We start from the raw sequence: 57,671 nt of genomic DNA, 5'->3' as shown, positions 1-57,671 counted from the left end.
GGGAAACACATTGGCTGGACGTAGCACAAATTTCTCCGGGAGCGCCCAGACACTTCATCGTAAGGGTATCACACTTGCCGCTGATGCACTGGAAATCTTGTAAGCACGCGGCTCCAACGATCCGCAAGCACTTGCCATTGCCGTCGCATTTCGAGCCTGCGACTGCAACTTCGCAGGCCATCCCCGCGCCATACGAGGGATCATCCTGATAGTATGGAATATTCGCGCAGGCACCCATTGATCCGGAAAGGTTGCAGCTCTTGCACTCCGACGTGCATGCCTCGTTGCAGCAGACACCATCGACGCAGTTACCACTCTTGCAGGATGAATCATTGCCGCTGCAAGGTTCCCCAGTGCACAATTTTACGGGACATGCTCCGCCACCGCATTGGCCCCAATCAAGGCTGTTCAAGCAATCAGCGCATGCGCCTACAGCATTGCATACTCCCGTCGAGCAGACCGTTCCTACTTGAGCGGGCTGTTGCGAGGGGACCCCATCGGCACAATATCTATCGATACATTCGGTATCGGTGGGTTCATCTGCATCATCGGCAGCGCTCTCGACGTTTCCGTTATTGCACGCAGGTTTTTGACAATCGCCATCGATCTCCGCAGGCAAATCGTCGTCTTTGGGCATTGTCGAGTGCGTCATGTTCACGCACGTCGGCACTTTACAATCCCCGAGAACATCCGGAAGCGTATCATTCTCATCATTCACGAGCTGTGGCGCGCCACTGATGCAAACGGTCCTCTTGCAATCGTTCGGATCGGCCGTATCGACCGGCTTCATATCCTCCGCGTCCGTGCGTTTGCATTGCTTGTTTTCGTCGCACGTCCACGTCACGCATGCCGTGCTATAGGGGCACTCGGCATCCGACGCGCACCTGCAACTCAGCCCGCAAGCGAGCTCGCACATACCTTTTTGGCAGACGCCTGCATTCTCACCAAGCGCGCACGGAGTCCCATCTTCAACAACTTCGTGCAGAGTCCCGCTTCCTAAACATTTGCCAACCGTGCAGGGATTGCCATCATCCGTGATAACATTCGTGACGCCACTCGAAGGATCCGTGCAATACCCGACCTTGCCTTCCTCGATTCCAACGATGACTTCGCAGCCGCCCACCCACAGCGCAATGGCGACGGTTCCCAAGATTGCACGACGACGCATCACCACACCCCTCGAATTCCAATTCCACCCGGAGCTGCCTCGAACTGCCATCGAATGCCGCCCACCTTTTCCGAATCATCCTTCTTTTTGGAAGGCATGGACGCAATGAGCAAAGCCAATCCTCCACCAGCGAATGCAATGCCCACGGGGATCATCACCGTCGACGCTCGCGCAAATCCAAGCGATTCGCTGCGCAACGACACGCCGGTAGCGTTACACAGATTGTTCGCATCACACTTGCCTTCGGCATTGCTCGCATCGAACCTGGCAATGGCCAACGCCGGCGCGCTCCACGGGCCCCCCCCCCCGCCCCGGGCAAACCCCCGGGGCATCCCCGTCGTGGGGGGCGGTCAGGGAGGGGGGGGGCTTTTCCTCGGGCAGCTTTTCCGCTCGGCACTGCTTGTTCGAATGCGCGACCATTGGCGTCGATCGTGACGTCTTCCTTCCACGACCTCCAACCGGGTGCTTTCACTTCGATGGCGTGTTTACCTACGTCGACGGGTATCGGCGTTCCCCATATCGCTTGATCGATCGACAACTCGTCCCACGTCAACGTCACGCCCTCGAGGTTACGTAATGCCTCGGGTATCTTCAACGTCATCGTTGCGAGTTTTGCTTTTAACTTGGTTGCTTTCGATGCTGCTTCTTTGACGCGCGGGTCCTTTGCGGCGCGCGCCAATGCTTCCGCCTGCAAATATTGTCCCTGCGCGCTCGCGAGACGCCCGAGGCCCTCGTAACATTCCGCGAGCGCAAGCTTTGCTCCAACGCCTGTGGGCACCAATTTCGCGGCTTGCTCGAGCTTTGGACAAGCATCGGCGAACTTGTTCGCATCCATCAATTCACTGGCTTCATCGACCAAGGATTGCGCCGCAGCGATGGCTTGCGAATCGGCTTGCTGAGCATTCGACACCCTTGGCGGGAGCATCAAAGCGATCACGAACAACGCCGATTGCCAAACACACTTGCCCATTCACCCCTCACTGATGCATGCGCTAAAGTGCGCTTCGTTTTTTCTTCGTCGTTGTCGGTGGTGCTGAATCGCGACTGGGAGCCTGCGCCGTCGTGGTTGGCGCCGGTCGAGCTTTTTCTGGCGCTGCCGTCGATTCGACCAGCGCCGCATTCGGCGCGCCGCCCTCCAAAGAGCCGGCGTCTTGGACAATCCCATGGACGGGCGCCGTTGCGTCGCTATCGGGAATTGGAGCCACGACCACGGCAGAAGGCGCAACAAATGCTGTATCGACAGGCGCAGGCGCCGATGGCGCAGCGGGTGCAGCCGGCTCATTTCTCGATGCGAGCACTCCAAATACAGTGAGACCTGCGACTACGACGCCGGCGCCGGCGGCGACTGCCAAGACCACCGGATTCGCCTTCTTTTGGATGGTTTGTCTGTCCGTTTGGCCGAACGCCACGGATGTTGGTTCGCCGGGAGGCATTCGACTGGATGCGCTGGTCGACGCTTCTGGGGCCGTTCGCGCAATCACGGACGACTGCGACGATAGAGCGCCCGTCTCTCGCCCTTCGAGCACCGCCAGCAGTTCTTCGACCGTGTGAAATCGTTCTTCGCGGCGCTTGCGAAGACAGCGCGCAATCACGTATTCGGCACGTTCCGGTACGCTTGGCAATAGTTCGCGAATGGGTATTGGTTCTTCTTGTAAAACGCGCGACACGACCTCGAGCGCCGTGCCTCCTCGAAATGGCGATTTGCCCGTGAGAAGCTCGTACAGAATGACGCCGAGCGCCCAAATGTCCGTCCGAGTATCCACCGTTTTCGACTTCGATATCTGCTCGGGCGACATGTAGAGCGGGGATCCGAGCGTCATGTTCGTCCCCGTGAGGTCGACTTCTTCCGTGCCGATATGTTTCGAGATGCCAAAATCGAGCACCTTGACACAAGGACTCCCATTTCGCCTGCGAACCAAAAACAAGTTTGCCGGTTTGAGGTCCCTATGGACGATGCCCGCCGCATGTGCCTCGGCGATGGCATCACATACGTGGGCAAGGTAGGTCATGGCCACATCCGCGGGCAACGGGCCACCTTTCGACACGAGCGCTTTCAGGTCGCAGCCGTCGAGGTATTCCATGACCATGTAAGGCGCGCCGTTTTCCATGCGCCCGACGTCGTGCACGTGCGCGACGTGCTCGCTTTGCAGTCGCGCGGAAGCACGCGCTTCGCGCAAAAACCGCTCGAGCGATTCATGGTGCGTCAAAACGGAAGGCAAGAGAAACTTGATGGCGTAAGGCTGCCCGAGCTCGATATGACGCGCAGCGACGACGACGCCCATGCCGCCTTTGCCAAGCACTCGCTCGATACGATATTTCCCTAGAAGAACGTCTCCAGGACCAAGGGACACATCCATAAGAAACCACCGAGGAACGACCGATTTCGCAACATAGATGAATCAGTGCGGGAACGCCAACATATTTGCTTCGTCAACACGCCAAGCGCACCGATCACGAAGCTCACTTCGCCGACGCATTCCCCGTCACGCGTTGGTACGCGTTGTAAAGGTCGTCATTGATGACATAAGCCAGCCCATTTGCCTCGAGCTGCACGTCGGCATCGAGCGTGCGGGCGCGATAGGTCCAGCCCTGCGGCAGCTTCAATCGACTGCCGATGTTTTCGAGGTCCGCAATCGTCAATTTGGGGTCCGCAAGCTGCGCGTACGATTGCATCATGTACACGTCGCCATTCGGAGCCACGAGCTCGTACACCATATTTCCTGCGCGGTACGTATACACCGTGGTTCGATGCACTTCGTTCGGCGTATATAGCTTTTCGCCGACCGAGCCCTCCCAAATTTTGGTTTGCAGCGTTCCCCGCAAAACCATTTGAATGCCGCCAAAATCAGCCACCTTGCCGCTTGCCGTGGCCCCGCCTCCCACGAGCTTGTTGATGACCCAATACCGCGGCCCATTCAGTTTGACGACCTTCGCCCCGTATTGCTCGGCCATTTTCTCGGCGTCGAGTTTCTGCCAGGCCTCCGCGGGACAATCATTCAATCCGAGCGTGTTGTAGACTTCCACGTTCAGCGTCGTCCCGTCTTTGAACACGGGAATGACCTCGCAATACCGAACATTGCGCAAATCATCCGGAACGGGCATGGATTGCGTTGCCTTCGTGGCCGGAACGGCTTGCGGCCCACCACCACAATTCGGCAAGAGCGCCATTGTCGAAATGACCAAACCTCGCAACACCCAACCCTGCCAAACCAATTCTTTTTTCATATATCCTCTATCCTTGTCGTGACATCGTCACGGCGGATCGACGACACGCACGTCGAGGAACCACGGGCCGGCGTCCTGATTGAGGCCGTCGATTTGAATGAAGTATACGCCCGCATCCAGAGTCAAATCGAGAAAGCTCTTGTTTTGCCCATATCCCACGGCGCAGCCCTGAAAAACCTCCACGCCCGGACAATCGGGCCCTTTGCGCACGTCGAGCAGCGTCGTGTAGGCGGATGCAGCCATATCGAGGACGACGCGCTTTTTCGCGGGCAACGTGAGCCGCAAAAGCTGATCCCGCGCACCGAATGGAGGACCACCGGCCTGATCGCACCCAGCCTCGAACGTGGGCGTGGCATTCGCGGTATTGCCCTGGAAAAACCCTCCCGCGGCCGGAATGTCGAGCACATCCGCGCAGCCGTCTGCAAACGGTACGACAATCGCCGGCGACGTCTTTCGCACGAAGGCGGTGAGCTGCGTGGGCACGCCGAGCGTCGATTCCGCAACGACTCGGTATTCACCCGCCGGCACGTTGCGCTTGCGCGTGCGTACGGGCGACTGGCCCGCGAAACCGCACGTCAAAAGATCCATGGCGTCTTTGCACGTGGGTTGGTCGAGCGAAACTCCCGCACTGTCACCTTGAGATATGCGCTGGACGAGCAGCACGTCGGATGCGACGGGCAAATCGAGCCGATACGCGACGTCGACGGCGCTCGGAACGCAACCAACGTCGATGTCGTCCTGGCGGTTCTGAAAGTCGATGTCGATGGTCTTGTTGGGCTCGAGCAGAGGCGCGCCGACGCACGTTTCATCAGGCAGCGGCGACGTTGGTGCTTCTTTGACGACGGTCGTCGACACGACCGTGGGAGCGCTCGCGGACACGGCGACGTGATAGAGGCCCGCGGGCAATTCGTGACGAAAGACGTGCACGGACTCGGCGCTCTGACAGGTGATTTCGTTCTCGGGAAGTGCGCACGCAGCATCTCGCAGCGACACGACGGGCCAGCCGTCACCGTCGATCGAGTTGGCATAGACGTGCACGTTGGAAGGTGCGTCGAGGGTGAAGCTGTAGAGCAAGTCTCCGGTTAGAGCAGGACAAACCGTGCCCACGTCCTTGTCGACGCCGACGACATCGGCGAGCACGGGCGTGTCGAAAGGAATGTCCACAGCCGTGCCGCATGTTTCGTTCATGGGTTTTGGCTCGGGCGGCAAGAAGGCGACTTCGAGCACGACGGGGACGCCCATGTCCGTGAAGACGTAGAGCGGCAGCGCGACTTGTTGTGCGGGGTCGCCGAGGTTGCGCGCGCGGAACTTGGCAAATCGGCCGCCATCCGAAGCGAAGTACGATCCGCTGCAAGCGATTTCCGTGGAAGGATCGCCGCACTGACCAAGCAAGGCGATGGCGACGTCGCCGCTCGTCGTTTTGGCGGAGACTTGGACGTCGAGCGGAGGGCCGGGAGGCAATACGATGGCTGCAACGACGTCACGTGCACCGGCTGGATTGGCCACGTTGCACGTGGCGGCAAAGTCGAGCTTCGCGGCGGTCGTGTCGAGCTGATAGGCGCCTGGAGCTTGGATGACGAACGGATCAAGGCATCCGTCGTGCTGAGGCGCAGCGCAGTCACCTTCGTCGACGGCGCCATCGCAATCGTCGTCGGTTCCGTTTTGACAAACCTCGGCTACCTGCGGTCCAACACTGGGATCGTCGTCGTCACAGTCGCCGTTCGCGATGCAGTGGCCATCGGGCGTTCCATCGAGGTCGGCGTCGCGCAGGGCATGCGTGCACGCGGCCGTCGCTTCCACGCACGTATCGATGGTGCACACGTCGCCGTCGGAGCACGCGACAGGAACGCCGATGCGACATCCGAGCTTCGGATCGCACTGTTCGACGCCGTCGCAATAGAGGCCGTTCTGGCAGGTTGCATCGTCGGGACTGTGGCGGCAGCGCTCGATCGTGGTGTCGCATGTGTCCACGGTGCACGGGATGGTGTCGTCGCATTGCGAGTCGTCGTTGCAGGGGCCACCGAGGGTGTCGTCGATGGGTCCGCCGTCCTCGGACAAACCCCCTTCGGGCATACCGCCGTCGGAGCCGGATGCATCGGGTCCGGCATCGGTGACGAATGGGCTTGGTGCGGTCGATGGGCCGCAAGCGGCGACGGTGAGCGGGACGAGAGCACGCAGGAGCCGTGCCAATCCAGCCCGCACAGGCGTGATTTGCGATGGTTTCATGGGCGAATCGAGCTGGATTGCGACCAGAAAAGCGGGGCGAACGATCGAGAGCGTAGCAGGGGCGAATGGCTTCTGGCATCATGCGGGCGCGCAATGCCGAAAGCGACAGCGCAGAGGACGGAGTTCGGGTGACCAGCGATCGATTGACGCGCAACGAGCTTACGTGGCTCCTTGCCCAGGAAGCCCGCACGGCGGCAAAGAAGCTTCGCGATGGGGTCATCATCCAATCGGGACCACCCGAGTCGGTGCGTGCTCCAAACGAAGAAAATCATTCCGCCGTCGTAGAAACGACGCTCAACAAGCTCGACGAAGCGGTCGACTTGCTTGCGTCGCTTCACGGGAATTCGACGTCGCCACGCGGCCGCCGAGGCAAAGTCGACGTCACCGCGCTGCTTTGGGAATTGGCTCCCGAGGCGCGCGTGCAAATCGAGATGGGCGCAGGCACGACGGTGTTCGGCGACGAGAGCGAGCTTCGTCGGATGCTGCTGCTCCTCATCAGCCAGACCGGCGATCCCGCGAAGGGTCAAGGCAGCGCCGAGCTCAGCGTTCGCCGCGAAAAAGACGAAGTACGCGTGAGCGCGCATCTAGGACCGGATCAGTCGGCAACGTTCGAGACTGAACGGTCATGGCTGTCGCGCATGGCCATCAAGTACGGTGGTCACCTCGAGCTCGACGGGTCGATGCAAACGCTCGTGCTGCCTGCAGATGTCGATCGGCAGCGCCAAGAGCTCGAGAACTTGAAGCGCGAGCTCGCAGCGGCGCAGCAGCAGGGTGAAGAGTACGCACGTGAGCTCGCAGCGATGTTCGCGAGCTCGTCGAAGATGCCTGCGAGCCCATCGATCGAGCCCGTGAGCAGCGACGCGGTCGTGGCGCTCGTGGCTGGAACGCGGGTGCTCGGCTTGGAGCTGCGGGGCATCTTTTCGGCCATTACGCGCGACCTCTTGCCGCTTCGCGACCGCAAGGACGAAGTGGGCGAAGTCGTGTCGAGCGCGATGCGTCACGTGACGGCTGCATCGGAAACGATGTCCGATCTGGCGCGGCTTGGTGCGTGTCCCATCGGCGAGCTGCCTCGTCATGCGGACATCGCCGACGCGCTCCGTGAAGTCGTTCGCGACGACATGGGGCGAGCGGCACGGCACGACGTGAAGGTCAACGTCGTCGCGCCAGCCAACGCTTATGAAGTCGTGCCGATCGGTGCGCTTTCGGTGCTGATGCACGCGCTGCTCGGTCATGCCGTGAATGCTTCGCCGCCAGGCTCCGAAGTCGTCGTGACGCTCGCCGAAAACGAAGAAGGTTGGACCCTGACGTTCGACGACGCGGGTCAACACGTGCCCGTTGCGGCTCGCGACGGCGTGCTCAGCCGCAACTTCGAGGCGATTGCAACGGGGCGGCCGACGGGGATTACGCTCATCGCCGCCATTGCAGTCGCCGCCCACGTGCGCGTGCAGATCGAGATCGACGATGCTCCCAGTGGTGGCGCGCGCATGCGCCTGCTCATCCCCAAAATGTCATCGTCGACCTGAGTGGGTTTGTCCTTCTCAACGCTGCGGACGCGATCCTGGTGGTGTCCGCTGATCGCGCGACATCGCTCCTAAAAATGTCATCGCTCGCTGAATGTCCGCTTGGGTCACGAGCCCGACGATGTGCTCGCTGTCGTCGAGTACGAGCACTGCATCGACATCTCCACTCATGAGCGTGTCGAGCATCGCTGCCGCGTCGTCTCTCGTGTGAACGCGAGGCAGCTCCTTGCGCATGGCAGCTCCCACCGGCACCGTGGGTGCCTTCACCAGCTCGGGTTTCGCCAGATCACTCGCGATGACCACACCGAGCACGTGATCCTCCTGCTCGTCACGCCCGGAAAAACCGTTGTGACGTCCATCGATCACGAGCGCGCCTTCCTGGTTTTCCCGATAGAGACGCCTGGCCACGTCGCCCGCTGGTTCGTCTGCACGCGCAGCCCCTAGGCGATCGGTCATCACGTCGAGCACCATCGTTCCTTCGAGCACGTGTCGCAGCTCGTTACGCGCCTGCTCGCCCATCGCGCCCATGTACACGAACGCGGCAATGAGCACGAGCAGCACGTTGAACGACAAGAGGCCGTAAAACGCAAAAAGTACGGCCATGAACTTTCCCACCGTCACCGCAACGCGCGTTGCGCGATGCGGACCGAGACGTGGCGTGAGCAGACCTCGTAGAACGCGGCCGCCGTCCATGGGAAACGCTGGTAGCAGGTTGAACGCCGCCAGAACGACGTTGATCATCGCGAGCACGAGCCACGCGACGCGCACTTCCATCGGAAACGGCAGCAAGTACATCGCGCCGCAAAACAAGCCAAGCCCGAGACTCGATAGCGGACCGACAAACGCCATCCACGCCTCTCGCTCGGGCTTCACGTCACGCTCCATCCGCGAAACACCACCAAGCATCATGAGGGTGATGGATCGAACGGGCGTACCGCCACGCAAGGCCACGATCGAGTGCGCCAATTCGTGCAGCAAGATCGACACGAACAGACCCACGGCCAGAATCGCTCCCCAGGCGAGCGTCGGCAGCCATAGGTCGTCGAGCGGCAAACCCACCACCTTCCCGACATACCGAAACTGGCTCGAAGCCACGTACGCCACGAATGGGAGGAACAAGAGGAGCGAGACGTGCAACTTCACGGGGATCCCGCGAACGCGAAAAATCGTCCAGCCGCTGTCGAACATGGTGGTCCCTCCGGTGGCAGTTGTGCCCGTGCTGGCGATGCGTCCCGGCAACACGCGTGCCCGGACCAACGTCCAGGAGAAACTCGCGCGACGTCAGTGTGGGGTTGTCGGTACGAACCCGGGGAGCAGGTGCTCGAGCTGTAGCGTCACGCCAAACCCGAGCCAAAAACCGGTGAGCTCGCCGCGTTGACCACTCGCATGTTCGAACGGCACGGGTCGAAGGATGACCCCAGGGCTAGCGTGAAACCCGACCCAGCCGATGCGAAACGCGCGCACGTCGATGCCGAGCGTCGCGCCCGCACGACCGGACCAAGTGTCGCGCATGCCGGAAATGCCATCGGTCGCGCGCACGTCACCGAGACGCAGGAACGCGAACGCTGCATCTGCGCCGAAGGAAAGCCGCGCGGACTTTCCCAGCCACACGCGGTAATCCGCAGCGAGCCCGACTTCGAGCCACCGTGTCGAATCTGCTGACGTCGTCCCCGTGAGCCACCGAGCAAACAGATGCTCGCTTGCTCCCATTGCTCGCATTCCCAGGGAAACACTTGGACCCCAAAGGAATCCCGAGCTCGACGGCAGCGCTGCAATGCTCGGCCCCACCGACCAAACGACCGCAGGTGCACGGCGCTTGGCCAGTTCGATCTCCTGCGCCGTGGGTGGACGCGGCTTGGGCTCCTTGCGAGGGCGCAGGGGTCGAGCTTGCGCACGAACGAGCTCATTGGCAGCGATGGCCACGAGACGCGCAGACACGTCGGCACTCAGCCCTTCGATGGCGATGAAGCGTCGCGTGACCGCGCGTTCGGCAAAACGAACCTCGATGAGCACTTGCGGAGGACTGAGCACGTCGAGCCACACGTGCGCAACGGAGTCACCAAGCGGACCACCTGCACCGGGAGCGAGCGTTCCGACGTCGTCGAGCTCGAGCTCGAACAAGCGTCTGACTCGTACTTCACCGAGCGCATCGGCAGCGGCACGAGACATCGACAGGCGCACTTCGATGCGGCGAGAAGCGGCGTGCGTCGTAGGTTTTGGCGCCGTCGTGGCCGGCTCGTCGGCAGCCGCAGGAGCGGCCAGAACGACGAGGGCAAGCGTGATGCAGAAGCAGGCGAGGCGGAGGCTAAGGCGCTGCAGGTGCCGGGGATGATGCTGCTGCGGGTGGCGTCGATGCAGCATCGTCAACACCGGCATCGAGCACGGCTTCGGGCTCTTCCCGAGGAAGCTCCTCGCCGGACAGCGCGCGCTCGACGTCTTCCTTGCATCGACCATCGGGGTACTTGTTCACATACTCCTGGGCCATGCGCTTTGCCTCATCCTTCCGACCAGCTCGATGTTCTGCGCGGATCTGCTTGCAGAGGGCGTCTTCTGCCAGGACACCTTTGAGGCTTCGTGCGCGTTCGAAATACTTTTGCGCTTGATCCGGTTGACCCAACTTTTCGTACATGCCACCGAGCGTATAAGCGGCAATTTCCGCGTATGGGTCGCTTGGGAAGCGTTCGACGAGCTGCGTGAGCGCGTTGAGCGCGGCCGCGGGGTCGCCTCCTTTGGCACGGGCGATGTCGCTGATGGCTGCAAGCTCGGCTGCGCTCCTTGCCGTCATGATGGCGCCGTCGATTCCACCCGGCTGCCCACGAAGCATTTCCAGCGCCTGAGCGAGCTCGCCGGCGTTGTATTTGGTGCGCCAATCGGGCGGCGCGATGGTCGCCATCGGCGTTTCGATCCGATGCGGAAGCGACGTGATGTCGCGCGGCGGCGGAAGCGTCGCGCGCGGCGGGCGACGTAAATCATCGTCGTCGTTGTCTCGTTCGACCCGAGATACAGGGGCGAGCAGCATGCGCATCGGCACGGATTCGATGCGTTCTCCCGTCGACAATTCGCGCGAGCCTGATGGCCAATACAATTGCGCCGAACCGCTTGCCACGCGCACGTCGATGTCCGTCGTGTTTCTCCGGACAAACACTTCGCTGCCGGGCTTTGCGAGGACGCGTGCATCTTCGACGATGAGCTCGATTTCGGAGGATCGTCCGGCGCTCGTGGTGAACGTGGATGCTTCGCCGCGGAGCAAACGAAGCGTGAGTGTTTCATGCCCGTCGCGATCGACTTCGACCGTGGCGCCAGGCGACAGCGTGATCGTTCCGCCACCGGGCAGGTCGTAACTCGCGCTTTGCCTGCCTGCAGCGAGCACGTTTGGCGTGCTGCTTTCGATGGACGTGGCGTGAATGGGAGCTTCGCTGCGTTCGGGGTGCAGGATCCAACCAACGCACACGCCGCCTGTGAAAACGCCCATCGCTGCGGCTGCGAGAGCGAGCATGGTGGTGGCGCTTCGAGGTTTGTCCGGGGCGCGTGCGGACAAATCGTGCTCGAGCCGATCCCAGACGCGATCGATGCGAGCCGAATCGGCGTGATCACGCAGATCACTCGGGCGAATCGAGGGCACGGTTCGGCGCGTCATGAAGACACCTCGCTTTTCACCGTGGCCTCCTTGGTGGTTGGATCGACAAAGTGTTCATCTAAAAACTGCTGTGCGCGAGAAATGCGACGCTTGACGGTCGCCAGCGAGCAGCGAGTCAAGTTTGCGACCGCCTCGAGCTCGTGGCCTTCGATGTACCGAAGTGTCCACGCGATGCGATCATCCGCCGAGAGCGTACGCAAGAGGGCGTAAATCTGGGCGAGTTGGGCGCGTACGTGCGGAGAAGCTTCGGGGCTGGCGAGTGCGTCGAGATCAACTGGCTCGCTCGACCGCCCCAAACCGAGCACGTTCATGAGCCGAGCGCGGCGCATGCGCGAACGAACCGCATGAACGACGATGGACCCGAGCCAGCCTCGAAACGCCGCCTTGTCGGTGAGGTCACGAAGTCGCTCGAATGCTCGCAAGAACGCGTCGTGCACGATGTCCTCGACATCACGCGGTGAACCTTCGATGCGTGTTGCAAGATGGATCGCAAATGCTGCGTGTCGCCGGTAAAGCACTTCGAGCGCCTGTGTGTTGCCTTCCGCACCAAGTGTCACGAGCTGTGCGTCGGGCAGGTCACCGAGAGCGCCGCGATTGCCCTTCGGCACACGTAATGACGCGGGCGGCTCGACTCGCTCCGGCGACGAAGCAGTCGCCGGGACAGCCACATCGCTTTCGGGAACACGCGCTGGAGACTCGATGAGCCGTAAGCGTCCTCTCTGAATTTTGGGCGCCATGCGTGTGATTCCCTGCAAGGGCTAGGACGCACAGGCTGCACTTTGCGGCTCACGACGACCAGAAAAAATTTGTTCGTGGGGCGTGAGCCGTTTTCTGACACTCGGGCGTCAAGGGGGAAGCCGCAGGTCGGACGTCTGCGGGAGACACCAACATAGTTTGGAGGATCACTCACATGCTCAAGCCCCTTTTCCTTGCCATTTCCGTTTCCCTCTTCGCGGTTGCCTGCGGCGGCGGCGCGCAAGAAGGCGCACAGACGGCTGACGATGCCGCCAAGACGGACGCGCCGGCGGGTGACGCGAAGCCGGCCGAGGGCGATGCCAAGCCGGCCGACCCGGCGGCTGCGCCGGCTGACCCGGCGGCTGCTCCGCCGGCCGACGCCGCTGCTGCTCCCAAGTGAAACGACTTACACCCCGACACGCGGCCTCGCGGTTGCGTGTCGGGGTGTCTTTTTTTGTTATTTCAAGCCCGATTTCGATTCGATTGCGGCCCCAAAAAACGATTTCTCCCAGCTTGCGCGATCCACCGTCGGCACGTGTAGCATCAGTGCGTGGCTGGAAACGAAGAGCAACGAGACGAGGAATCTGCCGAGGGTCAGCCCTCACCAAAACCTCGCGAGATCGACTCGGGCGGAGACGCCCAAGTGCAGACGGACAAACCATCGTCACACGCTGAACAATCGTCCGCGTCCGCCGCACGACCCGCACCGGGAAAAGTGCTCCCGTCCGTTGCTCCACGTCCCGTAGCGCTGCCGAAACCCGCTCCAGCCGCACCCGCGCGCATGTCACCGCAGTCGCCGCAAGCGACTCCCGCTGCAGCAACACCCGCTGCAGCTCCGGCTGCCGCACCAACCACACCCGCAGCACCCGCAACGACTGCCGCGACGCAGCCCCAAAAGCCTCCAGCAGGCCCGCCGCGCCCACCCAAAACACCTCCGCCACTGCCGCCTCGAACAACGCCACCTCCACTGCCGGCAATGGCACCGCCGCCGCTTCCCGGACGCGCGCCAACGCGACCCAAACCCGCCGAGACTCCGCCCGCCCAAGCGGCTCCAGCGCCGACAGCAGCAGCGCCAACTCCCGCACAACCTCCGCCGCGCCAACGAGCTACTCCGTCCGCGCCAGAACAAAGCGAGGCGCACGCAGATTCGCCTCGAAATCCCCCCACACTGGCCGTCGAGCTGTCGTGGCGAGCAGACAGGCTCACGCAGAAAGCCGATCCCATCGCGGCAGCACGCGCGCTGGTCGAGCGAGGTCTTTACGAGCAACGCGTCGAGCTCGACATGCTTGCGGCCCGAAAGTCGTTCTCGTCGGCACGAACGATTTCGCGTTCGCTCGGCCCGGCACTCGTGCGCTTGCGTCACTTGCTCGAGCCGCAGGAGTTCAACGAGCGCGTTGCGATTTTGGACGAAGAGCTCGTCGTCGTCGAAACGGATGCCGAGCGTGCGGATTTGCTCGTCGAGCGCGCGCGGGCTCTCACGTCGCTCGGCAACTTGCCCGAAGCGCGAGCGGCCTACACGAAAGCGCTCGAGCTGGTGCCGAATCACCCGTGCGCATTACGCGGCAAAGAGGCGGTTTTGCGGCAAGAGCTCGAACGCGGACAAACCAAAGAGCTCGCCGATCAACTCGCCCGGCACCTCGAAAACATGGCGGATGCGTACGCGCCGCAATTGGGCAAGGCCGTAGGGGATGCGGTATTCGCAGCATGGCTGCACGTCGAGCGAGCTTCGTTCCTCGACGATGCGCTCACGCAACCACAGCAGGCTGCGGGCGCCCTCGAGAAAGCGGTGGCGCTTCAACCTGCGCCAGGGCCGGTGCGTGCAGCATTTGCACGGCACTATGTGAAGCACGACAATCCGCGGGCGCTGTGCGATTCGCTCGCGGCGGAAGCGGACCACGAGGTCGAGGACCAACGCGCATCGCGTTTGCTCTATGCGGCGGCGCGAATCGGTTGCGAACGATTGAAGGATCTGACCGAGGGTGCGTTGCTTCTCGGGCGCGCGGCATCACGCGCACCCGCAAGCGCCTCGACGACGCGCCGCATTTTGGCCGAGCTCATCCGCATCCAGGAGCACGTCGGCGCCATGGATCAAGCCATCATCACGCGCATGCGCGAGCTGACGCTCCTGACGAGCTCGCATGCCGTCGCGCATGCTCGCGTGCGGCTATCGGAGATCCACGATTCTCTCGGCCAGGCGGAAAACGCCGCCGCGCATGCCGAGCAAGCGCTGCTCCACGATCCGACGGACGAATCGACACGCGAACGGCTCGACCGTGCTCTGCAGCGACTTGGTCGACACGAGCGGCGCGTCGAAGTCTGGGTCGCAGAGGCAAACGATAGTCGACCGACGGCACATCGAGTTTCTTCGCTTTTGCGTGCGGCGGACATCTGTGAGCGGCATCTGCGAAGGCGCGACGATGCCCTCGCGTATCTGCGCGCTGCGTGGAGCATTCATCCGGGTGATGCGTCCGTGTTCGATGCATTGTCCGGCCTTCTTGGCCAGCCTTCACGCGAACCGGATGCTGCCGTTCGTGCACGTCTCGACTTGTTCACGCTCGCGGCCCAAGCGGCCACGGAAGCACCGAGGCGGATCGCACTTTGGGAGAAGCTCGCGAGCATCTGGGAAGAAGAGCTGGGGCAGCCCGAACGAGCGCTCGAAGTGCTCGAACAAGTCATCGCGCTCGATGGGACCAGGCGCACGACGATCCTTGCGATGCAGCGAAATGCGATGCGTGCCGGGGATTTTCGACGACTTTCGCGCGCGCTCGTGGCCGAAGCAGATCTGACGGAAGATCGAGCCAACGCGCGACGCCTGCTCATTGCTGCAGCAGACGTGTGCTCGGAGCGGATGAACGATCGCGATCGCGCCCTCGAGCTCATCGACCGTGCCCTCGAAATATTGCCGTCGGATCCGGATGCTCTCCGCGCGCGTTTTCGGCTCCTCGTGCGCGCAGGCCGGCACGAGCAAGCACGGCATGCGCTGCTTGGGCTCATTCGCCGCGACCCAGCAAATTCGTTCGGTTTGTGGGTCGAGGTTGCACGCTTCGACGAGCAGCGTTTGAAGCGTCCTCAAGATGCGGTGACTGCGTTGGAAGAAGCCTCGCGACTGCGCCCGGAGCATCCGCTGCCGGCCATCGAGATTGCGCGCTTGCTTCGCTCGACGGGCGATCACCGGCGGCTCTGCGAGTCGCTTCGGACATTGGCCAAAGGCGCTCTGGCATCGTCCGAAAGGGTGAACTTTTTGGTGCAGGCCGCGGAAGTCGAAGAGCTGATGCTCAACGACGATCGCGCCGCGCTCACGACGCTTGCTGCAGCCGATGCAGCGTCGAGCGAGTCGATGTTCGATGCATCGATCCTCGAGTCGATGGAGCGAATCCTCGTACGTCGTCGCAATTTCGACGAGCTCGTCAAGCTGTACACGAAATGGCTCACGTACCAGCCAGTGCCCGCGGTCGATCACACGATTCGCGTGGCTCTCGCGGAGGTGCTGTACCGGAAAGACAAACACGAAGCCATCAATTTGCTCGAAGGTCTCGTGTCTGTCGTGCCAAACCACCTTCCAGCGCTGCGAAGGCTCGAGCATCTTTATCGAGGCTCACGGCCGCAGAAACTCGCTGATGCATTGCGAGCGCAAGCGGCAGCAACCAGCTCCGTACCCGCGCGCACGGGCGTTCTCGCGCATCTCGTGGCGCTCGAAGGAGAAGTGCCGAACGAAGTGCTGCTCGATGCGCTGAGCCGAGTCGTCGCGGAAAAACCGGACGATGGTGGCGCGCACGATGCGATCATCCGCATCTGCAGTCGCCTCGTCGCCGACGCGGTTGCGCCTGGTGCTGCGAGCGGAGCTGCGGCACTGCTGCTTTCGTCGATCACGGCCCGCAAGTCGCTGATGAAAGACAGCATCGCGCGAGCGTTTTTCCAAATTGAAGAGGCGATCCTGGTCGAGGCCAGCGCAGGGACGGATGTTTCGCGTCTCCGCGTCGCGCTCGTCGGCTATCACGACGCACTCGCGCTTTGGCCCGACAGCATGCTTGCAGCTCGCGGCCTCGAACGGCTTGCGGAGCAGCTCAAGGATCGGGACGCGCTCATCACGGCCAATCGGGCGCTCGCGAGGCTGGTCGATGGATCGTCACGGCGTGCATGGCACCTCGTCCGCGCAGCGCAATTGACGGCCGAAGAGCCCGGCTTGCTCGGAGCCGCGCTCGACTTGTACGAGCAGGCGCTGCACGAGGATGCGGATTGCGACGTCGCCGTGAATGCGCTTGCTCGTGGGCTCACGGCAGAACCGGCGCGCCTCGTCGATAGGCTCGGTGCAGCGCTCGAGCGGGCTCGCAAGTCCACGCAGATCGTTCTGCTCGGCATGGAGATCGGCAAAGCTGTCTTGCGGCATCACGAAGCGGGTGGAGCGTCGCCGGATCCGAGTGTTGGCACGGCAGCGATGCGTCGAGCGCTCGCGGTGGCGCCGGACGATGCAGCGGCGCTCATGCTTTCGGCAAAGCTTTATTCGGCGCAGCGTTTGTATTCCGAAGCGCGAGATGCTTGGCAACGCGTCGTTCAAGCGGCGCGGCATTTCGAGATTCGCGTCACGGCGTATTTCGAGCTCTCGACGCTCTACGAAGGGCCGCTCAATGACTTGGCTCGCGCCGAGGATTCGATTCGAGCCATTCTCGAAGACGACGACACGCACGCCATTGCGCTCGAGCGTCTCTTTCAGATTGCTACGAAGCGAGGCGACCGGTCGCTTGCCATTCAAGCATTGTCGCGACTGGCCGAAGCATCGACGGATCCGCGTGTGCGCGTCGATGTCGATTTGCGATTGGCCGAGGTTCAACGCGAAGCGGGCGACCGACCGAGCATGGTGCGGACGCTATGCGACGCCATTGCACACGGACCTACCGATCCACGACCGATGGGCGTGCTTCAGCGTCTCTATCGAATCGATACACCGGACGGCGCGACGGGATATGCAGCAGCGCTCGGTCAGGTCCTCGAAATCGCATCATCGCGGCGTTTGCCCATTGAACCCAGGTGGCTGACGACGCTCGGACTACTCGAGGTCACCATTCTCATGCGTCATCGCGAGGGCCTTGCGCGCTTGCAAGCGGCGGTCAACATGCCGACCGCGCAGATCGATGCACGAGCGGCTTTCGGTCGCGGTCTCGAAGCGGCCAACCGTAATGCGGAAGCCGTTCAGGTCATGCGCGAGGCGCTCAATGCCGACATCGAGACGCTTACGAAAATGGGCGAGCTGTCCCCTGCCCTCGCGTCGCTCGAATCAGCGCTGGCCAAGGATGGGCGAGCCGAAGAACGACTTACCGTGGAGGAAGCGCGAGGGTGCTTGGGTGATGTGAAACCCGAGCGAATCACGCGTCTTCGCGCGAGGCGGATTGCGCCGGAGGCGTTTCCACAAGCAGCGCTTGCTGGTCCGGAGCTTTATCGAGTGCTCGTGCCAGAAGCCCAAAGTCCGATGCTTTCGGTGGCGGCAGCGATTGCACCGATTGCCGCAAAGGCATTGCGATTCGAATTGAGCACGCTTGGTCTCTCGTCACGCGAACGAGTCGGCTCACGCGACAACAATCCCGTGTATCGCCTGGTGGATCGCATTGCCAAGTGTATTGGTATGGAAGGCTTCGAGCTTTACATATCGCCGAATTGGCAGGGCATGCCGCGCATTTTCCCTGGCGATCCGCCGGCCATCGTGGCGCACCCGTCCGTCGCGGAATTGCCGGAACCCGAACAAGCGTTTGCCATTGGTCGACTGCTCGTCCGAGCGGTCCTGGGCCCTGTTTGGCTTGACGAACTAACACCAGAAGCCATCGATGGATTGCTCGTGGGCTCTCTTCGGGCGCTTGATCCGACGTTTGGCGCGCGAGAGCTCGCGCCGGCGCGCGAACCTGCGGTGCAGGCATTCGCGGCGCAGGTGCACCGGGCAATGGGGCGCCGTCAACGCAAACTGCTCGAGGAAATCCTGCCGAATGCGACGGTGAATTACGACGTTCGCGCGCTGATCGCGGCCATCCGGCGCGGAGAAAATCGGCTGGGATATTTGCTTTCCGGTGATCTCATTGCAGCCATCGATCACTTGTGCCGTCTAGATCGAGACGTGGCGCGAGCAGCGGAAGACCCGCGGCTCGTCGTCATGCATCCGGTGACGGGTGATTTGCTACGTTATGCGCTCAGCGCGGCGTCACACACCGAACGCAAGCGCATTGGGACGGTGTGGACGTCGATATAGCAGGTGCTATCGCCGACGAAAGCCCGGGACATCTGGATCGAATGCCGAAATGTCGGGCGCAGGCGGCAATTTCGACGGCCGCCCCGCTGGCATTTCAGGGCGCGGCGGGATGGGCGTATTCCGGTCGGCTCGAGGCGGGAACAGAGTTTGTCCGGGCGTGGACCTCGCATCGGGGCGCGAGGACGGTAACGGTGGCAATGACGATACCCGATCCACGCGTTCGCCCGAAGCCGTTCTCAAGGGTCCAACGCCATTCATCGAAGGCATTCGTTGACGACCGGGGCGAGCTCGCTCGGCCTTGACCATGAGCTCGCAGAGCGAGCCTCCGGCCGACATGCAGCGCACCTCGTCGATGATGACGGGTTCGTCCATGTTCGCTCCAAGGCCCCGCAAAAGGCCTTTGATGAGCGGGCAGATGCGCCAGGTGTTTTGGTACGCGAGCAGAATCTCACCATTGCTACCGACGCGACCCTGAAGGGGCGGATTTGCGAGTTTGATTCCGAGCTTCAACGCCGCTCGTTCGACGATGGCTTCGCTGCGTAGCAGCACATCGAGCAGCGTCCATTGAGGCTCGACCATGGCGGCGTATGCGCCGAGGATATCGGGGGCGATATAATCACCGACGCTTTCGAGCACCAGGGGCACGGTCATCCCAGAATGACGCGAGACGCTCGCGATGACCGCATCGACCTCGGAGGTTGGATACGGTTGCGATGGCAGGTATAGGCGGCCGGAAATATTCGCCTCGGCCTCCACCGTGCGCCAGAAATCAGCGCCAAAACGCTCGCGCACAAACCTTTGGATACCAATGAGAATTACACCCTGCACCGATGCCCCCTATTCCACGGATAGCCGCACTTCCTTCGCTGAAGTCGTTGGCTGGAGTGGAGCGTAGTAGGTACGCTATATGCAAGATTGGCGCCTACAAGTCCATTGTTTGTTGGATTCCTGCTCATTTTGACTGCGTGCGTGGAATTTGACTGCAACGTTGGACAGAGTGGCCGATAATCGCGGATTCATCGCGCAAACCTGAAAGGGTCGAATTGCGACGCTGCAATGCGGAGACCACCGAACAGTGTCTCATTCTATGGCAGCGGTTCCGTCTGGCCAAGAAAATTGCGAAGATTGATGAAATAAAGACACGTGCGGCTCGTGCCCGACGCCACGAAACGACGCATTTCGTTGACCATTTCTCCCAACGATCGATTGAAAAACGATAAGATGCGCAGAGCAGGCTTGCTTGGCGCGAGCCTCTTGCTTTTGGAGGTGTAATCATGCGAACGTATTCGAATTCGCTGGGGCTCGCTGCTCTCATGGTCACTGTGAGCCTTGCTGCAACCGCACCCTTCGCAGGCTGCGGAGGTGATTCGGTAAGCGTCAAACCAACCGGAGCTGGTGCCGAAGGAGGTAGCGGTGGGGGCGGCGGTGGGGGAATGGGTGGCGAAGGTGGAGAATTGATGGGGGATTGCGGTGACGGTAAAGTCGGGGGCAGCGAAGCTTGCGACGATGGCAACCTGATTTCAGGCGATGGTTGCGAACCCGATTGCAGCTTCACCTGCAACAATTCGAGCCCCGCCACGGGCGACGCCAAGTGTGACGACATGGATCCTTGTAATGGCAGCGAAACCTGCCAAGAGGATCATACTTGCGCCAAGGGAACGTCCGCGCCCGATGGCACTGATTGCGGCAATGGGCAGTTCTGCATTGCGGGCGTCTGCAGCAGCGACGTATGCGGCGATCTCTTCGTGAGCATGTCGGAAGAATGCGACGACGGCAATATCGCCAATGGTGATGGTTGCGACAACTGTAAATTCTCCTGTTTGTCGTCGGATCCCGCGCGCGATTGCACGAGCTTGGATCCGTGCGTTGCCACGACGTGCGACGATGCAACGCATACCTGCGGAAAACCAATTGGCGATGGCGTGACCTGTGGACTGGGCCAAGTCTGCAAGAGTGGCGTTTGCACCGCGACGATTTGCGGTGACGGCGTTCTCGAGGCCGGCGAAATCTGCGATGACGGCAATTTGGTCGACGCCGATGGCTGCGATGCCGATTGCTCGCTTTCCTGCGTCAATGCGGCCACCGATTGTCCCACCGCACCGACGTGCCAAATCGCAGCTTGCAATGCGGCGAACGTCTGCACGACGACCAACGTCAACATGGATCCCGCGTGCGTTTCGCCAAACACCTGCCAAAATGGCGCCTGCCAAGCTCCGAATGCCGTGTGCGGCAACGGCGCCCTCGAATCGGGCGAAGATTGCGATTTCGGCGGAGCAAACGGCCCCAACGCGGGCTGCGAAACGAATTGCAAGTTCTCGTGTACCATGGACGCGAATTGCGTCGACACGAACATGTGCAACGGCTCCGAAACGTGCACCGACATCACCATGGGCGGCCAAATGGGCAAACGGTGCTCGGCCGGCATGAATGCCGCCGACTGCTCGGCATGTACCGGCGGCCTTTGCCAAAAGGGCGTGTGCTCCGCATCGACATGCGGCGACGGCTGCGTCGACATGACCGGCGGCGAGCAATGCGAACCGCCCAATACGCCCACGTGCGACGCGACGTGCAAGACCGTCATGGCGGTCGTCTGCGGCAATGGCGTCCGCGAAATGGGCGAGCAATGCGACGACAGCAATACGACCAACATGGACGGCTGCAGCGCGACATGCAAGTTCGAGCAAATCCATCGCGTCAATTGGCTCGCGATGCAGTTTGGCACGGATACCTATTGCATGGCCAACCGACTCGGCAGCGCCGTGACGTCGACGGGCCAGGGAACGATCAGCGACGCGCTCACCGAGGGCGTCAATGATGGTTCCATTTCGATCATGTTTCAAGCGCTTGGTCTCGATGACCTCAGCGGCACCAACGATCCCATGCTCGATCTCGGTTCCATCAATGGTGCCCCCATCATTCCCATGGGCGCAGTGTACAATGGCGCCTCGGACCTCGATTGGTGGTACACCGTCGACCTCATTTCGCTCGACCCGTCCCGTCTGCCGAAGGACAAACTCGCCGGCAGCATTGCCGCCAAGGTGCTCAACGCAGGCCCCGGCGCGCTCACGCTCAACCTCATTCTCGGAGGTGCGCCCGCGTCGCTGAAGATGGGCAAAGCAAAAATCACGACATCCATCGGCAATGCAAGCACCCCGCTCGCATCCACGGGCAATCCGCCCGGTCACCTTGCATCGGAAAACCTCGATCCGGCACTTCAGAGTTTCGCGACGATGGGACAGCCCACCGCGAACGGCGCCGGCAAACTCTGTGGCAACGTCACGGCAGCATCGCTTGCGCAGGTTCCCGTTCCCGATGCATTGATGGTGGGCGGAGGGACCGCTTGCGTCGAAGGGTATACCATGACCAACAATTTCCTCGATGTGCTCATCGGCGGCTGCAAAGTCTTGGGCGGACTCATTACGGTCATCAACATCCGCCAACCCGACGAAGAAGATCCTGTCGCCCCGACCGTCGGCGCGGGTTTCCCGTACACGCTCACTCGCAACAGTCAGACCAAATCCGTCAATGGCTGCCGTGACAAGAACATGGCCAACGTCGACCTCGCCATGTGTTTGCAAGACGCCGCGTACTCCTCCTTCTTCAAATTCGCCACCGATCGCGTCATCGGGAAATGACCTGAAGAAAAAGTGCGGGCGGAACCTTCGCCCGCATTGCCCCTCCCGTCGATTCCCCCTTTCCACATCCGCACATTTCGACTACGAACCGCCTCATGCTCCACGCGGTTCGTCATGACGTAACTCGCCTCTCCGAAGAAGACCTCTACCTCTTCGCCGAAGGCACACACACGCGCCTCTACGAAAAACTCGGCGCCCACATCATGACCGCCGACGGTGTGGACGGGACATACTTTGCCGTATGGGCCCCCAATGCCGAACAGGTCACCGTCGTTGGCGACTTCAATGGCTGGGATCGCACCGCCCATCCGCTCGCACCTCGGAGCCAATCGGGCATCTGGGAAGGATTCGTCCCGGGCATCGAGCACGGCACCGTCTACAAATACTTCATCACGTCGCGTTTTGGCGGCTACGCGGTCGAAAAGGCGGATCCGTTCGCATTTCGAGCGGAAACGCCGCCGCAGACGGCATCCATCGTCTGGAACATCGAAAAGCTCGGTCACTCGCGTCGCAAAGAACGCCGCACCACCTCCCACGACAAACCCGTTTCCATTTACGAAGCTCACGTGGGTTCGTTTCGCCGCATGACGGGCGAGCACAATCGTCCCTACACGTACAGAGAGCTCGCCAAAGAATTGCCCGAATACGTTTCGCGCATGGGTTTTACCCACGTCGAGCTTTTGCCGGTCATGGAGCATCCCTTCGGCGGCTCGTGGGGGTATCAAGTCACGGGGTTTTTCGCGCCAACCTCGAGATATGGCGACCCGGAAGACTTCGCGTTCCTCGTCGATGCGCTGCACGAAGCGGGACTCGGCGTGATCCTCGATTGGGTGCCGTCGCATTTCCCGTCGGACGAACACGGCCTTGGATACTTCGACGGCACATACCTGTTCGAACATGCCGATCCACGCAAGGGATTTCATCCCGATTGGAAGAGCCTCATATTTAATTATGGGCGTGGCGAAGTCGTGAGTTTTCTTCTTTCGAGCGCCCATTTTTGGCTCGATCGATACCACGCGGACGCGCTTCGCGTCGATGCGGTCGCTTCGATGCTGTACCTCGATTATTCCCGCAAACACGGTGAATGGGAACCCAATCGTCACGGTGGGCGTGAGAACCTCGAAGCCATCGATTTTCTACGACGCCTCAACGAATCCATCGGCCGCACGTTTCCCGATGCGCACACGATTGCCGAAGAATCCACCTCGTGGCCCATGGTTTCGCGCCCGACCTACGTGGGAGGGCTCGGATTTGCCTACAAATGGGACATGGGCTGGATGCACGATACGCTCGAATACATGGCGAGCGACCCGGTCTTTCGTAAATTCATCCACAACAAGCTCACGTTTCGAATGATGTACGCATTCAGCGAAAACTTCGTTTTGCCGCTTTCTCACGATGAAGTCGTCCACATGAAGGGATCGCTCATCGGCAAAATGAAGGGCGACGAATGGCAAAAGTTCGCCAATTTGCGCGTTCTTTATGCATATTTCTGGACGCAGCCCGGTAAAAAGCTCTTGTTCATGGGCGGCGAAATCGCTCAAAAAGCCGAATGGGCCCACGAAGGGCAGCTCGATTGGCACCTACTCGAAGAAGGCCCCTACCACGTCGGCATCAAGCGATTCGTCCAAACGATGAATCGCCTGTACGCGGAAAAGCCCGCCCTGCACGAGCTCGATACGAGCCCCGATGGGTTTCAATGGATCGATTGCAACGATGCGGACCATAGCGTCGTCGTGTATTTTCGGCGTGCGCGGTCGACCGATGCCATCGTGGTCGTCGCGCTGAACTTCACCCCGGTGCCCAGGCAGCGTTACCGCATTGGTTTGCCCAGGGGCGGGCGTTACCACGAAATCTTGTCGAGCGACGCTGTCGAATTCGGTGGCGCCGGCATGACCGGTGGAGGTGATTTCATTGCAGAAAGCTTGCAGCATCACAATCGCCACCATTCCGCCGAGATTACCATTCCCCCGCTCGGCGCGGTATTTTATTATCACGCGGGGCTCGCCGTCTCCGATAGGCCCCTCGGCGCCACTTACTTGGGAGACGACCGCACGGGATTCCGCCTTTGGGCGCCGCTTGCCCATCGAGTGGACGTCGTCATCGTCGGTGAAATCGAACGGCGCATTCGCCTCGAACCCGAAAATGGCGCATATTGGCACGCCGTCATCGATGGAGTATCGCCCGGATCTCGATATTATTTTGATATTGGAAGGGGCACGCTCTTCCCCGATCCTGCCTCGCGTTTGCAGCCCGAAGGCGTCTTCGGCCCGAGCGAAGTCGTCCCGAGCGTCCCGGATCCCGCGTTTGGTTGGTCCGGACGAAGCTTGCACGAATACGTCATCTACGAAATGCACATTGGCACGTTCACGCGCGAAGGCACGTTCGACGCTGCGATCCGCCGGCTTCCCGAATTGAAGGAGCTTGGCATCACGGCCATCGAAATCATGCCCGTCGCGGCGTTCCCCGGGACGCGCAATTGGGGCTACGACGGCGCCTACCCATTCGCGGTTCATTCCGGCTACGGAGGCCCAGACGGCTTACGTCGCTTGGCCGCGGCTTGTCATTCGAATGGCATGGCCCTCATTCTCGATGTCGTTTACAATCACCTGGGCCCCGAAGGCACGCACCTCGCCGAATTTGGCCCCTATTTCTCCGCATATCATCGCACGCCCTGGGGCGAGGCCGTCAACTCGAGCGGCCCGCATAGCGACGAAGTGCGAAAGTTCTTCATCGAAAGCGCTCTCTACTTCGTCACGCACATTGGCATCGACGCCTTGCGCCTCGACGCGGTCAATGCCCTCGTGGATTTGTCACCTCGACCTTTTCTCGAAGAGCTCGCCGAAGTCATTCACAGGCGCGGCGCCGAGCTTGGACGTCAGGTGTATCTGATGGCCGAAAGCGACGACAACGACCCGCGTCACGTCAAAAGGGCAAGCGATGGAGGCCATGGTCTCGATGCATTGTGGAACGACGATTTTCATCATGCCCTCCTCGCGCTTCTCACGACCGAACGCACGGGAGCGCTCGTGGATCATGGCCGCGTGGAACATTTGGCCAAGGCGATCCGAGAAAACTTCGTTTTCACCGGGCAATACTCGCAATTCAAGAAACGCCGGCATGGTCGTTCGGGCGCGGATCTCGACCCGCGCAGCATGATCGTCTTCGCGCAGAATCACGATCAAGTCGGAAATCGTCCCGCGGGGGATCGTTTGTCCACGCGGGTTTCGTTCGACAAACAAAAGCTCGCTGCCGCCGTGGTGCTTTTGTCGCCCTTTTTGCCGCTCGTGTTCATGGGCGAAGAATATGGGGAAACTGCTCCATTTCCGTATTTCACGGATTTTGCGGACGCGGCGCTCGCCGAAGCGGTGGAGCGCGGGCGCAAAGCAGATCTCGAGCGTTTTGGTTTTACGGAAGCTCCGCCGATTCCGCAGGACCAAGCGACATTCCAAAAGCGCGCATCGACTGGAATTTACGCGGGCGAAAACACCATGCGAAGCTATTGGAATGGTACCGTGCGCTCCTGCAATTGCGTCGGGAAAACCCGGCATTTGCGACGGGACGCGACAGGCACGCTTTGGCATTCGAGGACGAACGGCTGCTTTTCATTCGCCGGTGGGCGGGCCAATCCGAAGCTTTCGTGGTGCACAATTTTTCGGATCGAGCCGTCGACATCGAGCTGCCTGTGCCCACCGGCACGTACCGAATGGCATTGACTTCCAGCGATGTCCGATTTGGTGGAAATGCGTCGAGCTCGGCTCTTGAAGTGGTTTCGACCGGTCAAGCACGAATGACGATTGGCCCATTCGAAAGCGTCGTGTATACGAGGGTGCGATGAAAGCGCGGGAGCGATACGTTTGCGTTCACGGCCACTTCTACCAGCCTCCGCGGGAAAACCCGTGGCTCGAGGCCATCGAGGAGCAGGATTCGGCGGCGCCGTGGCATGATTGGAACCAGCGCATCACGGCGGAATGTTACGCGCCCAATGCGGCGGCCCGCGTGCTCGATGGCCAGGATCGCGTCGTCCGCATTTTGAACAATTATTCGCGCATCAGCTTCAACTTCGGCCCGACGCTGCTCGCGTGGCTCGAAGCGCACGCCAAGGATACCCATGCAGCCATCGTTGCAGCCGATGCGGCGAGCATGCGGCGATTTGGTGGGCATGGTTCGGCCATGGCCCAGGCTTACAACCACATGATCATGCCGCTCGCGAATTTACGCGACAAGCTGACCCAGGTGCGATGGGGTTTGGCGGATTTTTTGCATCATTATGGGCGCAAACCCGAAGGCATGTGGCTACCCGAAACCGCCGTCGATACCGAAACACTGGAAGTTCTCGCGGCGGAAGGCATTACGTTCACCGTGCTCGCGCCGCGACAAGCGCTGAGCGTGCGGCGCAAAGGTGAAAAGGAATGGGTCGACGTGCGCGGCGGGCGAATCGACCCTTCGACGCCGTATGAAGTCAACCTGCCGTCTGGGCGATCGATTGCGGTGTTTTTCTACGACGGCCCGGTGTCCCAAGCCGTCGCATTCGAGCGGCTCTTATCGAATGGCGAACATTTCGCCGGCCGCCTTGCATCGGCATTCGATTCTCGGCGCACGTGGCCCGAGCTCGTGCACCGCTCGAGCACATCGAGGCGCATGGTTTGGCGAAGCTCACCAATTATGGCGAGTTTTTGGAGCGGCATCCACCCACGCACGAAGCTCGGATCATCGAAGCGACGTCGTGGAGCTGCGCGCATGGAGTGGATCGCTGGCGGCGCGATTGCGGCTGTCGTACGGGCTCGCCGGCGGATTGGGATCAGTCGTTCCGCGAGCCCTTGCGAAAGCGCTCGATGGATTGCGGGACGACATCATGGTCCCATTCGAACATGCCGCCAGCCGGATTTTCATCGATCCGTGGAAAGCGCGAGATGAATACATTCAAGTCGTTCTCAGGCGCTCCCCCGACACGATCGATAGGTTTTTCAAGACGCACGCGCGTTCTTCCGGCAACATCGACGAACTGCGTTACGGACTCGGTCTCATGGAAATGCAGCGCCACGCGATGCTCATGTACACGAGCTGCGGGTGGTTTTTCGATGATTTGTCGAACATCGAGACGGTGCAGATATTGCAATATGCCGGACGCACCATCGAGCTTGCGGAATCGCTGTTTCGTCAAAGTTTCGAGGGGCCATTTTGGAAAAGCTCGGCAAGGCGCGGAGCAATATTTCTGAAATGGGCGATGGCCGGCGCATTTGGGAAAAATCCGCCACCAAAGCCCGCGTGGATTTGCCTGCGGTGACCGCTCATCATGCCGTCAGTCTCATTCAGGACGGGCCACCTTCCACCTATTGTTACGACGTGCGATGCGACGACGTGCAAGTGCTCGAAGAACACGGTGCCAAGCTCATCGTAGGGCGAGCGCGTGTCGAGAGCCGCATTACGCTCGCGTCCGAGAGGCACGCATTTGCCGTTTTGCACTTGGGTGATCACCGCGTCGCCGGTGGCGTGAGCGCCGATGCGGGGCCGGATGCTCATGCGGAGGCGCGTGCGGAGCTCTTTCGGATGTTTCGCGCGGGCGACATCGATGGAACGATGCGGCTGCTTTTTCGAGCTTGTGATCGTACGATCGATTCGCTCGATGCGGTATTTCGTGACGATCAGCGACGAATCGTCTTGCGGCTGCTCGATTCGACGCTCGCCGACGTCTTTTCAGCGCAGCGTGCTCTTTATGAACGGTATTCGCCGCTCTTGCGACGTCTCGCGCCATTACAAAGTCCCATTCCGCGTGCGCTGCTCGTCGCCGGCGAATTGGTGCTCGGAGCCGATCTGCGCCGCGCGGCCGAGGAAGTGCCGCCCAATGTCACGGAAATGCGACGGCTCTTGGCCCAAGGCGAAAGAGCAGCATTTGCGTATCGACAAACCGGCCATCACGTTTGCGCTCGGTCGAAGTGTCGAAGCGCTAGCGGAGCGATTGACCGCTCGGGCCGGCGATCCCTCGGCGTATGCGGAGCTCGACGAGGTCGTCGCATTCGCGATGAAGGCTGGTTTTGCCATTGATCTATGGCGCACGCAAAACCTGTTTTACAAGCTCGCCCGCGCCGCATATCCCGACGTGCGCCTCCGCGCTGACACCGGAGACGCCGCTGCCCATGCCATTTGCATTGCATTTCAAAGCTTGGCGGATCGATTGCGAGTTCGTCTGCCGGCGGACACGTCGCTCGTGCGGCTGCAATCGATGCGCGGCGAGATTGACGATTAGGTCAAATTTTCAAGGGATGTGGGGGGCTCACGAATCTCGACCCGGCATCAACCATCCGTCATGTAGAAGAACGCAATACACATTTCGTCCTGAGTCCCTTGACCCCATGTCGTCACTTGGTCGCGTCCAATCGTGTCGTACGTGCACGTGATGCGCATGCGATCTCCGCGCTCGACCGTGAGCGGTTTCGTGTAATGCGCGAATCCTTGCCAGTGGAAACTCCAGCGATCGACATGCGCCAAACACGTTTCTTGCGCGCCCCGCAATGCGGTCACCTGCATGGAAACGCCCAATTTGTGCATATGTGGCCACAATCCCCAAAGCGTCAAGCGTCGCGGTACGGGTACTTCCGCCGTTTGTTCCACGCCACGTTGCATGGGCGGGAGAATTAACTCCGTATTGGCAACTCGACGCACGGCCGCCTCACGCGGCACGGTCTTCTCGAGCGTCATGTCGATTTTCGTGAGATCCTCGAAAATGCCATTTTCTTGGTTGTAATGGATTTGCAGAAGCGTTTTGCGCCCGGCCTTCATGCGCAGGCCCGTTCCTTCGGGCAAGCGCAAAGGTCCGCTCCCCGGCCCCGAACCCACGAGCCAACGCGTGTTCTCGATGCGCAGCTCGTCGATGCACGAATACCCGAGCCCCGCCTCCGCTGCATCGATCGCTTCGGCTTCTTTCTCCGCCGCTTCCGAATCGATCGCAAACAGCGTCAAGTGATGCAGCATTTGCGGTTTACCAGGTCGTACGTTGAATGCGGTAATGAACATGTCCTCCGTGAGACCCGGGTCGATGACGAAACACCGATAATCGTCGAATAGTGCTGCGTCCGGCGTGTAGGTCGTCTCCATCGCGAGCGTGTAGTCCACCTTGTCCAGCTCCCGAGATGGCGGCGGTTCGACGACGATCCCTTTTGCCGGGTCGCCTTCGGGACTTCCAGCACGCGCCCAATCTCCCAGCGTTTTTATTTGCTGGTCCGAAAGCCACCTGGCCTCGACGTACGTGTTGCACGCTCCGCTATTGTCCAAGACAAACGGAGGCATCGTTCGGTTCGCCGTCGCCACGCGAATCGCATCGGCATACGTGCGTGCGTGTTCGTAATCGACCAGAGCGAACGGCGCGATTCCGCCCTCGTGATGACAAGTTGCGCAATGCGCTGCGAGGATGGGCGCTACATCCTCGTGGTACGTCGGAATTCGTTCGGCAGGCGCGCCGCTATCCGTGCATGAAGGCGCTGCAAGCACGGTCGCGATCACCCCGATGCACAAAGGCGCCACGTTCGTTCGCGACGGCATGGGTACCTCCTCGGCGCGACAACGCGCGCTCGAGGTCGCTCGGTGCACGACCCGTGCCTTCCGACGTGTCAACAGAAAAAAGAACGCCGGACGGTCGAACCGCCGCGCTGAAATGATTTAGACAATCGCAGCAAGCTCTGCGTCGGTCAGTGGATGCGATGACGTAATTGTACGTAATTTCCCTTTTTTGGTCGTCACGATCCAGCCCGTTCCACTGGGCAGGCGAACGTGCATACCCGGCCGAGCTCGGCGTGAGCCACCGTTTGGCGGAAACAGCACTTCCACCGATTTATCGTCACCAATCTGAACGACATACACGTAGCCCAGCCTATCGAGCATGCCTTCGATGGCGATCTTGGTTCCGGCGTCGACGACGAGGTCGTCCATCGTTTTGCCGTCGACTTCACTGAGCAGCGAGTAAGACCACGACAATCGCCGCGGGCGCGGCACGAGGCTCATCGGCGGTTCCTCGATGACCTCGACAGCGTCCAGCGCCTTGCGAACCGCTTGTGCAGCGGTAGGTTTGTCTTGCCGTGCTGCTGCAGCGTGGGGCTGACTTCCGCGCGGGGCCTTGCCCGCACTTTTTTTCTTCGTGCCGTCCGTCTTCATCGTGACGCCCTTCGTGCTCCCGGTGTGGGTTTGAGGCGGGCGACGAGTCCACTCGTTCGTGGAGCGTCGATCCGATGGCAGTCGATGTCACTACCGTGTGGAGAGTTTTTCATGTTGCTCTCGCGCCGCCGCGCCAACACGATACCCAAAACCGACGATAACGTCATTGGTTTCGCATGGACCCTACCGACAGCGCTCGCACACGCATGGTGGCCGGACAACTCGTCGCGAGACATTCGCGATCCCCGCGTGCTCGATGCCATGCGCAAAGGTCCCGCGCCACGCGTTCGTCCCCGAAGACGTCCGGGCCGAGGCGTATCGGGACGGGCCTTTGCCGATTGGTGAGGGTCAGACGATCTCGCAGCCTTACATCGTCGCCTTGATGACCGAAGCGCTTCGTATCGCGCCCGATGCGCGCGTGCTCGAAATAGGCACGGGCTCGGGTTATGCCGCGGCGGTGCTTGCCGAGCTCGCGAGCGACGTCGTCACGCTCGAACGGCATCCGGTGCTTGCCGAGCGCGCGGCGACGATTCTCGCGCGTTTGGGCATCACCAAATGCACGTGCACATCGCCGACGGGACGCTCGGTTGGCCCGAAGGCGCGCCCTACGATGCGATTGCCGTGACGGCATCGGGTCCCATGGTTCCTCCTGCTTTACGCGAGCAGCTTGCCATCGGCGGACGCCTCGTGATTCCCGTCGGACCCGACCCCGAGCGCCAGCAATTGTTGCTCGTCGAGCGCACGGGGGCAAACGAGTTTGCCGAGACGAACATTTGTCCGGTACGGTTCGTCCCGCTCGTGGGGCAGCGCGGGTGGGGCGAGGAGAACGGCTGGTCGGAGTGAGCGTCGTTGCGGGGTGCGTTCGGACTGCAATGGCCACCCGAAGCGCTATCTTTGCATTTGCCCAAGAAATATTTCAAAAATGATTTTGCGTCCTCTTCCTTGTTCGCATGGAAAGCCGATGGATAGCAACGCCTAGCCGATGCTCTCGCCGAATTGCAGCGTCTCGAGACCGGTTGATGTCGCTTGCTTTGGCCTGAAGGTTGTCAGGCCGAACCTCACACGAGATGGCTTTTCGGGAAGCTCGCGACGAGCTACCATACCTGCATGGCACATCCGTACCGCACGAGGCCATCGATTCCGCCCGAGAGGCCCGACAAGGATGCTCGTCTGGCAGGTCCGACGCTCGCATTTGGTGTCGTTTGTGCGTTGTGCGGTCTTGCGCTCGCCGGTTCGTCTCGTCCGTACATGGTGCTCGCGCTGGGCGTGGCCGGACCAGTCCTCATCGTCACGCGACGCCCGTAGGTTCAGCCGCTCGCGACAGCACGAGAAACGACGCCGTCGGGTCCTCGTCGAAGGCCACGACGTCATTGAGACTTGCTCGTAGGAGCCGCGCGATAGCCGCCGTCGTACAGTTTCCGATCCGAACCCAGATCACCTTGGGTGGGTGGCCATAGAGTAGTGCGCGCTGTTGGAAGTCCGAGTCCTTCGATACGATGGTCAAGCCGTTTTGCGCCGCAAAGCTCCATACAACCTGATCATCGGCGGCGCCAAGGCCCACATCGCGCACATGCACGGACGCGGGATACTCGGCCGCCAATGCATCGATGAGCTTGTGGGACAAATTTTGATCAAATAGCAGCCTCATGCGGCAGGCACCATCCATAGCCGACGTTCACGATCGGCGGCAAATGCGAGGCATGCCCGGATGTCTTCGGTCGTGAGATCCGGAAAATCCGCCAGAATTTCTTCCACCGTCATACCGGCAGCAAGATACTCCAAGACATCCGTCACCGTAATTCTCAGGCCGCGAATGCATGGCTTGCCACCGCGCTTGCCTGGCTCGATCGTAATCAGTCGCCGGTAGTCCATCTTGCCCAAGATACTTCGCCCCGCGAGCAACGTCAACGCGCCGCGCCCTTTTGAACGTCTTGTGTTATCCTCGCACCGTGCGCACCGCCCTCGCTATCTTCCTTGCACCGTTTGTCCTTCCTGCATGCAGTGATCCCGCAGCCGCGCCGGCCGCTCCGAGCGTCATCGCGCTGTACGGAAAACCCGCCGAAACAGCCCTGACGCCGTACCCGTCGAACAGGTACACGCAGCCCGATGCGACGACCGTCACGGGAAGGCGCGTCCACATCGGGCCGGACGTGACGAACGACGTGCTCATTTCGGGTTATGCGACGACCATCGCGCAGCTCAACGAAATGGATGGGTTTTCCACGGTGGGCGGCGTCGTGGTCAACTTCAGCGGGCCCATCGATGCAAAACCCCTCGTGCTCGCGCCCGATGCCGAACCGCCGCTCCTCGGCCCGATTCTCGACGCAAGCGATTACCAAAAACCCGGCGCGCCTTTTTACCTCGTCGACGTCGACCCCGATTCCCCCGAACGCGGCAAACCCGTGGGCCTCGTGCCTCAATGGTATCCCCAGCCGGCCGACGGGTTTTACCCCGACGACTTCACGCTCGTCGCCGAACCCGCCGTCCCGCTTCGTTCGAGCACCAAGTATGCGTTTGTCGTTACGAACGCATTACGTGCCGAGGATGGCGGCCTCGTTGGCCGTTCCGAGGACATGAACGCGCTGCTCGGAGCCGGCGCCGAAGGCGAATATGGAGCGGAAGTATCGGACGCGCTCGACGAAATCGAAAAGGGCATTGGGGTAAAACGAAGCGACGTCGTATTGGCCACCGCGTTTACGACGGCGACGATTCGTACGGGCATCGAGGCGATGGGCATGGCTGCGCGGAAAGCTCCTCCGCCGGCGCTTTCGTCCAACTTCGAGGTGCAGCAGGGGCCGGAACCGGGCGGTCGAGTGCGTTTTCGCGCTGTTTACGACACGCCCGAATATCGCTCGGCGACGACGGGGACGTGGCAATTCGATGGTGATGCGCCCATTGTCCAGAAAAACATGGGACTCGAAGTGTTTTTGGCCTTTTCCAAGGCGGAAGCGTCCGGAAAGCGTCCGGTCGTGATTTACGGCCACGGCCTCGGAGGCGACAAAGACGGTACTTGGGGCACGTCGGAACGTTTGGCGGCGCTCGATCCGAATGGCGTTGCCGTGTTTGGCATCGATTCGCCCGAGCACGGGACGCGCGCGAAGGATCCCGATCAAAATTCGCTCTTCGCGGCATTTTACTTTTTCGGCATCGACGACAAGACGCAAACGTTCGACATTGGCAAAGCCCGCGACAATTTTCGGCAAATGGCATCCGACCAGCTCGAGCTCGTGCGGCTCATCGAATCGCTCGGGACGCTGGATTTGTTGCCCGTGGGCGCGCCCGATGGCGTGCCGGATTTGGATACGTCGCGTATTCTGTACATTGGCCATTCATTCGGGTCCGTGCAAGGTCCCACGATCATGGCGCTCGCTCCCGAAATCAAGCAGGCGGTATGGAACGTGGGCGGCGACGGTTTGATGAAGCTCTTGCGAGATTCCGGCACCTTTGGATTGCTCGTGAATTCATTTCGTCCGCCGATGACGCCCGATGGAGCGCTGGGAAGGTTTTTCGCCGTCACGCAAGCCATTGTCGATCCGGGCGATCCGCTCAATTATGCGCGCTATTGCGCCATCGAAGAATTGCCCGGTACGACGGGCGCGACCCCGCGAGACGTCTTGCTTCAAGTCGTGCTCAATGACACGATCGTGCCGAATAGCTCGAGCGAAGCGCTGGCGCGGGCCGTGGGTGCGGATCACATGAATCCGGTGCGTCCGGTGACCGGATTGCCTGCGAAGACCGGGCCGCTTTCGGGCAATGGTCCGACGGGCTCGACGCTGGTGATGAGCCAATTCGACAAGATCAACGGTGGCAAAACGGCCGTGCATGGCGACCTCATTTTTGCGCCGGAAGGACAAGCTCAATATGTCGAGTTTTTCAAGACGGGCCTGACTGCGCCGCACGCAACGGCCAAGCCGCCGTACTGACGAGCTTGCATGACGACCTTTCGTCTGGTAGTCGGGTGAGAGGAGCGACGAATGACCGACTTCGACGGCCTTCCGGGCCCGCCGCCGCGTGAACGTGGAATTTTTTGTAACCGTACGATGAACATGCGGTCGATCAAGGCGATCGGCTACGACATGGATTATACGCTCATCCATTATCGCGTGGACGAATGGGAGCGGCTGGCGTACGAGCATTTGAAGGCGTGGCTTTTGGCTCGGCAATTTCCGGTGGAAGGATTGTCCTTCGATCCCAACCTCGTCATTCGGGGGCTCATCATCGACACCGAGCTCGGCAATTTGCTCAAGGTGAATCGATTTGGTTATGCAAAACGCGCGATGCACGGGACGAGCCTCGTCGATTTCGAGTCCATGCGTCGTGCCTATTCGCGAACGTTCGTCGATTTGTCCGAACCGCGGTTTGTCTTTCTGAACACTCTTTTTTTTGACGAAAAGTGGTCTCGACGAAGCCCATATGGAAGGGCGCATGAAGGCGGAAATCATTGCGGATCCCGATCGCTTCGTCGTTTTGGATCCGGACGCGCCGCTCGCGCTGCTCGATCAAAAACGAGCGGGCAAAAAACTGCTTTTGATCACGAATTCGGAATGGGGCTACACCGACGCGATGATGCGTTATGCCTACGAACGTTTCTTGCCCAAAGGAATGGCGTGGCGCAGCCTCTTCGACGTGGTCATCGTGCAGGCGCGCAAACCCGAATTTTTCATGCAAAGGTCGCCGCTCTTCCGCATCGTCACGGAGGACGGGCTCCTTTCGCCGACGCACGGGCCGATTGCAATGGACAATTCGTACCTCGGCGGCGATGCCATGCAGGTCGAAAAGTCGCTCGGGTTTTCCGGCGACGAAATCCTTTACGTCGGCGATCATATTTGGGGCGATGTGCGCGTTTCTTCGAGCATCCTGCGCTGGCGCACGGCGCTCATTTTGCGCGAGCTCGAAGACGAAGTCGTCGCATCGCACGCGTCGCGCGTGGACGAGGCGCGTCTTTCGGCGCTCATGGAAGAAAAAGAAGCCAAGGAGCTTGCCATTTGCCAACTGCGACTCGTCGAACAACGTCGGAAAAGCGGCGATGTGGTGGCCGAAGGAGCCCCGACGCTCGAAGAAATCGACGTGCGCCTGCAGGCGATGAAACAGGCACTCGCAGAGCTCGACGAACGAATCGGGCCGCTTGCGAAGGCTGCGGGTGAAGTGTCGAATCCGCATTGGGGGCTGCTCCTCCGTACGGGTAACGACAAGAGCCACTTGGCACGACAAATCGAACGTTCGGCAGACATCTATACGTCACGAGTATCCAATTTTCTGCTGCATACGCCGTATTTCTATTTCCGTTCTCGTCGCGGCACGCTGCCTCACGATCCGTCGGGGGAAGTGCCGAGTCCGAATCCTGGGCCGTAAATCGCGTGTGCGATCGTCGTTGACCATTCCGGGCATTTCGACGATCATGCCCACGCGATGATGGACCAAGAGCAAGACCAAGCCGATATTCGAGCTGCGCTGGAGCAGGCCCAAAAGCGGATTGCCGAGCTGGAAGCGCGGATTGCTGCCGAGGCAAGGGAACGCGACGAGCATCCGCATTGGGTGCTCGAGCTGCTCGACAGTGCGGGAATCGGCGTGTGGGAATGGGACATCGCGCGGGACAAAATCACGTGGAGTGACGCGGTCTTGGCCACGTATGGGGTCACGAGGGAATCGTTTTCCGGAACGCTCGATGCCTACATGGCGATGGTGCACGAGGACGATCGGGCACGCTTGTCGGAGCGTGTCGAGCAGGCGTTCGCGCAAGAAGAGCCGGCGTACTACATCGAGCACCGTCTGGTTCGTCCGGACGGCGAAGTCCGTTCATTGAAGGCGCATGGCTTCTTGTTTCGGGATGCGACGGGTAAGCCGTATCGGCTTGCGGGCATCACGCAGGACGTCACCGATCAGAAGCGTGAAGAGGCCGAGCGGGCGGCGATGCAGCAGCAAATCATCGATGCGCAGCGGGAGAACTTGAGGCAGCTTGGAGCTCCAATCATTCCTCTTGCGACAAACACGCTCGCGATGCCGCTCGTCGGAGCGCTCACGCCCGAGCGCGCGACGCTCGTCACGGAGACGCTTTTGCATGCAGTCACGGAGCGAGCGGCGGAGTTTGTCATTTTGGACGTCACGGGAGTGCCTGCGGTGGACACGGACGTCGCGGATGGTTTGTTGCGAGTTGCGCAGGCGGTGCGGCTACTGGGTGCCGAAGTAGCGCTCACGGGCATGCAGCCGGGGGTCGCCCGAGCGCTCGTGGAGCTTGGTGTGGACATGAGTGCATTCGTGACGAAGGCCGACCTGATGGGCGGCATTGCGTGGGCGCGGAAAAACGCTAAGCGCTGAGGCCCTACTTCGCAATTTCGGTCTTGCAGCCGAGCAGAATATCGATGGACGCGCCGAGGTCCGATCGCACCGTGGTGCACGTCGAGGCGCACAATTGGATTTTCGTCGGCATTTGGAAATTATCGTAGGACCAGCCCACGCCGCCGGCGCAATCCGTATTTTGCGGAATGGTCGTCGCATTTCCGCCCGACGATGGAGTGAACAGCACGTTCACGAGGCTCGTGTCGATTTCGCCGCCGGTGACCTTGTCCGGCAGTTCGTATTCGCAAGGCAATGCTTTGCCGCGGGCTTTGGCGAGGGCATTTTGGAATTCCACTTGCACGTTCATGTTCCCGACCATGATGGCGCCGTCGGTGCCTCCGCCCACCGCAATTTGGTCGGCGATGTCTTTGGGGATCCCGGGCAAACCAATGACGAAGGTGAGAACCTTGAAATCCTTCAATCCTTTGGCTGCAAGCGCTGCGATGACCGCGGGATCTTCGGGATTTGCGCCTGCGCACAGCGGCGCCGGGCCTTCGGGAGCACCGTCGGTCACGAGCAGCACGGCGCACGCCGTGCCCGGTTTGTTTTGCAACGTATCGGCACATTCGAGAATGGCGCCACCGAGCGCTGGGTAGATGGGGGTCTTGAAGCCATCGGGCTTTTGTAATGCGATGGCATCCTGAATGGATTGAGCATTGCCAGGCAATTCGCCAAAAGGTACGACGGGCGTTTTGTATTTGAATTGATCACACGTGGATTCATCGGGAAGCGGGAAGAAGTTGAGCGCCACCGAAGTCCCCGTCGAAACGGGGTCCGTGACGAATGCGCCGAGACCTGCTTTCGCATTGTCCCATTTGTTGCCCGTCGTCATCGAGCTCGATTTGTCGAAGGCGATGTAGAGGCTCAAAGGAATCGCTACGCCTTTTTCCTTGACGAGCCCGCATGCGGAATCGGGGTCGATGGAGCCGTCGCTGCCCCCGGTGCCCGGGCCGCCGTCGCCAAAAAGGTTGCCGCCATCGCCTCCGGTTCCTCCATTGCCGACGCTGCCGGCACCGGATCCGGTACTGCCTGCTTGGGTCGAGCCGGAAATGCTGCTGTCGGGCGCGCACGCGGCGAGCGCTGCGGCTTGAAGCGTGAAGGTAGAAAGCGCAAGGAAGACGAATCGGCGATGGTTCATGGGCAGTGATGGTGCCAAGCGCCGCGTCGTGCGTCAACGACATGCGCCCTGCCGATCATCGTTCGCCGAAAGCCGCAGTGTGTCATTTTCGTTTATGATTTGTGACTCGAGCGGATTTGCTTTGCGCGCGACTGCGCGCATGAAAGGACTTGCCAACGTGCGCGAGGGCGGATTAACTCGCCGTATGCGCGCGCGACTTTACCTTGGTTCGATCTTCTGTTTGGTTTTTGGCGGGGCGACGGCTTTCATGGGCTGCGCCACGAGCGATACGATTGGCACCGGAGGGCTCACCGGCGGCTCGAGTGGATCGAGCGGCTCGGGGGGCGACGGCGGAGACGGTGGTGCCAGCGGGTCTGGAGGTTCGGGGGGCGATGGCGGTGCGAGCGGCAGCTCGTCGAGTTCGTCCAGTGCATCCAGTTCGTCCGGGATGGGCGGCATGGGCGGCATGGGCGGCGGCGGTGGAGCCGGTGGGGGTGGCGGAGCGGGCGGCGGAGCGTCGAGCTCGTCGAGCTCCGGGATGGTCGACCCTTGCATGAATGGTTGTCCGACCAATACCTACGACATCGACGGAAACGGGCTCACGGGTGAATGCGGCTGCGAATACACCTGCACCAAGGTCGGCAACGACGATCCGATCGACGATCAATACAAGGACGACAACTGCGATGGAGCCGATGGTGTCGTCGAAGCATGTGTGTACGTGTCGACGAGCATCGGCACCGATGCCAATGCTGGGACGCGGGAATTTCCCATGCAAACGATATCCGCGGCCATTCAGAAGGCGCAAATGATCGGGGTGCCGGGGGTATGTTTGTCGGGAGAAATCTATAACGAAGCGGTCAATGTCGCTTCGGGCGTCAGCATTTATGGTGGATTCGATCACAACGACGCCGACTTCAAGTTCCGCCGTACGAACAAGGTAACGACGACCGTGAAAGCGACGGGCACGGTATTTTACGCGGCGAAAATCGATCAAGAGACGCACATCGAGGGCATTACGATCGAAGCGTCGACGCCCGTGGGTAATGGTGAAAGCACCTACGGCGTGCGCCTCGGTGGCGGCGTTGGTACGTTGTACGTTCGGTACAACGCGATGACCGTTGGAAATGGAACGAATGGCGCCAGCGGCACCAATGGCATGGCGCACGCGCAGAGCAGTGCTCCGAACGGCAACAACGGCACCAAAGGGGCGCAGAAGAACAACAGTTCGGGCATTGGTGGCGCTGCGCCCTCATGCGACGCACCTGGCGGAAAAGGTGGCGATGGTGGTGCGGATGCTGCGCCGGGGCAAAACGGAGCGACTGGGTTCGGGGGTACGTCAGGAGGCTCCGGGGCGCCCGCGAATGCGTGCACGCCTGCCATTGGCTCGCCGGGCACGCCTGGCGGACCAGGCCAGGATGGTGCCGATTCGGTGCAGGGCGCAGCGGGCCAGGGCGGCGCGAATCTGGGTCAAGTCATGGGGCATTTCTATTTGCCTGCCAATGGCACGAACGGTGGTGCTGCGCAAACGGGCAAGGGCGGCGGCGGCGGCGGCGGCGGCGGTGGCGGCAAAGGTGAGGGTCTTTGCTTTGGCGACTGGGACAAGGGCGGCGGCGGCGGCAGCGGTGGTTGCGGCGGCAAAGGTGGCAATGGTGGAACGGGTGGCCAAGGTGGCGGAGGAAGCTTTGGCGTATTCGCCGCATCGGGCAAGCTCATCATGAGCCACAACAGCATTCAGCTCGGCTCTGGCGGTAATGGTGGCATCGGTGGCAACGGTGCGCTCGGACAAACCGGCGGGGTCGGCGGCGGTGGCGGCGGTAACAATGATGACAGCGGCCCCGGCGGCGCTGGCGGCAAGGGCGGCAAAGGCGGTGCCGGTGGAGCAGCCGGCGGCGGTGGCGGCGGGCCCACCGCATGCCTGGCGCGCACGAGCAGCGTCACCTTCACGTACGACGCCAACTCCAACAGTTGCAGCACCGGCGCCGTGGGCCTCGGTGCCAACGGCGGGACAAACCCCGAAGGTGGTGTCGGTGGCAAAGGTAACAACGGCACATCGGGCTTCAACATCCAGATAAACTAGCCGAGAGCGGGCCTCGAGTTGCACGCTCGCTCCGCGCGCGTGTGACGCGCGCTTCGCGAGGCCAGTCACGATGGGGGGCTCGCAGGCGGCCCTGTAAGTGTTTGACCTTCGGCCAAAACACGGGCCGACTGCTCTGCCCCCCATACCCCCCGATTGACCTTGCTTCAATTTGTTCCGCGCTCTAGGAAGGCCCCCACAGAAAAAGTCATGACCATCCACATCGTCGAGCTTCGTGAAGGCGGCAAAAAGCACCTTCGAGACTTCCTCGATATCGTGCGCGACATTTATGCCGGCGATCCCGCATACATTCGTCCCCTGGACATGGACGTCGAAGATCGCTTGAACCCCAAGAAAAACCCATTTTTCGAACACGGCGAAGCCACGGCATTCGTGGCGTATCGCAATGGCAAATGTGTCGGTAGGATCTCGGCGCAAATCGATCGCGCGCATCTCGAACGGCACAAGGACGACGCCGGGTTTTTTGGGTTTTTCGATACGATCGACGACGCCGAGGTCGCCAAAGCGCTGCTCGACAAGGCGGCTTCGTGGGCCGTTGGCCGCGGCATGAAAAAGCTGCGAGGTCCTTTGTCGCTCAACATCAATGAAGAAGCCGGGTGCCTCGTCGAGGGTTTCGAGCATCCGCCGGTCATCATGATGCCGCACCATCGCCCGTATCAAGGCGGCCTCATCGAACAAGCAGGTTTGTCCAAGGTCAAGGACTTGTTCGCTTGGACCTATGCCGTCGGTACCGTGCCATTACGTGCGCAAAAAGCCCACGACGACATCGTCGCCATGCCCGAAGTAACGGTTCGTCCCGTCGATCCCCGCCGAATGCTCGACGAAGTCCGCGTCATCATGGACATTTTCAACGACGCATGGAGCGACAATTGGGGGTTCGTCCCGCTTTCCCAATCCGAGCTTGCCAAGATGGCGTCCGACATGAAGCTCATTCTGGTTCCAGAATTGACATTTGTCGTGTCCATCGAGGGCAAACCTGCCGCGGTCGCCTTGGGCTTGCCCAACATCAACGAAATGATTGGCGACTTCGACGGTAAATTGTCCCTGGTGACGATTCCAAAGCTCTTGTGGCGCTTGAAAATGCGCGGCGCCAAGAGCGGCCGGCTCATCATTCTGGGCGTGCGTAAAGAATACCGAAACGTTCGCCGCTTCGCCGGCCTTTCGGCCTATTTGTACGTCGCAATGAACCACGCCGCCCAAAAACTCGGTATGACCCACGGCGAGCTCGGTTGGACCCTCGAAGACAACGCCGCGATCAACGCCGGCATCCGTCTCATGGGCGGCCGCGTCTACAAGAAGTATCGCGTCTACGAGCGCTCCTTGTGAAGCCCCGTTCGAGCGAACGCTTTGACCATCGCGTCGCGCGTTCGTACACTTCGCCCATGCGTCCTTTCGTGGTCGCGTCCGCTACAGCGTTCGCCGCTGCATCGCTCGGCCCAGCACCTGCTCGCGCCGAAGCTCCGCCACCTGCGTCTCGCGGAGCGCTCGTCGTCGCGCTCGGATCGAACGTCGCGACAGAAGCCAAGGCGCTCGCGCGTGACGTCTACCGCGACCCGCGCCTACAGCCGAACGTCGACGAAGTCACCGCGCGCGTGCTCGCGGGCGAACCTGCTGCAGAAGATGCGCCGCCCGAGCTTCGATCGCTCGCTCGCGTGCGCGAGTCGCTCCCCACGACCCCGGATGATCTTGGTGCCAAGCTCATTGCCGCCATCGGTCACGAGCGCCACGCAGAGATCGTCGTCGCCGTTTCCATGACGGGTGATCGGCCGATGGCACGCGTCGTACGCGTTGCTTCGGCGAAGTACGAGTCGGTGCTCATCGAAGCCACGGCCGAGCGCGGCGAAGGCGGCGTCGTGCGGCATTCGTGGCCCGGGGCGACGACCATCTTGCATCAGTTCTTCGTGGCTCCTGCCGCACCTGTCGCGCCGCAAGCCGGCAGTCCGATTGCTCCACGCAAGATCGAAACGCAGCCGCCGAAGCCGGTTGACAAGCGTTCGTCGTGGTACAAGTCTCCGTGGTTTTGGGGCCCTCTTGGCGCCGTGGTTGCAACGGGCGCGGCCATCGTCATTGCCACGCAAGCCACCAAAGACGACGTCGATACCTTGCGCTTGCGTGGTCAGGTTTCGCCATGAATCCAGCCGCGAGCGCCCTACCGATGACCGTCGCTGCGGCCGCTTTTTGCGCCGTGCAGGTGACCCCGTTCAATGCAGCCGCGTATTCGAATGCGCGTCCCTACGATGCGCCGATCGCCACGAATACGCGCGCTACCTCGCCGGCGCTGCCCCCGGGTTACCTCGAGCATCACGATTCGGGCCTGTCATTCGCTTACCACCCGACGGCGCACGAACGCGTTCGAGCGGCCATTCCGGTCCTTTTGCGAGCGCGTGCGCGCATGAGCACGCAGCTCGGCCGCGACGTTCTCGGCGCCATCGAAATTCGCATCGCCGCCATTCCCGACGAAATGCGTACGCTCGGCCCGATCGAGGACATTCCGCCGTACGCACCGGCCATTGCATTTTCCAAACACAAGCTCATCGTGGCCAGCCTCGGATCGCCTCGTTCGCTCGAACAAACCGACCTTGGCACGGCGCTTTCGCACGCGCTTGCACACGTCGCGCTCGACGAAGCGCTCGACGGTCGCTTCGCACCGTTATGGCTACACGAAGGGTACGCGGCGCATGTTGCAGGAGACGGCACATCGGCGCGCGCTCAATTGATGGTGATGGCCACATTGCAGCGGCAGGTCTACGGCATTGCCGAGATTGGTCCGCGCTTTCCGGCGGATGCGCCCGAATCGTCGCTCGCATTTGCTCAAGCTGCCGACTTGACGCGGTTTCTCTCTGACAAACCGCGGCGCGCTTCGTTCGTGGCGATGCTCGAAAAAACACGCGACGGCGAAGAATTCGATCGAGCGCTCGAAGCGGCGTACGGATCGAGCCTCGCATCGATCGAGGGTGCATGGCACCGGGACATGGCACGCCGGTATGCTTTTTTGCCGGTATTCCTGGCAGGCATTGCGATTTGGGTCTTATGCGCCGCCATCGTATTTCTGCGCCGATATCTCGAAAGGCGCAAAGCACGAGCGGACAAACCGCCCCGAGACGCCGAAGCAGAGCGCATTTCCGCGATTGAAATGGCCGTGGCGCGAGCCGAACGAATGCCCGTGCGCGGGCGAGGTGAAAGCATGGGCAGCGCGATTCCCCTGGAAGCCGAAGTGCCCAAAGTCGAGCACGAAGGCGATTGGCATACGCTGCATTGATTGGCTTGCGTTTCCGCTAGGGAAAAACCCTCGACCTCAAATATTCCGCCGTCCGTTCACCCAATGTTTCCGCAGCGCTCGCGAGCCTCTCTGCAATCGTCGGAGCGCTCATCGTGGCAGGCGCCGTCGCGCGTATTTCGATGACGTCGACCGCTCTCCCGGCGCGATTGGCAATTTCGACGGTCATGTTCACCTGCGTCGGACGCGCCGCCGTGACCGTGTAAAACCCAGGCTCGATGAACGTCACGCGCGATCGCACCACGAATGCATCCGCTTCATTGGGCTTTGCGAATTTCACCTCGGGCAAATGCGAAGCAAGCGACTCGGCGTAACGTTGCGACAAACGTCGCTTTCCCGTGTCCCATGCGGCCCGCTGCTTCTCGTCCTGCTTGCGCAGCCAACCGCTTTCCGAAGCATCGCCGACCAACACTTTTTCGTAGCGCACCTCGTCTACGACGAACTCTCTTTCCGCAGGCAATGGGTTTGGATCCGTCGCCGTGACGACGACCCACGGCGGACCGCACGCTGCGCACACCAGCCATGAACAAAGCGCAATCATCCGAGCCGCGTACTTCATTGCTTTACCCCCGAACTTCAACCCCTCCACCCGCACGCTAGCACGTTTGTCCGCATTGGTTTGTCCTTTCGCCAGAACGTGCGCAGCCACGCATTCAGCAGCCACTCCTCACGCAATCCGTCGACGGCCATCCATTCGCCACGGACGTCGCTTCGGTCGGTCCCTTTCGCCCCGACACGTAACGACCTCGTGGGCATTCGCCTGGACCCGCCGGGGCGCCCTGCGCTGAGTATCCTCGCTTGCGCATCGGGCCTTCCCGTCCCGAATGGCCGAGCAGAAAAACCGACCTTGTCGGATGGCGATCGCGAAGTTACGTTTCGTCGCCCTACGAGAAAGATGGCTGGGTACGGCGATCGCGCTGAGACCTGGCAGACAGCGAGGCACCATGGCTGGCAAGAATGTCCTTGAGTTCAATGAGCAGAATTTCAGCAGCGAGGTACTGGGATCGGACACACCCGTACTCGTGGACTTCACGGCCACGTGGTGCGGTCCATGCAAAGCGCTTGCTCCCATTGTCGACAAGATTGCCGACGACTTCGTTGGCAAGGTGAAGGTCGGCAAGCTCGACATCGATGCAAACCCGCAAGTCACGGCCAAGTACGGCGTGCGCAGCGTGCCCACGGTGTTGGTCTTCAAGGGCGGTCAGAAAATCGGCCAACATGTGGGTCTGACGTCGCGCGACAAGCTCGTTGCCCTCTTGGGCGTTTGACAGGCGTTGGTTTCGCTCGAGCGGCCCATGCTGGCGCCGCATAGCCGATAGCTCCGCAGGCTGTTAACGTTCCTGCCGGAATCTTTTTTCGAACGCGCAGGTAGTTCTTGTACGAACGTGCTCCAGGGCAAACCCTCGAACGCGTCATCGCGGCGCATGGTGGGTTCGGCATTCCCGTTGCCCGCGCGAGGCGCATCATGGGCCACGTCGCCCACGCCCTCGTTGCGTCCAATGAAGCTGGCGTCATTCGAGGCGGTCTCAGTCCAGCCCACATCCTCGTGGTCGCGGAAAACGAGAACGACGTAGCAAGCTTCATCGAACACTCGGCCGAGGATCCACCGACGCATCTCGGTTACTTTGCGCCCGAACGATCTGGTTTGTCGCAAGGCACCATCGGCTGGTCGACCGACGTCTTTCCATTCGCTGCGATTTTGTACGAAGTTTTATGCGGAGCTCGAGCCTTTCCGCAGACGGCCGCGTTCGAGATCGCGCGCCAAGTCATGCTCGGTCCAGCGCCCGCGCTCGCCGCAACGGCTGCAACGTTGCCCGTCGAATTGCGCGACAGGCCGGATCTCGTCGCAGCGCTCGATGCGCATCTTGCTCGAGCTCTCAGCGGTGACCCGACCACGCGTCACCCGACCGTGCAGCAGTTGTGGCTCGACGTAGACCCGATCTTGCGGGACGCCGTCAGGCCGACCGCCGGTGGAGAAGTTCGTACCAACGAACCGTCGTTTGTCTCTCCAAACTACTATCGCATCCAGTCGGCAACGTCGATGCCGCTGCCGTCCGATCTGATGCTCGGTGAACGCGTCACGTGGGAGGTCCTCGGCCCGCCCATTGGCATCGAGCGGCTTCATGCATCGATCCTCGTCGAGGATGGTCGAGCGATCCTCGCGGCGGGCACGCGTGGCCTCTACCGCCTCGTGCGAGGTGCTTGGTCGCGTGTTCCGCTTCCCTCTGGCGTGGACGTGCGCTGCGTTCGAGGTTTGTCGCGCCTTGCTTCGGGCGAGCTGCTCCTCTTTGGCGAGCCGGATTTCTGCGTCGCCCTTTCGGCTCGCGGATCGGCACAACGCATCGCGCTTCCGGATCGAGACATCACGCTCGATGCTGCCTATGCCGACGATCGAGGCGTCATCCTCGTGGGCCAGCATGTCGCGCGATCCGTCGGTGCAGCGGTGCTTTTGCCACGAGGTGCGCCTGCGTCCACGGTCATCGTCGAAGAAACGCCGCGACTTACGGATGTGACGCGATTGGCGAGCGGCGCGATCGTGGCCGTGGGCCTGAATGGAGCCATCGTCGAGATCGACGAGCGATCGGCGCGCGACGTCCCTTGGGCGCGTTCGGGCCACTTGTACGCCGTGACCATGGGCATGTTCGGCGCAGCGCATGCGGTCGGCAGCGGCGGGCATGCTGTACGGATCGAGCCTTCGCCGACGGGTGGACCAGCCGTTGCAACGCTCGAACGCGTGCAAACCACGCGCGATTTATGCGGAGTTGCGGCGGATTTTCGTTCGGGTGCCGTGTGGGCGGTGGGAGCGGATGCGCGGCTTCTGCAGCGAAAAGACGACTGCTGGGTCCGCGTGCCTTTGGATCCATCCGTGACGGGTCGCCTCTTGCGCGTTCACCTGCGAGCCCCACGCGTCATCGTGGTTGTCGAGGATGGTTCGGCATTCGTCCACGATTCACCCGTTTAGCGGCTTGACCAAGCCATCCCACCTGACTACGTAACGCCCCGCATTCAACACTTTTCCGAGGAGTCTCTTCGATGGCAACGAAGATCGCTATCAACGGGTTCGGCCGGATCGGTCGCTGCATCGTGCGTGCTTTGGTCGAGCGCGGCGAGAAGGATCTCGAGATCGTTGCGATCAACGATCTGACCGACGCGGGCACGCTCGCGCACCTCTTGCGGTACGACTCGGTCCACCGCGAATTCCGCGCAGCGCGCGTGAGCCACGGAGACGGATTCATCCAAATCGGCGACCGCAAAGTCACCGTGATGGCCAAGAAAGATCCCGCTGAGCTCCCTTGGAAAGACCTCGGAGTCGACATCGTCCTCGAATGCACGGGGCTTTTCACCGAACGCGCCAAGGCCGCTGCGCACCAGACCGCAGGCGCCAAACGCGTGATCATCAGCGCGCCGGCCAAAGGCCCCGATCTCACGCTCGTCCTCGGCGTCAACGATGCCTCGTACAACCGAGACAAACACTCCATCGTTTCGTGTGGTTCCTGCACGACGAACTGCCTCGCCCCCGTCGCTCGCGTCATGCTCGATCACTTCGGCATCGTTCGCGGCCTCATGACCACCATTCATTCGTACACCAACGATCAACACATCCTCGACTTGCCCCATCGCAAAGGCGATCTGCGCAGGGCACGAGCTGCCGCCGTCAACATGGTTCCCACGAGCACCGGTGCGGCAAAAGCCCTCTCCGAAGTCATTCCGGAGCTCAAGGGCAAGTTCGACGGACAGGCCATTCGCGTCCCGACGGTCGACGTTTCGCTCGTCGATCTCACGCTCGAGACCGAAAAGCCCGTCACGAAGGAATCGATTCACGCTGCCATGAAGCGCGCTGCGGAAGGCCCGATGAAGGGCATTCTCGAATATGTCGAAACGCCGCTCGTCTCGGGTGACTTCATCGGCAATCCGCACTCCAGCATGTTCGACTCCACGCTCACGCAAACCATCGGAGACAACTTCACCAAGATCTTCTCCTGGTACGACAACGAGTGGGGATTCTCGAACCGCATGATCGATGTCGCTCTGCTCATGACGCAGAAGGGTGTTTGAGCCGTGAAACTCACTGGAATTCGTTCCATCGAGGATCTGGCCAATGCCGACGATCTGGTCAACAAGCGCGTCTTCATCCGCGTCGACTACAACGTCCCGCTCGACAAGAAGACCGGCGCGATCACGGACGATGCACGCATTCGTGAATCGATCCCGACGATCAAGGTCGCGGTCGAAGCGGGCGCCAAAGTCATTCTCGCTTCGCACCTTGGAAGGCCCAAGCCGGGCAAACACGAAGGCCTGAGCCTCGAGCCTTGCGGCACGCGTTTGGCCGAGCTCACGGGATACGAAGTGCACCTGCCCGATGATTGCGTGGGTGATGCTCCGAAAAAGGTCATTCACGATCTGCGCGCGGGACAAGTTTGCCTGCTCGAGAATCTTCGTTTCCACGAGGAGGAAGAGAAAGACGACGAAGCTTTCGCGCGAGAGTTGGCCGAGCTTTGCGACGTCTACGTCAACGATGCATTCGGCGCGGCGCATCGGGCGCACGCGTCCGTGCATGCGCTCGCGCGTATGGTGCGCCCGCGAGCTGCGGGGCTGCTCATGCTGAAAGAGCTCCGCTCGCTCGCACGCTTGCTCGATCGTCCGGAAAAACCTTACGTCGCCATCCTTGGTGGCGCGAAGGTTTCGGACAAGATCGACGTCGTCGAATCGCTGCTCAATGTGGTCGATGTGCTCTGCATCGGAGGCGCCATGGCGAATACGTTCTTGGCGGCTCAGGGCAAGAAGACCGCGGCGAGCAAGATCGAGGACGACAAGCTGCCGCTTGCGCGAACGATTTTGCAGAAAGCACGCGATCGCAACGTCGAGCTGCTCTTGCCCGTCGATGTCGTCGTCGCCAATTCGCTCGATGCACCGGTCGGCACCGACGTGGATGCATCCGCCATTCCGGACGGCACGATGGCGCTCGACATTGGTCCGAAGACCACTGCGCTCTACGGTGAGCAAATTCAACGGGCCAAGACGATCTTTTGGAACGGGCCGATGGGGCTCTTCGAGTCGGCGCCGTTTGCACGCGGCACGTTCGAGGTCGCTCGCATCATGAGCACGGCTTCGGGCTTCACGGTCGTCGGCGGCGGAGACAGCGCTGCTGCGATTCGCAAGGCCGGCGACGACGTGGCCAAGGGCATCGATCACATCTCCACCGGTGGTGGTGCATCGCTCGAGCTCATCGAGGGCCGCAAGCTGCCTGGTGTCGAGGCTTTGCGCATGTCCGAGGACGCGTCGTGAACCCGCTTCGTCGTCCGCTCATTGCGGGCAATTGGAAGATGAACGCTGGCGGCCGCGATGCGTGTGCTCTCGCGGTCGCCGTGGCCGATGCGGCGCGCAAGGCGACGCACGTCGACGTCGTGGTTTGTCCTCCCTACACGGCGCTCGCCGCGACGGCGCACGAGCTGTTCGAGGCCAAGAGCGCGGCGATGCTTGGAGCTCAAAACATGCATCCCGAGCCGGCCGGAGCCTTCACGGGCGAGATCAGCGCACCCATGCTGATCGACTCCGGTGCTGCGTGGGTCATCCTCGGACACAGCGAGCGACGCCAACATTTCGGCGAAACCGACGAGCTCGTGGCGCGCAAGGTTGCGGCGGCGATCCGTTCCGAGCTTCGACCCATTGCGTGCGTGGGCGAAACGCTGGAGGAACGCGAAGCCGGCAAGACGCTGGAAGTCGTCGAGCGTCAAGTGCGAGCGCTTCTCGATGATCTCGCCAAGCGTCCAGGATTTGGCGTCATTGCGTACGAACCGATCTGGGCGATTGGGACGGGCAAGGTGGCTCGTCCGGAAGATGCGGAAGAAGTGCACGCGATGATTCGCGGCCTGCTCACGAGCGTCGGCGAGGAATTCGCCCAGACGACACGCATCCTCTACGGTGGAAGCGTAAAAGCCGACAATGCCGAAGGGCTCCTTGCTCAGCCGAACATCGACGGTGCGCTCGTCGGTGGCGCGTCGCTCGACGCCGCTGGCTTTGGCAAGATCATCGACAGTGCCGAGCGGCTGGCGGAGTCGGCCGAACAAGGGTAGAACCCGTTACCCTGTGCGGTTTTGGATCGGCCACGGCATCGTTCCCAACAGCCAAGCGCCGTGCGATCCAAGGAAGTGCGTCCATGCTGATCCCCATTCTCAACGTCATTCACGTCGTCGTTTGTCTCTTTCTGATCCTCGTCGTGCTGTTGCAGCAGGGTAAGGGCGGAGGTCTTGCGGCGATGGGTGGCGGCAGCGCGCAAGTGTTCGGCGGTCGTGGCGCGGGCAACTTCATGACGCGCCTGACGGCCATCTGTGCTGCCATCTTCATGCTCACGAGCCTCTCGCTCGCGTACCTGTCTTCGGCCGGTGACCGCGAGCTCGGCGGCGAATACGAGACGTCCCAAGGCAAGTAACCTGCGCCCACTTGGTTCCGCGTCGCGCTGATCTCGGCGTCATCGTTCTCGTCAAGGCGCTTGCGTGCGCGCTTGCCCTTGCCGTGGGGTTTCGCGCGGTCAGTGACGACGACTTCGCGCGCGTCACGATTGCGCAGTCCTTCGCGCGATCGCCCGCATTCGACGCATCGGGCACGAGTTGGCTTCCCTTCCCGTTTTGGCTCACGGGATCCGCCATGATGGTCGCGGGCCGGTCGCTTCTCGTGGCGCGTTTCGTCGCTTTTGCGCTCGGTTTGGCCAGCGCCGCGCTCGTCGGATTTGCCGCGTATCGGCTCACGAACGATCGCAAAGGTGCGCTCTTCGGCGCGGTCCTCGCCGCGGTTTTTCCGTGGAGCGTTCGTCTTGGCGTAGCGACCGTTCCCGAGCTGCTCACGGCCGCGTTTGCCGTGTTTGCCCTCGCGTCGCTCGTGGGTTTTTCCGCGTCGCAGCGTCTGCTCGGCGGTGCGGCGCTTTTTTGCGCCACGCTCTCGCGTTACGACGTTTGGCCGATCGCGGCAGCATTTGCCGGCTTGACGCTCCTCGACGTCCTCCGCTGGGACAAACCTTCCCCACGTCAAAGGTTTTTCCTTGGAGCTGCAATCGTTTTGGCCATCCTCGGGCCGGCCATCTGGATCGCATGGAATCACGTAGCGCGAGGCAATGCGTTCGACTTCTTGGATCGCGTTGCCGCGTATCGACGCGCGATCGGAGCGCCGGACGATGCGCCCATGGCTCGCCTCTTCGCGTATCCGCTCGCCATGATTCGTCACGAGCCCGAGATCTTCGGCGCGCTCGCGATTCTCTTCGGCATGGGTCAATCGGCATCGTTGCGACCGCAAATGCGTGAAGCGCTTCGCCCCTACCTTCGGCCGCTCGCCGTTGCCTTGTTTCAGATGGCGGTCTTGTCGGCGGCGATGATCAAAGACGGCGCGCCGACGCATCATCCCGAGCGTGCGCTGCTCGTCATGCTTCTCCTGTGTGCGCTCATCGTTGGAAACCTCGCTGCAATCCTTCTGCCTCGAGCGAATCGAATGACGCGCCTCGTGTCGGCGGCAGCAGGCATCGGCGTGCTCTTGCTCAGCCTGATCATCGTGCGGCGATGGTTTCGTGGCGAGGATTTTGCGGTTCGTCAGGACGAAGTTGCGACGGGTAGCTTTGCCCAAACGGCGCTCGATCCCGGTGAACGAATCCTCGTGGACGTCGTCGATTACGGCTACTTTGCGTTCGTCGCAGCCTTGGGTCGTCCCGAGGATGCCGTGCTCGACCGCGATCTCGATCCGCGCAATCCGAAGCGTGCATCGAGCTTCGAGGATCGGGCCGTCCTTTTGCGCAAGATCGACGAGGCACGCGTTCGCTGGATCATGGCGCACGTGACGAGCCCTGCGGCCAGAACGCTTGGTCCTCCGCAGTTTGTTCACGGCAACTTCGGTCTATGGCACGAGCGATCCTGGAGGTAGTGCTTGGACAAACCCGCCGGACTCCCCTCTGTTCTCGTAGCGCACGGCGATCCACCGTTTTTCGTTCACCCGTCGGCCATCCTGGACGTTGGGGCGTCGATCGGCAGCGCGACGCGAATTCATCATTTTTGTCATGTGTCGAGCGGTGCGCGTATTGGCCAGCGATGCGTGCTGGGGCAAAACGTCTTCATTTCCGGAGCGGTCAGCGTCGGCGACGACGTCCGAGTTCAAAACAACGTATCGCTCTACGACGGCGTCATCATCGAAGATCGAGTTTTTCTCGGTCCATCCGCGGTGTTCACGAACGTCACGAATCCCCGGGCAGAAATCGACCGGCGTGGGATTTTCGAAACGACGCGGGTTTGTCATGGCGCAACGATCGGCGCCAACGCCACGATCATGTGTGGCGTGACGATTGGACCGTACGCATTCGTCGGAGCGGGTGCCGTCGTGACGCGTGACGTGCCCGCGTATGCGCTCGTCGTGGGAGCTCCTGCGCGACGAACGGGTTGGATGAGCCGGCACGGGCAGAAGCTCGGCCCGCCGGGAGCCGATGGGACGTTGGTTTGTCCGGAAAGCGGCTTTCGGTATCGCAGCGAGCAAGGTGGTCTTCGTTGTCTCGATGCAGCCGATGAAATGCCATTGGCAAAAGAGGGCCGCGTGAAGGGTCGCCGATACATTCGTCCAGACATTCGGCGCGGGTAATCCAAAAGCCTGCCGCAAACTTTGGTTTTCTTGCCTAGAGCCCTTCCTATCTCGACGCTTGCAGCTACACTCTGGAGCCCGCACGTGACCGAAACGAAAGAGATCGATCCCAAAGGTCCGCGACGTGGCCGACGTCGGCGGGAGCGAATAGAGGCGCACCGCCACGTGGAATCGGCATCGCGTTTTGCAGGCGACATGGGCGTGCAGATCGTGGCGGGTCTCGTGGCGCTCGTCGTGATTGCGTCGGCGCTCGCGATTGGCACGGTGCATGTTCAAACGCTCGTCGTGATCGCACCGATTGCGTTTGCCGCGGCAGCTTTGGGGATCCTGCACGATCTGAAGCGTCGTGGCGGCACGTCGATCGCCATACCTGCTGCCATTGCCACGGTATTGGCGGCCATTACGCTGCTGCAAGCGATTCCGCTGCCCATTTCGTGGCTCGAGCGCATCGCGCCGGCCAACGCGGACATTTGGGCGCGCGCGCTCATGCCATTTGGCGAAGCTGGACCACGCTTTGCCAGCATTTCGCTCGATCCGGGTGCATCGGTCGTCGAGGCGCTCAAGTGGAGCTCCTATGCGGCCCTTTTCACGGCCGCGGCAACGGTGTCGGCGCGATATGGCGCGACCATGGGCATTGGCGTGGTATTCGTCTCGGCCATTTTGGTGGCGACAGCGACCATCGCGCATGGGCTTCTCGGGTTGAAAGACGTGTACGGCATATACAAGCCGTCGGTCGAGCTTCCGCCATGGCACGTCGGACCGCTCATCAACACCAATACGCTTGCGGGGTATTTGAACCTCGGCGTTCTCTCCGGAATGTCCCTCGTCCTCACGCGAAGCCGCGACATGCCTCGATGGGTGATTGCAGCGGGCATTGCGTTTCTGATTGGCGTGAGCGTGACGAGCGCCTCGCGCGGCGGCTTGATAACGCTGCTCGTCGGCATCCTCCTCTTGGCGGCCCTATTGGGCACGAAGATCTCGCGAAAGAGCGAGGATGACTCGGCGGAATCCCGGGCTTCGGCGCGATGGCTTCTTGGTGGAACCTTGGTGGCCGGCGCGCTGCTTGCGGTCTTGGGCGGCACGCGCGATACGTGGAGCGAGCTTTACGACAAGAACCTCGGCAAATTGGAAATGGTTCTTTGGGCCAAACCGCTTTTGGAAGGTCATTTCTTTCTTGGCATTGGCCGAGGCGCATTCGAAAGTGTTTTTCCCGCGCACCGCACGGTTCCCGGGCACGTGGTGTACGCGTACCTCGAAAACTTCCCCGCGCAATGGCTCGTCGAATGGGGCGTTCCCATTGGAGCGCTCGCGCTTTTGGCGTTTGCGTGGACGCTTCGTCCTTCGCGGCTCGGCGCGCGGCATAGTGGTCTCGCGGCCGCCGCATTCACAGGGGTCGTCGTCGTCCTGCTTCAAAACCTCGCCGACTTGTCCCTCGAAATTCCGGCTGTTTGTTATGGCCTCGTCGTGACCATCGGATCACTGTGGGGCGACAATTTGAGGTCCCGAGCAGGTATCGAATACGAACAACGTCGTTCACAGCGCATGGGTCGAATGATGCCCGCATTCGTTTTCTCGAGTGGGCTCGTGATCGCGGCTGCTGCTTTTCGGTTTGGCCATCCGGACGTCGGCACCGAACGGAATTGGATCAAGCAGGCTTATGAAGGGCGTGATTTCACCAATCCGGCCATTCGTGCCGAGCTTCGAGCTTCCTTGCGCACGGCGATGCTCCGGCACCCTGGTGAGCCTTATTTTCCGCTCGTCGGTGCGCTCGTAGCAACGCGCACGAATAGCGAATCGGCCATTCCATGGCTTCAGCGGTCGCTCGAACGCAGCCCTGTCAATCCGCGAGCGCATTTGCTTCTCGCGGAAGTGCTCGGGACGCATGGTGCCAAAAGACAAGCGCTGCTCGAATTGCGATTCGCCATCGAACAGGATGCGGCGCTCATCGATGTCGCGGCGCGTTTGGCGCTACGATTCAGTACGAAATACGACGACCTGAATCTCGCGATACCCGAAGGCCCGCGCGCAGCCATGACCCTCGATTCCTTTGGACGGCACGCCGAAGCCGCGAAATTGCCAGAATTGCGCTCGCGTTTCGACGCCGAAGCCATTCGTCGTGATCCGAGCATCTTTGGGCCGCGCATTCGCGAAGCTGAAGTGCGTCTTGCCGCAATGAAGAACAAGGATGCCAAAGGTGGCCTGTGCGAAGACCGCGACAAGTGTGCACGAGAAATTCAGGAGCATGCCGCTGCCCTCGAACGATCGCATCCGACCGAATCCGTATCGGCTCGCATTGCGGCGCGTCTCAAAGTGCTCGAGGGCAAACCCGAAGAGGCCGATGCGCTTTTGGCGGAGCGTTGTGTGCACGTGCGTGACCGCGCAGAATGCATGCGCGTCCGAGTGGAGGCGGCTTCCAAAATCAGCGGCACCGAACGAATCGACCTGGCAGCGCGCGAGTATCTCGGAGCGAGTTGTTTGTCGTCGACGGCGTGCGCCGACGCGGCCACCTTCGTTGCCGTGGTGCGGGAACAACGCGGCGATGCGGCATCCGCGATTGCGCTTTATGCGCGTGCGGCGCGCGAAGAGCCAACCGAGGCGCGCTGGCTTGCTCTGGCGGATGCGGCCAGTCGTGGAGGAGCTCATGCCCAATGTGTCGACGCACTCGAACGATTGGCGGCAAAACGCGGCGGCATGGATGAAGCCATTCGCAAACGTATCATCGAGGAACGCGCGCGAGCTTTGGGGAAGTCCGCGCATTGACGACCGATCGCCACATGTTGACACTTTCCTTTGCGATGCCACGAAAGCATGAATAGGAGCCACGACACGTGTGCGGTATTTTTGGATATGTCACCACCAAGCCTGAAAAAGGTGGCCGCGCGGTTCTCGAAACCGCCCTGCAGGCGCTGCATCATCGAGGTCCAGACGATTCTTCATTGCTCGAGATCCACGATGAACCGCTCGAATGCGGCCTAGCGCATACCCGATTGGCGATCATCGACCTGTCTCCGAATGGTCGGCAGCCGATGACGACGCCTGATGGTCGCTACACGATCGTATACAACGGCGAAGTTTACAACTTTCCCGAGCTTCGTGCCAAACTCGAAGCGCTCGGCGTGCGATTTCGTGGCAGTTGCGACACCGAAGTGATCCTCGAAGCTTATGCGCAATGGGGCACGGACGCGATTGCGCGGTTTCGGGGCATGTTTGCCTTCGGGATTTGGGACCGTCGCGAGCGCAAGCTCGTGCTCGCGCGCGATCACATGGGCATCAAGCCTCTGTATTTCACGTCGGGTCCGGGGTATTTTGCTTTTACTTCCGAAGTTCGGGCGCTCGTACGAACGGGGTTTTCCGCCAAAACGATTTCTCGCCGCGCCGTTGCTTCGTACTTGTCCACCGGTTCGGTCTCCGAGCCCGATACGATCGTCTCCGACATCGCTCCGCTTCCGCCGGGAACCATTCTCGAATATTCGAATGGCAGCGTGAGCTCGTGGACCTATTGGAGCGTGCCCGTGGAGCCTTCTACGAACACGAGCATGCATGCAGCGGTCGACGACGTCCGTTCGGTCTTGGCCGACGCGATTCGATTGCGGCTCATCGCCGACGTGCCGCTCGGGGTATTCCTTTCGAGTGGTATCGACAGCACGACCATCGCGTCCTTTGCGGCGCGAACGTCGAGCTCGCCCATTCGCACGTTCACGGTCACGTTCGAGGAGGAGTCGTTCAGCGAAGGGCGCATTGCGGCCGAAACGGCGCGTCGCATTGGCTCGAACCATTGCGAAGTTCGCCTTGCCGGCCGCGATACGCTCTCCAGCATCGACGACGTCATGATGTCGCTCGACCAGCCATCTCACGACGGATTCAATACGTACATCGTCTCCAAGGCAGCCCGGCAATCGGGGCTCTCCGTCGCGCTTTCCGGTCTTGGCGGGGACGAGGTGTTTGCAGGTTATGGAGGTTTTGGGCAATTTGGTTTGGCGCTCGCCATCGGTCGCCTCACGCGCCGCATTTCCCCGTATCTCGATCGCGCAGCATCCGTCGTGACGCAGATTGGGCGCGTCCCTCACCGCATTCAAAAATTTGCCGATCTCCTTCGAGCCGGTGGTTCGCCCAGTAAAACATATGCTACGTTGCGGTCGATGTTCGGGGTCGAGCAAATCCGGCAGCTCATCAGCCCCGAATTTGCCGAAGACGCACCCTTTTTGCCCGTCACGATTCCTCCGGGTTTCGCCACGCTGCTCGAACGCGGGGATCTCGAGCCGGAAAATGCCTATTCGGCGCTCGAGTTGTCCAATTATCTTCGCGATACGCTCTTGCGCGACGCGGATGTCATGAGCATGCGGCATGCGTTGGAAGTCCGCGTACCGCTCGTCGACCACGTGCTCATCGAGCATGTTTTACGTTTGCCAGCCCACGTAAAACTCGACCGCAAAGTGAACAAGCCGCTGCTCACCCAAGCTGTTGGTGATTTGCCAAACAACGTTTTGCGTAAGGCGAAGATGGGCTTTTGTTTACCATTTGGGGATTGGTTGAGGGGGCCGCTACGTCCGTGGGCGGAGGAAATGCTTCTTGGTGCGCCCATTCGGCGTTTGCCGTTTTTGAACGCGCGCGCGGCGGCGGACATTTGGCAAGCGTTTCTTCAGCGGCGGGTTGCATTCTCGCGCGTATTTTGCTTGACTGCGCTCGTCGCGTACTTCGACAGTCATGCACTGTCGGTGGATTGATTGTCGGCGATCGGCTCTTTCGCGGGTTTACCAATGAAGTTTACTCTGCTTTGTCCCGATCTCGTCGATACGACCCAAGGAGGCATACCCACCGTCACTCGGCAGGCGCTTCGTCAAATCGAGCGTATTGCGGACGAGCGTGGGATTCCCATTGATTTCGACATTTGGGCATTGCATGACAAGCCATGTTCGGAGGTCGATGTCGCGCGCGCCAGTGGTCTTCGCCGGCCGCCTTTGCGTTTCCGAGGGTTTGGAGGGGCACGCCTTTCGATGTTGGCGGCTGCGGCGGCCGAACGAGGGGAGCACGATTTCGTCTTTACGACGCATATTGGTGTCGGCCCGGTCGGTCGATTGCTCCGCGGCGCCCGCGGGAAGCTCGTACAATTCATTCACGGTGTCGAATGCTGGCGCAAGTTGTCCCTGCCGCAGCGCGCGGGCCTCGAAGCGACCGACGGAATTTTGTCGAATAGCCGATTCACCTTGAATCGATTTTTCGAATTCAATCCCGAATGGAAGCGAATTCCGGGCACCGTTTGCTGGCTTGGACTCAATCGCGATTTGGATTCGAATCCCACGGAGGGAATCGCACCCGCAGATTCGGTGCCCTCCGTACTGATCGTCGGTCGCATGACCGGTTCCGAGCGTTACAAGGGTCACGAGGAGCTCATTTCGGTTTGGACTGACGTGCGCCGCTTTCTTCCGACGGCGCGTCTCGACATCGTCGGCGGCGGGGATGCGCGAGCCGACATCGAAGCGCGAGCCGAACGTCTGGGACACATCCGCAGCGGCGCGATCCGATTCCTTGGTCGAGTTCCTTATGGCGAGCTTCGGGAATGTTATCGGCGCACCGACGTGTTTGCCATGCCGAGTTGTGGGGAGGGATTTGGCCTGGTGTACCTCGAGGCCATGGCGGAGGAAAAACCGTGTATTGCTTCGACGAACGATGCGGCGTGCGAAGTGGTGATCGGTGGCGAGACGGGGCT

At 61.2% G+C, this 57,671-nt stretch carries 41 protein-coding genes and 3 pseudogenes (2 of these 44 running past the window's edge); 26 read left to right on the top strand and 18 right to left on the bottom strand.

Going from position 1 to position 57,671, the window contains the following annotated elements:
* The 6 genes from IPM54_34130 to IPM54_34105 all read right to left on the bottom strand — a co-directional run.
* A protein-coding gene (locus tag IPM54_34130; protein ID MBK9264809.1) for a hypothetical protein crosses the window boundary here: on the bottom strand, positions 1-1,168 show its 5' portion. Its footprint begins 29 nt before the window's first position; the window shows 1,168 of its 1,197 coding nt (coding positions 1-1,168); the start codon lies at positions 1,166-1,168; its stop codon lies off the left edge, out of view.
* On the bottom strand, positions 1,168-1,326 hold the full coding sequence (locus tag IPM54_34125; protein MBK9264808.1) for a hypothetical protein: 159 nt from the start codon (positions 1,324-1,326) through the stop codon (positions 1,168-1,170). The genes IPM54_34130 and IPM54_34125 overlap by 1 nt, the downstream gene beginning before the upstream one ends.
* The gene (locus tag IPM54_34120; GenBank protein MBK9264807.1) at positions 1,323-2,105 is read right to left on the bottom strand and encodes a hypothetical protein; all 783 of its coding nucleotides are present in this window, start codon (positions 2,103-2,105) and stop codon (positions 1,323-1,325) included. Before IPM54_34120 ends, IPM54_34125 begins: the two co-directional genes overlap by 4 nt.
* A 55-nt stretch (positions 2,106-2,160) precedes the next feature.
* The gene (locus IPM54_34115; GenBank protein ID MBK9264806.1) at positions 2,161-3,525 is read right to left on the bottom strand and encodes a serine/threonine protein kinase; all 1,365 of its coding nucleotides are present in this window, start codon (positions 3,523-3,525) and stop codon (positions 2,161-2,163) included.
* Between the two features lie 103 nt (positions 3,526-3,628).
* On the bottom strand, positions 3,629-4,393 hold the full coding sequence (locus IPM54_34110; protein ID MBK9264805.1) for a hypothetical protein: 765 nt from the start codon (positions 4,391-4,393) through the stop codon (positions 3,629-3,631).
* A gap of 27 nt (positions 4,394-4,420) precedes the next feature.
* The gene (locus tag IPM54_34105; protein MBK9264804.1) at positions 4,421-6,619 is read right to left on the bottom strand and encodes a putative metal-binding motif-containing protein; all 2,199 of its coding nucleotides are present in this window, start codon (positions 6,617-6,619) and stop codon (positions 4,421-4,423) included.
* A gap of 128 nt (positions 6,620-6,747) precedes the next feature.
* Between IPM54_34105 and IPM54_34100 the strand changes: the two genes are divergently transcribed.
* A complete protein-coding gene (locus tag IPM54_34100) occupies positions 6,748-8,142 on the top strand; it encodes a sensor histidine kinase (protein ID MBK9264803.1) in 1,395 nt (464 codons plus the stop codon).
* Between the two features lie 15 nt (positions 8,143-8,157).
* On the opposite strand, the gene IPM54_34095 is transcribed toward IPM54_34100, so the two are convergent.
* The 4 genes from IPM54_34095 to IPM54_34080 form a co-directional block, all read right to left on the bottom strand.
* Complete coding sequence (locus tag IPM54_34095) at positions 8,158-9,327, bottom strand: site-2 protease family protein (protein MBK9264802.1); 1,170 nt, start codon at positions 9,325-9,327, stop codon at positions 8,158-8,160.
* A 93-nt stretch (positions 9,328-9,420) separates the two neighbouring features.
* On the bottom strand, positions 9,421-10,500 hold the full coding sequence (locus tag IPM54_34090; protein MBK9264801.1) for a hypothetical protein: 1,080 nt from the start codon (positions 10,498-10,500) through the stop codon (positions 9,421-9,423).
* Entirely contained in the window at positions 10,445-11,776 is a 1,332-nt protein-coding gene (locus IPM54_34085) for a tetratricopeptide repeat protein (protein MBK9264800.1), read from the bottom strand. The genes IPM54_34090 and IPM54_34085 overlap by 56 nt, the downstream gene beginning before the upstream one ends.
* Entirely contained in the window at positions 11,773-12,513 is a 741-nt protein-coding gene (locus tag IPM54_34080; GenBank protein ID MBK9264799.1) for a sigma-70 family RNA polymerase sigma factor, read from the bottom strand. The genes IPM54_34085 and IPM54_34080 overlap by 4 nt, the downstream gene beginning before the upstream one ends.
* A 173-nt stretch (positions 12,514-12,686) precedes the next feature.
* On the opposite strand from IPM54_34080, the gene IPM54_34075 reads away from it, so the two are divergent.
* Positions 12,687-12,911: a hypothetical protein gene (locus IPM54_34075; GenBank protein ID MBK9264798.1), complete on the top strand. Its 225-nt coding sequence runs from the start codon at positions 12,687-12,689 to the stop codon at positions 12,909-12,911.
* 194 nt (positions 12,912-13,105) lie between these two features.
* On the opposite strand, the gene IPM54_34070 is transcribed toward IPM54_34075, so the two are convergent.
* Entirely contained in the window at positions 13,106-13,717 is a 612-nt protein-coding gene (locus tag IPM54_34070; protein ID MBK9264797.1) for a hypothetical protein, read from the bottom strand.
* Positions 13,718-13,793: 76 nt separating this feature from the next.
* Here IPM54_34070 and IPM54_34065 point away from each other — a divergent pair, with 76 nt between their 5' ends.
* Positions 13,794-18,743: a tetratricopeptide repeat protein gene (locus IPM54_34065; protein MBK9264796.1), complete on the top strand. Its 4,950-nt coding sequence runs from the start codon at positions 13,794-13,796 to the stop codon at positions 18,741-18,743.
* 6 nt (positions 18,744-18,749) lie between these two features.
* On the opposite strand, the gene IPM54_34060 is transcribed toward IPM54_34065, so the two are convergent.
* Positions 18,750-19,571, bottom strand: coding sequence for a heme NO-binding domain-containing protein (locus tag IPM54_34060; GenBank protein ID MBK9264795.1), 822 nt, complete (start codon positions 19,569-19,571; stop codon positions 18,750-18,752).
* Positions 19,572-20,017: 446 nt separating this feature from the next.
* On the opposite strand from IPM54_34060, the gene IPM54_34055 reads away from it, so the two are divergent.
* The 3 genes and pseudogenes from IPM54_34055 to IPM54_34045 all read left to right on the top strand — a co-directional run bounded on the left by IPM54_34055 (position 20,018) and on the right by IPM54_34045 (position 28,625).
* Positions 20,018-22,378, top strand: a complete 2,361-nt coding sequence (locus IPM54_34055; protein ID MBK9264794.1) for a DUF4215 domain-containing protein — start codon at positions 20,018-20,020, stop codon at positions 22,376-22,378.
* 95 nt (positions 22,379-22,473) lie between these two features.
* Positions 22,474-26,094 carry a 1,4-alpha-glucan branching protein GlgB gene (glgB, locus tag IPM54_34050; protein MBK9264793.1) on the top strand — a complete coding sequence of 1,207 codons (3,621 nt, stop codon included), beginning with the start codon at positions 22,474-22,476 and terminating at the stop codon, positions 26,092-26,094.
* Between the two features lie 118 nt (positions 26,095-26,212).
* Positions 26,213-28,625 (top strand): annotated as a pseudogene (locus IPM54_34045) (DUF3536 domain-containing protein).
* Between the two features lie 47 nt (positions 28,626-28,672).
* On the opposite strand, the gene IPM54_34040 reads toward IPM54_34045, so the two are convergent.
* Both IPM54_34040 and IPM54_34035 read right to left on the bottom strand, forming a co-directional pair.
* Complete coding sequence (locus IPM54_34040; GenBank protein MBK9264792.1) at positions 28,673-29,917, bottom strand: hypothetical protein; 1,245 nt, start codon at positions 29,915-29,917, stop codon at positions 28,673-28,675.
* Positions 29,918-30,034: 117 nt separating this feature from the next.
* Positions 30,035-30,526 (bottom strand): hypothetical protein, encoded by a 492-nt coding sequence (locus IPM54_34035; GenBank protein MBK9264791.1) that lies wholly within the window; start codon positions 30,524-30,526, stop codon positions 30,035-30,037.
* 261 nt (positions 30,527-30,787) lie between these two features.
* Between IPM54_34035 and IPM54_34030 the strand changes: the two are divergent.
* Positions 30,788-31,369, top strand: a pseudogene (locus IPM54_34030) (protein-L-isoaspartate(D-aspartate) O-methyltransferase).
* Positions 31,370-31,633: 264 nt separating this feature from the next.
* On the top strand, positions 31,634-31,831 hold the full coding sequence (locus tag IPM54_34025) for a hypothetical protein (GenBank protein MBK9264790.1): 198 nt from the start codon (positions 31,634-31,636) through the stop codon (positions 31,829-31,831).
* Here the strand turns inward: IPM54_34025 and IPM54_34020 are convergent.
* A complete protein-coding gene (locus IPM54_34020) occupies positions 31,815-32,174 on the bottom strand; it encodes a DUF5615 family PIN-like protein (GenBank protein ID MBK9264789.1) in 360 nt (119 codons plus the stop codon). The genes IPM54_34025 and IPM54_34020 overlap by 17 nt on opposite strands.
* On the bottom strand, positions 32,171-32,398 hold the full coding sequence (locus IPM54_34015) for a DUF433 domain-containing protein (GenBank protein ID MBK9264788.1): 228 nt from the start codon (positions 32,396-32,398) through the stop codon (positions 32,171-32,173). Before IPM54_34015 ends, IPM54_34020 begins: the two co-directional genes overlap by 4 nt.
* A 77-nt stretch (positions 32,399-32,475) precedes the next feature.
* Between IPM54_34015 and IPM54_34010 the strand changes: the two genes are divergently transcribed.
* The 3 genes and pseudogenes from IPM54_34010 to IPM54_34000 all read left to right on the top strand — a co-directional run bounded on the left by IPM54_34010 (position 32,476) and on the right by IPM54_34000 (position 36,841).
* The gene (locus IPM54_34010; protein MBK9264787.1) at positions 32,476-34,449 is read left to right on the top strand and encodes a hypothetical protein; all 1,974 of its coding nucleotides are present in this window, start codon (positions 32,476-32,478) and stop codon (positions 34,447-34,449) included.
* Between the two features lie 51 nt (positions 34,450-34,500).
* Positions 34,501-35,878: pseudogene (locus IPM54_34005) on the top strand (HAD-IG family 5'-nucleotidase).
* 57 nt (positions 35,879-35,935) lie between these two features.
* On the top strand, positions 35,936-36,841 hold the full coding sequence (locus IPM54_34000; GenBank protein ID MBK9264786.1) for a PAS domain-containing protein: 906 nt from the start codon (positions 35,936-35,938) through the stop codon (positions 36,839-36,841).
* Positions 36,842-36,845: 4 nt separating this feature from the next.
* On the opposite strand, the gene IPM54_33995 is transcribed toward IPM54_34000, so the two are convergent.
* Complete coding sequence (locus IPM54_33995) at positions 36,846-38,000, bottom strand: VWA domain-containing protein (GenBank protein MBK9264785.1); 1,155 nt, start codon at positions 37,998-38,000, stop codon at positions 36,846-36,848.
* A gap of 184 nt (positions 38,001-38,184) precedes the next feature.
* On the opposite strand from IPM54_33995, the gene IPM54_33990 reads away from it, so the two are divergent.
* From IPM54_33990 to IPM54_33975, 4 genes are all read left to right on the top strand, one after another.
* Positions 38,185-40,059 (top strand): PE-PGRS family protein, encoded by a 1,875-nt coding sequence (locus tag IPM54_33990; protein MBK9264784.1) that lies wholly within the window; start codon positions 38,185-38,187, stop codon positions 40,057-40,059.
* Positions 40,060-40,266: 207 nt separating this feature from the next.
* Positions 40,267-41,403, top strand: a complete 1,137-nt coding sequence (locus IPM54_33985; protein MBK9264783.1) for a hypothetical protein — start codon at positions 40,267-40,269, stop codon at positions 41,401-41,403.
* Between the two features lie 56 nt (positions 41,404-41,459).
* On the top strand, positions 41,460-42,209 hold the full coding sequence (locus IPM54_33980; protein MBK9264782.1) for a hypothetical protein: 750 nt from the start codon (positions 41,460-41,462) through the stop codon (positions 42,207-42,209).
* Positions 42,206-43,336, top strand: a complete 1,131-nt coding sequence (locus IPM54_33975) for a hypothetical protein (GenBank protein MBK9264781.1) — start codon at positions 42,206-42,208, stop codon at positions 43,334-43,336. Before IPM54_33980 ends, IPM54_33975 begins: the two co-directional genes overlap by 4 nt.
* 16 nt (positions 43,337-43,352) lie before the next feature.
* Here the strand turns inward: IPM54_33975 and IPM54_33970 are convergent, their stop codons facing one another.
* The gene (locus tag IPM54_33970; GenBank protein ID MBK9264780.1) at positions 43,353-44,003 is read right to left on the bottom strand and encodes a hypothetical protein; all 651 of its coding nucleotides are present in this window, start codon (positions 44,001-44,003) and stop codon (positions 43,353-43,355) included.
* A 295-nt stretch (positions 44,004-44,298) separates the two neighbouring features.
* Between IPM54_33970 and trxA the strand changes: the two genes are divergently transcribed.
* The 11 genes from trxA to IPM54_33915 all read left to right on the top strand — a co-directional run.
* Positions 44,299-44,622: a thioredoxin gene (gene trxA / locus IPM54_33965; GenBank protein MBK9264779.1), complete on the top strand. Its 324-nt coding sequence runs from the start codon at positions 44,299-44,301 to the stop codon at positions 44,620-44,622.
* 107 nt (positions 44,623-44,729) lie between these two features.
* Complete coding sequence (locus IPM54_33960; GenBank protein MBK9264778.1) at positions 44,730-46,316, top strand: hypothetical protein; 1,587 nt, start codon at positions 44,730-44,732, stop codon at positions 46,314-46,316.
* Between the two features lie 71 nt (positions 46,317-46,387).
* Positions 46,388-47,410, top strand: coding sequence for a type I glyceraldehyde-3-phosphate dehydrogenase (gap, locus tag IPM54_33955; protein MBK9264777.1), 1,023 nt, complete (start codon positions 46,388-46,390; stop codon positions 47,408-47,410).
* Positions 47,411-47,413: 3 nt separating this feature from the next.
* Positions 47,414-48,640, top strand: a complete 1,227-nt coding sequence (locus IPM54_33950) for a phosphoglycerate kinase (protein MBK9264776.1) — start codon at positions 47,414-47,416, stop codon at positions 48,638-48,640.
* 38 nt (positions 48,641-48,678) lie between these two features.
* Positions 48,679-49,428: a triose-phosphate isomerase gene (locus IPM54_33945; GenBank protein MBK9264775.1), complete on the top strand. Its 750-nt coding sequence runs from the start codon at positions 48,679-48,681 to the stop codon at positions 49,426-49,428.
* A gap of 86 nt (positions 49,429-49,514) precedes the next feature.
* Positions 49,515-49,784 (top strand): preprotein translocase subunit SecG, encoded by a 270-nt coding sequence (secG, locus tag IPM54_33940; GenBank protein MBK9264774.1) that lies wholly within the window; start codon positions 49,515-49,517, stop codon positions 49,782-49,784.
* Between the two features lie 11 nt (positions 49,785-49,795).
* A complete protein-coding gene (locus IPM54_33935; protein ID MBK9264773.1) occupies positions 49,796-51,259 on the top strand; it encodes a glycosyltransferase family 39 protein in 1,464 nt (487 codons plus the stop codon).
* A 3-nt stretch (positions 51,260-51,262) separates the two neighbouring features.
* Positions 51,263-51,964, top strand: coding sequence for an N-acetyltransferase (locus tag IPM54_33930; protein ID MBK9264772.1), 702 nt, complete (start codon positions 51,263-51,265; stop codon positions 51,962-51,964).
* A 165-nt stretch (positions 51,965-52,129) separates the two neighbouring features.
* Positions 52,130-54,724 carry a lipid A core--O-antigen ligase gene (locus IPM54_33925; GenBank protein ID MBK9264771.1) on the top strand — a complete coding sequence of 865 codons (2,595 nt, stop codon included), beginning with the start codon at positions 52,130-52,132 and terminating at the stop codon, positions 54,722-54,724.
* Between the two features lie 68 nt (positions 54,725-54,792).
* Positions 54,793-56,688 (top strand): asparagine synthase (glutamine-hydrolyzing), encoded by a 1,896-nt coding sequence (asnB, locus tag IPM54_33920; GenBank protein ID MBK9264770.1) that lies wholly within the window; start codon positions 54,793-54,795, stop codon positions 56,686-56,688.
* A 33-nt stretch (positions 56,689-56,721) separates the two neighbouring features.
* On the top strand, positions 56,722-57,671 hold the 5' portion of the coding sequence (locus IPM54_33915) for a glycosyltransferase family 4 protein (protein MBK9264769.1). It continues 193 nt past the right edge of the window; 950 of the gene's 1,143 nt are visible here — the first part of the coding sequence; it begins with the start codon at positions 56,722-56,724; its stop codon lies beyond the right edge, outside the window.

This window comes from Polyangiaceae bacterium, from assembly GCA_016715885.1.
Taxonomy (GTDB): domain Bacteria; phylum Myxococcota_A; class Polyangia; order Polyangiales; family Polyangiaceae; genus Polyangium.
This window is presented reverse-complemented; position numbering and strand designations above follow the sequence as displayed.

What these genes read in the sequence shown, in the direction of transcription:
- IPM54_34025 (MBK9264790.1), top strand. Translation starts at nt 31,634, where the DNA reads ATGGCACATCCGTACCGCACGAGGCCATCGATTCCGCCCGAGAGGCCC.
- IPM54_34075 (MBK9264798.1), top strand. Translation starts at nt 12,687, where the DNA reads ATGCTCAAGCCCCTTTTCCTTGCCATTTCCGTTTCCCTCTTCGCGGTT.
- IPM54_34105 (MBK9264804.1), bottom strand. Translation starts at nt 6,619, where the DNA reads ATGAAACCATCGCAAATCACGCCTGTGCGGGCTGGATTGGCACGGCTC.
- IPM54_34015 (MBK9264788.1), bottom strand. Translation starts at nt 32,398, where the DNA reads ATGGACTACCGGCGACTGATTACGATCGAGCCAGGCAAGCGCGGTGGC.
- IPM54_34020 (MBK9264789.1), bottom strand. Translation starts at nt 32,174, where the DNA reads ATGAGGCTGCTATTTGATCAAAATTTGTCCCACAAGCTCATCGATGCA.
- IPM54_34065 (MBK9264796.1), top strand. Translation starts at nt 13,794, where the DNA reads ATGCTTGCGGCCCGAAAGTCGTTCTCGTCGGCACGAACGATTTCGCGT.
- IPM54_34085 (MBK9264800.1), bottom strand. Translation starts at nt 11,776, where the DNA reads ATGACGCGCCGAACCGTGCCCTCGATTCGCCCGAGTGATCTGCGTGAT.
- IPM54_34040 (MBK9264792.1), bottom strand. Translation starts at nt 29,917, where the DNA reads ATGCCGTCGCGAACGAACGTGGCGCCTTTGTGCATCGGGGTGATCGCG.
- IPM54_34055 (MBK9264794.1), top strand. Translation starts at nt 20,018, where the DNA reads ATGCGAACGTATTCGAATTCGCTGGGGCTCGCTGCTCTCATGGTCACT.
- IPM54_33990 (MBK9264784.1), top strand. Translation starts at nt 38,185, where the DNA reads ATGCGCGCGCGACTTTACCTTGGTTCGATCTTCTGTTTGGTTTTTGGC.
- IPM54_34115 (MBK9264806.1), bottom strand. Translation starts at nt 3,525, where the DNA reads ATGGATGTGTCCCTTGGTCCTGGAGACGTTCTTCTAGGGAAATATCGT.
- IPM54_33985 (MBK9264783.1), top strand. Translation starts at nt 40,267, where the DNA reads ATGACCATCCACATCGTCGAGCTTCGTGAAGGCGGCAAAAAGCACCTT.
- gap (MBK9264777.1), top strand. Translation starts at nt 46,388, where the DNA reads ATGGCAACGAAGATCGCTATCAACGGGTTCGGCCGGATCGGTCGCTGC.
- IPM54_34110 (MBK9264805.1), bottom strand. Translation starts at nt 4,393, where the DNA reads ATGAAAAAAGAATTGGTTTGGCAGGGTTGGGTGTTGCGAGGTTTGGTC.
- IPM54_34090 (MBK9264801.1), bottom strand. Translation starts at nt 10,500, where the DNA reads ATGCTGCATCGACGCCACCCGCAGCAGCATCATCCCCGGCACCTGCAG.
- trxA (MBK9264779.1), top strand. Translation starts at nt 44,299, where the DNA reads ATGGCTGGCAAGAATGTCCTTGAGTTCAATGAGCAGAATTTCAGCAGC.
- IPM54_34095 (MBK9264802.1), bottom strand. Translation starts at nt 9,327, where the DNA reads ATGTTCGACAGCGGCTGGACGATTTTTCGCGTTCGCGGGATCCCCGTG.
- IPM54_33975 (MBK9264781.1), top strand. Translation starts at nt 42,206, where the DNA reads ATGAATCCAGCCGCGAGCGCCCTACCGATGACCGTCGCTGCGGCCGCT.
- IPM54_33995 (MBK9264785.1), bottom strand. Translation starts at nt 38,000, where the DNA reads ATGAACCATCGCCGATTCGTCTTCCTTGCGCTTTCTACCTTCACGCTT.
- glgB (MBK9264793.1), top strand. Translation starts at nt 22,474, where the DNA reads ATGCTCCACGCGGTTCGTCATGACGTAACTCGCCTCTCCGAAGAAGAC.
- IPM54_33945 (MBK9264775.1), top strand. Translation starts at nt 48,679, where the DNA reads ATGAACGCTGGCGGCCGCGATGCGTGTGCTCTCGCGGTCGCCGTGGCC.
- IPM54_33980 (MBK9264782.1), top strand. Translation starts at nt 41,460, where the DNA reads ATGCGTCCTTTCGTGGTCGCGTCCGCTACAGCGTTCGCCGCTGCATCG.
- IPM54_34080 (MBK9264799.1), bottom strand. Translation starts at nt 12,513, where the DNA reads ATGGCGCCCAAAATTCAGAGAGGACGCTTACGGCTCATCGAGTCTCCA.
- IPM54_34035 (MBK9264791.1), bottom strand. Translation starts at nt 30,526, where the DNA reads ATGAAGACGGACGGCACGAAGAAAAAAAGTGCGGGCAAGGCCCCGCGC.
- IPM54_34000 (MBK9264786.1), top strand. Translation starts at nt 35,936, where the DNA reads ATGATGGACCAAGAGCAAGACCAAGCCGATATTCGAGCTGCGCTGGAG.